Consider the following 55,017-nt stretch of genomic DNA (forward strand, 5'->3'; position numbering starts at 1 on the left):
TGTCGTGAAATTGGTCACGGTCGTCTGGCGAAGCGCGGCGTGCTGGCTGTGATGCCAGATGCTGATAAATTCCCGTACACCGTTCGTGTGGTTTCTGAAATCACCGAATCTAACGGTTCCTCTTCTATGGCTTCCGTGTGCGGTGCTTCTCTGGCACTGATGGATGCGGGCGTACCGGTGAAAGCGGCCGTTGCGGGTATCGCAATGGGTCTGGTGAAAGAAGGCGACAACTTCGTTGTTCTGTCTGACATCCTGGGCGACGAAGATCACCTGGGTGACATGGACTTCAAAGTCGCGGGTTCCCGCGAAGGTATCTCTGCCCTGCAGATGGATATCAAAATTGAAGGCATCACCAAAGAGATCATGCAGGTTGCGCTGAACCAGGCTAAAGGTGCACGTCTGCACATCCTGGGCGTGATGGAACAGGCGATCAACGCCCCGCGTGGCGATATTTCTCAGTTCGCTCCACGTATCCACACCATTAAGATCAGCCCGGACAAGATCAAAGACGTTATCGGTAAAGGCGGTTCTGTTATCCGTGCCCTGACCGAAGAGACTGGCACCACCATCGAAATCGAAGATGACGGTACTGTGAAGATCGCAGCGACCGACGGCGAGAAAGCGAAATACGCTATCCGTCGTATCGAAGAGATCACTGCCGAGATCGAAGTGGGCCGTGTCTACAATGGTAAAGTGACCCGTATCGTTGACTTTGGCGCATTCGTTGCCATCGGTGGCGGTAAAGAAGGTCTGGTTCACATCTCTCAGATCGCTGACAAGCGCGTTGAGAAAGTGACCGATTACCTGCAGATGGGTCAGGAAGTGCCGGTTAAAGTTCTCGAAGTTGACCGTCAGGGCCGTATTCGTCTGAGCATCAAAGAAGCGACCGAGCAGTCTCAGCCTGCCGCTGCGCCGGAAGCTCCGGCTGGCGAACAGGGCGAGTAAGGTTGCCGTTTGCCCCCCGTGCAAGCGGGGGGCTTGTTATCAGGCAGGACGCCTTGTTAAGCCGCCGGGGGACAGGACGTTCATCCAATAGTTGTCTTCGGGAGTGGGAAATGAAGCCTTTTCTGCGCTGGTGTTTCGTTGCGACAGCTTTGACGCTGGCAGGATGCAGCAACTCTGCCTGGCGTAAAAGTGAAGTCCTCGCAGTGCCACTGCAACCGACTTTGCAGCAGGAAGTGATTCTGGCACGCATGGAACAAATTCTTGCCAGTCGGGCTTTAACCGATGACGAACGCGCACAGCTTTTATATGAGCGCGGAGTGTTGTATGATAGTCTCGGTCTGAGGGCACTGGCGCGAAATGATTTTTCACAAGCGTTGGCGATCCGACCGGATATGCCTGAAGTATTCAATTACTTAGGCATTTATTTAACGCAGGCAGGCAATTTTGATGCTGCCTATGAAGCGTTTGATTCTGTACTTGAGCTTGATCCAACTTACAACTACGCGCACTTGAATCGCGGTATCGCATTGTATTACGGCGGTCGTGACAAGTTAGCGCAAGATGATCTGCTGGCGTTTTATCAAGACGATCCTAACGATCCTTTCCGTAGCCTGTGGCTTTTCATTGTTGAGCAGAAGCTCGACGAAAAGCAGGCTAAAGATGCGTTAAAGCAACGCTTCGACAAATCGGACAAGGAGCAGTGGGGATGGAATATTGTCGAGTTCTACCTGGGCGACATTAGCGAAGCAACGCTAATGGAACGCTTGAAGGCGGACGCAACGGATAACACCTCGCTCGCTGAGCATCTCAGTGAAACCAACTTCTATTTAGGTAAGTACTACCTAAGTCTGGGGGATACGGACAGCGCTACGGCACTGTTCAAGTTAGCGGTTGCTAACAACGTACACAACTACGTTGAGCACCGTTATGCATTGTTGGAATTATCGCTCTTGGGCCAGGAGCATGACGACCTGGCAGAATCGGACCAGCAATAGCTGACGACATAAACATCAGCCCGTAATCTTTTGATTGCCATCACCTTTACTGGTGAGGGCGTTGTTGTTCGTCAATACACCTACTTTGAGCCGGTTCACACTTTCAATGAAAATTACTGAAAATTTTCACGATAAGTTATGTAGACTGGCCGCCATTGACATTGAGGCACTCGTACTACATGGCTGAATTCGAAACCACTTTTGCAGATCTGGGCCTGAAGGCTCCTATCCTTGAAGCCCTTAACGATCTGGGTTACGAAAAACCATCTCCGATCCAGGCAGAATGTATCCCACATCTGCTCTCTGGTCGTGACGTGCTGGGCATGGCCCAGACTGGTAGCGGTAAAACCGCAGCGTTCTCGCTGCCGCTGCTGAATAACATTGACCCGGACCTGCGTGCACCGCAGATCCTCGTACTGGCTCCGACCCGTGAACTGGCTGTTCAGGTGGCGGAAGCTATGACTGAATTCTCTAAACACATGCGCGGCGTAAACGTGGTTGCCCTTTACGGCGGCCAGCGTTATGACGTGCAGTTACGCGCCCTGCGTCAGGGTCCACAGATCGTCGTCGGTACGCCGGGTCGTCTGCTGGATCACCTGAAACGCGGTACGCTGGATCTCTCTAAACTGAGCGGTCTGGTACTGGATGAAGCTGACGAAATGCTCCGCATGGGCTTCATCGAAGACGTAGAAACCATCATGGCGCAGATCCCGGAAGGTCATCAGACCGCCCTGTTCTCTGCCACCATGCCGGAAGCGATCCGTCGCATTACCCGCCGCTTCATGAAAGAGCCGCAGGAAGTGCGCATCCAGTCCAGCGTGACCACTCGCCCGGACATCAGCCAGAGCTACTGGTCTGTGTACGGTATGCGTAAAAACGAAGCGCTGGTGCGTTTCCTGGAAGCAGAAGATTTTGATGCGGCGATCATCTTCGTTCGTACCAAAAATGCGACCCTGGAAGTGGCAGAAGCCCTGGAGCGTAGCGGCTACAACAGCGCAGCGCTGAACGGCGACATGAACCAGGCGCTGCGTGAGCAGACGCTGGAGCGTCTGAAAGACGGTCGTCTGGATATCCTGATTGCAACCGACGTGGCAGCACGTGGTCTGGACGTTGAACGTATCAGCCTGGTTGTTAACTACGACATCCCGATGGACTCCGAGTCTTACGTTCACCGTATCGGCCGTACCGGTCGTGCAGGTCGTGCGGGCCGTGCGCTGCTGTTCGTTGAGAACCGCGAGCGTCGTCTGCTGCGTAACATCGAACGCACCATGAAGCTGACCATTCCAGAAGCAGACCTGCCAAACGCAGAGCTGCTGGGCAAACGCCGTCTGGAAAAATTCGCCGCGAAAGTCCAGCAGCAGCTGGAGAGCAGCGATCTGGATCAGTACCGTGCGCTGCTGACGCAGATCCAGCCGACCGCCGAAGGCGAAGAGCTGGATATCGAAACGCTGGCCGCTGCACTGCTGAAGATGGCGCAGGGCGAACGTTCTCTGATCGTGCCGCCAGATGCACCGATGCGTCCTAAGCGTGAGTTCCGTGACCGTGACGATCGTTTCGAACGTCGTGGCGACCGCAACGATCGTGGCCCGCGTGGCGACCGTCCAGAGCGTGGTGGTGAAGACCGTCCACGTCGCGAACGTCGTGATGCTGGCGAAATGGAACTGTACCGCATTGAAGTGGGTCGTGATGATGGTGTTGAAGTTCGTCATATCGTTGGCGCGATTGCTAACGAAGGCGACATCAGCAGCCGTTACATCGGTAACATCAAGCTGTTCGGTACCCACTCCACCATCGAACTGCCAAAAGGTATGCCGGGCGAGGTTCTGCAGCACTTTACCCGTACCCGCATCCTGAACAAGCCGATGAACATGCAGCTGCTGGGCGATGCTCAGCCGCGTCCGGACCGTGGCGGCGAACGTCGTGGCGGTGGCCGCAGCTTCGGTGGCGAGCGTCGTGAAGGCGGTCGTGGACCTCGTCGTGAAGGGGCTGCACCAGGTGCAGGCCGTTTCAGCGGTGAGCGTCGTGAAAGCCGTGGCCCACGTCGCGAAGATGGCCCGGTTCGTCGTCGTGACGCGTAATCTTCACGCCCTGTAGCGTAAAGTAAAATATACAGCCCCGATATTTTTATCGGGGCTTTTTTTATTTCTTTTGTACTATTGTACTGGTACAGTGCAGCACATTAAGATGCAGGTCCCAAATTATTGACTGGAGAAAAGGCTGTATGGCGACACTAACCACCACCCAAACGTCACCTTCACTGCTCGGCGGTGTGGTGATCATCGGCGGCACCATCATAGGTGCGGGGATGTTCTCCCTGCCGGTGGTCATGTCCGGGGCGTGGTTCTTCTGGTCGCTGGCGGCGCTGGTCTTTACCTGGTTCTGTATGCTGCACTCGGGGCTGATGATCCTCGAAGCTAATCTCAACTACCGCATTGGGTCGAGCTTTGACACCATCACCCGCGACCTGCTGGGCAAGCGCTGGAATATCGTCAACGGTATCTCCATTGCCTTTGTGCTCTATATCCTGACCTACGCCTATATCTCGGCGAGCGGTTCGATTCTGCATCACACCTTCGCAGAGATGTCGCTGAACGTACCGGCGCGGCTGGCGGGGCTCTGCTTCGCCCTGGGTGTGGCGTTTATCGTCTGGATGAGTACCAAAGCGGTGAGCCGGATGACGGCCATTGTGCTGGGCGCCAAAGTCATCACCTTTTTCCTGACCTTCGGCAGCCTGCTGGGGCATGTTACGCCCGCCACGCTGTTTAACGTGGCGCAGAGCAACACGTCGTATTCACCCTATCTGCTGATGACCCTGCCGTTCTGTCTGGCGTCGTTTGGCTATCACGGTAATGTGCCGAGCCTGATGAAATATTACGGCAAAGATCCGCGCACCATCACCCGCTGCCTGGTCTACGGCACGCTGCTGGCGCTGGGGCTGTATGTCATCTGGCTGCTGGGGACGATGGGTAACATTCCGCGTCCGGAGTTCATCGGCATTGCGCAGAAGGGCGGGAATATTGATGTGCTGGTGCAGGCGCTGAGTGGCGTGCTCAACAGCCGCAGTCTGGACCTGCTGCTGGTGATCTTCTCCAACTTCGCCGTGGCGAGCTCGTTCCTTGGCGTGACCCTGGGGCTGTTTGACTATCTGGCCGATCTCTGTGGCTTTGATGACTCTGCGCTGGGGCGTCTGAAAACCGCGCTGCTGACCTTCCTGCCGCCGGTCATTGGTGGCCTGCTGTGGCCGAACGGTTTCCTGTATGCCATTGGCTATGCGGGGCTGGCGGCAACGATTTGGGCGGCGATTGTTCCGGCGCTGCTGGCGCGTAAATCACGCAAGCGCTTCGGTAGCCCAAAATTCCGCGTCTGGGGCGGCAAGCCGATGATTGCGCTGATCCTGGTGTTCGGTATCGGCAACGCAGTGGTCCACATGCTGTCGAGCTTAAATCTGCTGCCTGTATATCAGTGAACATAATGCCCGGTGGCGCTTCGCTTACCGGGCCTACAGGGATGGAGTAGGCCGGGCAAGCGCAGCGCCGCCCGGCAAAAAACTACCCCACCAGCTCCTCTTTCACCTGCATCGCCAGATCGAACGAATGCAGACGCGCCTGGTGATCGAAGATCTGGCCGTTGACCATGATCTCATCAGCCTGCGTCTCACGCAGCACCGCTTCCAGCCCGTGACGCACCTTCGCTTTATCCCCTACCAGCGACATGCTTAACGCCTGCTGCACGCCATACTGTTCTGATGCCGACCATAGCTGGTGCATATTCTCCACCGGCGGTGGCAGTTGCCCCGTCTCGCCGCGGCGCAGCTTCATAAAGGCCTGCTGCATGGAGGTAAACAGGAATTCCGCATCGCGGTTGCTGTCAGCGGCAATGATGTTGATGCACACCATCGCATACGGTTTTTCCAGCCGCGCCGAAGGCTTAAAGTTAGTGCGATAGAGATGCAGCGCCTGGTGCAGCATATCCGGCGCAAAGTGCGAGGCAAACGCAAACGGCAGGCCCAGCTGCGCGGCCAGCTGCGCGCTGTAGAGGCTGGAGCCTAACAGCCACACCGGGATCTGCTCGCCGTAGCCCGGCACCGGACGCACCTGCGGATTTGGGTCACGGGCATCAAACCACTCCACCAGTTCAAGCACGTCGCGGGGGAAGTTATCGATGTCACCGCTCATATGGCGACGCAGGGCGCGCATGGTAGGCTGATCGCTGCCCGGTGCGCGACCCAGTCCCAGGTCGATACGGCCCGGATAGAGGGTATTGAGGGTGCCAAACTGCTCGGCAATAACCAGCGGCGAATGGTTAGGCAGCATCACGCCGCCCGAGCCTAAATGGAGCGTCGTGGTATTCGCCGCCAGATAGCCGAGCAGCACTGAGGTGGCGGCGCTGGCGATCCCGACCATATTGTGGTGTTCCGCCAGCCAGTAGCGATGATAGCCGCGCTGTTCAGCCAGGCGGGCGAGATCCAGTGAGTGGGTAAAGGCTTCCCTTGCCGAGGAGCCTTCAGGGATCGGCGCCAGGTCCAGCACCGAAAACGGAATGGATTTATCAGTCATAGCAGCTCACTTTGTCGACGGTGAATCTTTAATAGTGCATTAAAATTTTACAGTCGTTGTTAACAAAGTGAGCCTTTTTTAGTCCTGCAGCTCCAGCCCGGCGAGACGTCGCCAGTAGCCGTTGCACTCGCTGTTCGCCGTCAGCGGCAGTGGGGCAGCGCCATTTTCATTGGCGCGGAAGGCGTCGATCATGGCGAAGGTATCGGTGCCCAGCGGCGACAGACGCACCATATCCACCAGCCCTTTCATTGAGGCCAGTTCGTTGCCGAGGTTGTAAACGTAGCCGCTCATGGTCTGAATGCCGTTGAGGACAAACACCTGCTGGTTCTCCTGCGACAGCATACTGCGTCCGTTGGGGTATTTGATGCAGCAGGTTTCGCACTCATCTTTCGGCAGGTTCTCTGAACGCGCGGTAAAGCAGCGGGCGGAGTAAGCCAGCGGCAGATGCCCGTAGCTGAGCACTTCCACTTCAAACTGATTGCGGATCCCCAGCTCGTCGCACTGCGCCAGGATGTTCACCAGCCAGTCTCGGGAGAGTTCCACCGGCATACACCAGCGCGTCATCCCCTGTCTGAGCAGCAGGCGCAGCGCCACGGCGTTGTAGCAGTTCAGCGCATGCCCGGCGACAAACGGCAACTTGCGCTCGGCGCACAGGTTCACTACGCCGAGATCGCTGGCCTCCAGCAGAAATTCACCGTTCTCCACGTAGCGCTTGAGCTCATTCAGTTCTGACGAGGCCTGAACCAGCGCCAGTGTAGAGAGCACGACCTGCTTGCCACTGTCGGCCAGGGTTTTCGCCATCTCCAGCCAGTCACCCACCTTTGTAGCGCGACGCTTACTACAGACCGCCTCGCCGAGGTAGATCACATCCGCCTGGCTGGTTGCCGCCTGCTGATAAAAGTCTTCCAGCGTCTCTTTCGACCAGTAATAGAGCACCGGTCCTAATGAATATTTCATGCTTTATCTCACTGCCATTTACGGTGATACGCACCCAGCGTGGTCTGCGTGCCTTCGGACATCGAGCCGAGCGTCTCCATCCACGCCGGTTCTGGCGTATAGCTCTGCGGATTTGCCATGCAGCGATCGATCGCCTGGCGCCACACTTTTGCCACCTGGCTGACATAGGCCGGGCTGCGCTGGCGTCCTTCGATTTTCACCGAGGCGATATTGGCGGCCAGCAGTTCCGGCAGCAGTTCAAGGGTGTTCAGGCTGGTGGGCTCCTCCAGTGCATGGTAGCGCTCGCCATCCACCAGATAGCGACCTTTGCACAGCGTCGGATAGCCGGCGTTTTCATCATCCTGATAGCGGTCGATCAGCACCTCGTTCAGACGCGACTCCAGCCCCTGCGGGGTTTGCTGCCAGCGCACGTAGCGGGCAGGGGAGCAGGCGCCCACGGTGTTGGGCGATTCCCCGGTGAGATAAGAAGAGAGGTAGCAACGCCCTTCAGCCATGATGCACAGGCTGCCAAAGGCAAAAACTTCCAGCGGAACTGGCGTGACCCGCGCCAGTTGCTTAACCTGATGAATAGAGAGCACGCGCGGCAGCACCACGCGCGACACCTCAAAATGTCGATGATAAAAGCGTATGGCCTCTTCGTTGGTAGCAGACGCCTGTACGGAGACATGGCGCTCAATGTGGGGATAGCGTTCTGCGGCATACTCCAGCATGGCGAGATCGGCCAGAATCAGGGCGTCGGCACCCAGCTGTGCCGCCATATCCACCGCGCGCTGCCAGCGTTGATAGCCGTCGGGGTGGGCAAAGGTATTGATAGCGATATGCAGTTTACGGCGATGAAGATGTACGAAGCTCACCGCTTCCTGCAGTTTTTTCTCGGTAAAATTGAGACCAGCGAAGTGACGGGCATTGGTATCGTCCTTCAGCCCGATATAAACCGCATCGGCGCCGTTTTCGATGGCCGCCTTTAGCGCCGGTAAGTTCCCGGCAGGGCAGAGCAGCTCCATAATTTATCCTGACGTTCGCAGCCCCAGAGGGATGCAAAATTGTTATCGAACAGGGATTTTAATTAACCATCCGGCGACAATTTTTGATTTAAGGCAGCTAATGGCGTATTGATGACACCAATAATGGGTTACGCCGGATGTCAGTTTGTTGATTTACCCCGCTATACCGACGACTGGATATGGCAAAATATCAGGACCATAGATATCAGGAGTATTGCTCGTGCTGGATAAACTGCGTTCACGTCTCGTACAATTTGGCCCGTCGCTGCTGAGCGTGCCGGTTAAGCTCGCGCCCTTTGCCCTGAAGCGCCAGGTACTGGAGCAGGTGCTCAGCTGGCAATTCCGCCAGGCGCTGGCGGATGGCGAGCTGGAATTTCTTGAAGGGCGCTGGTTACGTATCGAGGTGCGGGATATTGGTCTGCGCTGGTACACCTCCGTTGAAAATGAACAGCTGGTGGTGCGCGAATCCGCCGAGGCGGACGTCAGCTTTAGCGCTGACGCCAGCGATCTGCTGATGATCGCGGCACGCAAGCAGGATCCCGACACGCTCTTCTTCCAGCGTCGTCTGGTGATTGAAGGCGATACCGAGTTAGGTCTGTATGTCAAAAACCTGATGGATGCGATTGAACTGGAACAGATGCCGAAGCCGCTGCGCGTGGCCCTGTTGCAACTGGCCGATTTTGTCGAGGCGGGTCTGAAAACTCCGCCGGAAAGTAAACACACTTCTGTAGGTGAGCCATGTTGATTCGAGTAGAAATTGGCATCGATGCCCCGGGTATTGACGCCTTATTACGCCGGTCGTTTGAAGGGGAAGGTGAAGCGCAACTGGTTCGCGATCTTCGTGAAGACGGCCTGATTACGCTGGGTCTGGTCGCCACCGATGATGAAGGTCAGGTCGTTGGCTACGTGGCCTTTAGCCCGGTCATCGTGCAGGGCGAAGAGCTGCAGTGGGTTGCCATGGCGCCGCTGGCGGTGGATGAAAACTATCGCGGACAGGGCCTGGCGCGCCAGCTGGTCTACGAAGGGCTGGATTCACTCAATGAGTTTGGCTACGCCGCGGTCGTGACGCTGGGCGATCCGGACTTCTACAGCCGTTTAGGCTTCGAGAAAGCGGCACATTACGATCTGCGTTGCCGCTGGCCGGGCACCGAGTCGGCTTTCCAGGTCCACCGTCTGGCCGACGATGCGCTTAACGGCGTGAGCGGCCTGGTGGAATACCACGATCGCTTCAATAGCTTTTAACCGGCGGCCTTTGCAGGCTCTCGCGTAGCGCCTCAAACGTCCCGTCTCCGCTGACGAGGCGCTCTTTCTGGCGCTTCGTGAGCTGTTTAATGCGGTACTCCAGCCGGAGCGCCAGCGAGCGATCGCCTGCGACCGCGGAAAACGCCAGCGTCAGCTCTCCTTTACCCCTCAACGCCTTCGCCCCTTTTCCCGTCTGATGTTGCAGGAAGCGGCGCGGCACATCGGTTGTGATGCCCGTATAGAGCGCATTATCAGCGGTTCGAACAAGATAGAGAAACCAGCACACGGCGACAGATTCAGTATGTTAAGGTGAGTGCACCTTAGCATGAGAGAGAAGCGAAATGAAAACTCTGGCCGCCATCAACCACTGGCTGGCGAAGCAGCACGTGGTCACCTGGTGCGTACACCATGACGATGAGCTGTGGTGTGCCAATGCCTTTTACTATTATGACCCGCAGCGCGTCGCGTTCTACGTCTTAAGCGAAGACAAAACCCGTCATGCGCAGATGAGCGGCAAACAGGCGAAAGTTGCAGGCACCGTCAACGGGCAGCCCAAAACCGTGGCGTTAATCCGCGGGGTGCAGTTCAAAGGGGAGATTCGTCGTCTGGAAGGAGAGGAAAGCGACGTGATGCGCAAGCACTATCTTCGTCGCTTTCCGGTTGCCGCTGCCATGCCAGCTCCGGTATGGGAGATCCGTCTGGATGAACTGAAGTTCACTGACAACACGTTAGGCTTTGGCAAAAAACATCACTGGCTACGCGCCGAGTAAGCGCAACGCCTCACGGTTAAAGGCGATAAGATCTTCTGGCGTCCGGCTGGTAACCAGCTGATCGTTATCGATGACTACCTCCTGATCGTGAAAATCGGCCCCGGCGTTTTTCAGATCGATGGCGATCGATTTCACGCCCGTCAGTTTACGTCCGCGCACAACCTCAGCGCTGATGAGCAGCTGTGGACCGTGGCAGATAGCAAAGACCGGTTTCCCGCTGGAGACAAAATCCCGGGTAAAGGTCACGAAACGCGTATCGCTGCGTAGCGAGTCCGGGGAGTGCCCACCCGGCAGTAACAGGGCGTCAAAGTCAGACGGGCTCACCTCATCGATGGTTTTATCGATGGTCACGCTGGCCTCGCCCTTATGGCCTTTTACCGTTTTGCCTGCCTCTTTTTCAATGGTGATCACCTCATGGCCCGCCTTACGAAACGCCTCGGCAGGTGAGGTAAATTCTGAATCTTCAAACTCGTCGGTAATCAAGACCGCAATTTTCTTGCTCATGCTTCCTCCGTTGTTTTGGCTTCAGACAGCTTTTTTCCAGCTTGTGGTAAATACTTAACGTTCAGACCACTAAGTGTGGTTGAGCGGCATGAAATCGCATACGGACTAATCTGCAAAGGAGGAGTAATGAGTCAGGTTTTAATTACCGGCGCGACCGGCCTTGTGGGTGGGCACCTGCTGCGTATGCTAATCCAGGAGCAGAAGATCAACTATATCGCCGCCCCGACGCGTCGCCCGCTGAGCGATATCGAAGGGGTGTTTAATCCCCACGATCCGCAGCTGACCGATGCGCTGGCACAGGTTCAGGATCCGGTAGATACCGTCTTTTGCTGTCTGGGCACCACCCGGCGTGAGGCGGGCAGCAAAGAGGCCTTTATCCATGCCGATTACACGCTGGTGGTGGATACTGCGCTGACCGGCAAACGACTCGGGGCGAAGCATTTCCTGGTAGTGAGCGCCATGGGAGCTAACGCGCATTCACCGTTCTTCTACAACAAGGTGAAAGGCAAAATGGAAGAGGCCCTGATCGCCCAGAAGTGGGAGCGGCTCACCATTGTGCGTCCTTCAATGCTGCTGGGGGAGCGGGAGAAGCATCGCTTCAGCGAGTCGCTGTTTTCCCCGCTGTTCAGTCTGCTGCCCGGCAACTGGAAGTCTGTCGAGGCGCGGGATGTGGCGCAGGTTATGCTGCAGGAGGCGCTGGGTGCAGCACCGGCAGGAGTCAATGTTATTCCGTCGGCGAAAATCAGGGAGCAGGCGCAGGGAGAGGAATGAGCGCCCTCTGCCAGCGGCAGAGGGCGGGGGAGATTACTTGATGTAGGTGAAGGCGGTAGTCACGTGTTTCACGCCGCTCACCCGGCTGGCGATATCCGCCGCCGCTTTACCTTCACGCTCGGTCACCAGGCCGAGCAGGAAGACTTCGCTGTTCTCGGTGGTCACTTTCACGTTAGAGGATTTCACCTGATCGCTACCCAGCAGCTGGGAGCGCACTTTGGTGGTGATCCAGGTGTCATTTGAGGCGGCACCCAGGCCAATCGGCTGGCCCTGACGTATTTCGTTAAATACCTCGGTCGTCCCTTCTACACCCATCGCAATTTGCTTCGCGCGGGAGGCAAGTTCGGTATTCGGCGCCTGGCCGGCCAGTAAAACCTTGCCCTGATAAGCCGTTACGTTAATACGCGCTTCTTTCTTAATCTGTTGGTCTTTGGAGAGTGCGCTGTTCACGCGCAGTTCAAGGGTGCCGTCATCCACCTGCGTGCCCACGGTACGCGGGTCAGTCGCGGCTTTGGTACTCACTGCGGCGGTACCCACTACCGCTGCAGCCACACATCCCTGAAGCAGCAGCGCAGAAATAAGGACTGCGAGGGGCGAAAGTGCCTTCATGTTTACTCCTTAATCATCCTGGTGAGGGAAAAGCGTGTTATCGATCAGATCGCATAAACAGTTCACCGTCAGCATATGCATCTCCTGAATGCGCGCGCTGCGGTGGGAAGGAATACGGATCTCAACATCATGCGGACCTAACAGCCCTGCCAGCTCACCGCCGTCGTAACCGGTCAGCGCAACGATGGTCATATCGCGCGTGACGGCCGCTTCCACGGCTTTCACGATGTCACGGCTGTTGCCGCGCGTGGAGATGGCCAGCAGGACATCACCGGCATGCCCTAACGCGCGCACCTGCTTGGCGTAGATCTCATCATGAAGACGATCGTTGGCAATCGCCGTTAAGACCACGTTATCGGTATTAAGTGCAATGGCAGGTAAACTGGGGCGCTCTGTCTCAAAACGATTGATCATACTGGCAGCAAAATGCTGTGCGTTGGCGGCCGAGGTGCCATTACCACAACAGAGAATTTTGTTGCCGTTAAGCAGGGACTGAACCAGCGTCATCGCCGCGCGGGAGATGGCGTCCGGCAGCGCTTCTGCTGCTGCAATCTGAGTCTGAATGCTTTCCGTGAAGCAAACCTTAATTCTTTCGAGCACGGTATCCCTTAACGATCTGATTTACGCGTCTTCGCCGAAGGCGTTTTTGAACCATTCGATGGCGTTTCCGGTGAAGGCTACCACATCGAACCGGCAATCCACAGTGTCAAAGCTGCCATTATGCCGGGCAAGCCACAACTGGGCGGTGTGTAACAATTTTTGTTGCTTGGCCCGGGTCACGCTGGCGGCGGCCCCGCCGTAACGGGATGACTGGCGGTAGCGCACCTCAATGAACACGATGGACGGGCCGTCCTGCATGATAAGGTCAATTTCACCGCCGCGTCCGCGAACGTTGGCGGCGATAAAGCGCAGTCCTTTGCGCTCAAGCCAGCGACGCGCCTGTAATTCGCGCGCGTCGCCGGTCTGTTTGCGGGTTAACTGGCCGGAACGATCTGTCCCTGCTGGTATTTGAGCCATGATAACTTCCTGTTAATCACGCAGTCCTGAGTGGCGGTGAGATCGCCGGTGTTGCCGTTAAGGGTAAAGCCCGGCACCTGGCGCATCTGGGTGAAGTGGTTCGCCAGCGCCCAGGCATCCACGCCCATGGCATACAGGCGCGCCAGCGAGTAGTCGTTACGCACGCTGCTGAGCGCCTGCTGCATCAGCTCTGGGTTTGCCCCTGCGAGCATCGGGATTTCGCTGTACTGCAGCCCTTCCATCTCAAGACGGAAGTCCGGGCCTGCGGTGCCCTGTGCGCTGCGTGAGCTGGCGTACAGCGACACGCCCGCCTGGCTGCCGTTACGCATGGCGATCATCGGTTTGATAAAGGCGATCTCTTCCGGGGTGGCGACAATGTAGGCCGCATCGACGTTACCGCCGCCGCTGATCTGCGCATCCGTTGGCGGAGCCGGGATAGTCAGACCACCAATCGTCACGCTCTGCTGCTGTGGCAGGCTGGCAGTCACCGGGCTACCGCTGAGGGCAATACCCGCTCCGCCGTTCACGCCTGCGCGCAGTTCTGAGGCTGAGCCAAATTTCTGCTGCAGGACGATGCCGCCACCCAGCTGTTGCCACTCCTGGGCAAAGGCAGTCGCGACGCGATCGCCCAGTTGGCTGCGCGGGATGAGCAGCAGGGGAGCCTGCTTACCTTGCTCATGGATATGGCGGGCCGCATCGCGGGCTTCGTCTTCTGGCGACAGGGCAAAGTAGCAGACGTTAGGGCGATTCTGCACCTGCTCCGGCTGGTTCAGCGCCAGCACGTTCAGCGGTGTGTTGCTTCTCACCAGCTCGTCCACGTTGTTTTTCAGCAGCGGGCCTACCACGATGCTGGCGCCATCCTGCTGCACCTGACTCAGCACCTGATCGAGCGGCTGGTTGCTGGTGTCATACACTTTTATCTCCGCAGATGGGTTACCCATGGCCTGTGGTTGGGCGACGGTCTGCGTCTCTTGTGTCGTGACCGGAGTCTGCACCGGCTCCTGCACATCGCCTTCCTGTACGTTGCCTTCCGGCGCGGCGACAGGTTGCGGAGTGGCAGGGGCCTGCACCGGATTCTGAAGCGTGCCTGGCTGAGCTGCGACAGGCTGGGTTGCGGTCAGATCGTTGGTTTCGGCACTGGATGGGCTCACCACATCACCGGCATTAGCGGCCTGGGCGACCTGGGCGGGAACCGCGCTGCCCGCGACGGCGGCAGTACCGTTTTTCGCCGCTTCAAAACCCTGCTGGATCGTGCGGCCAAAGACGGCGGCCTGGCCACCTAATGGCAGCAGCAGGGCGATTTTGCTGGTGGAGGCTGGCTTGAAGTTCTGTACATTAACCAGTTGCGTTGGCAGCATGCTTGCGCCCGGGTTATTCGGATAGCGGGTTTGCCAGTCTTTGATCCCGGCCTTCAGCATATCCGGATCGTTGCGGTTATCGAACCAGACGCGCTGCAGATCCAGCCAGCCCTGCAGGATATTTTCGTCGGCGTTAATCACCAGCGCGTTAGCCTGATCGGGATTCATGGCGGAGAGCGTCTGCCAGGTGGCATCGATATTTTTCTGTTTTTCCGCGGCGGAGAGCAGCGGCTCCTGGGCGATCAACGCCCGCAGCAGCGTCAGGGAAGGACGCCCCTGCTCAGCGGCGATACCGGCCTGCCAGAAACGCGCCTGCTGATTTTTATCCAGCGCGCTGATGTCGATATTGCCGAGGAGCTTCTTAGCGCCGGCAGCATCGTTCTGCGCAATTTTCAGCTCGGCGGCCAGCAGGGACTGTTCGCGACGCTGGGTATCGGTCAGATCCTGCGGCAACTGGTTAAACAGATCGGTGGCATGCTGGGTTTTACCCTCTTTCAGCAGTGCACGAATGGCGAGTAATTGCCAGTTGATCCTGGTATCATTCGAGCTCTGCTCCATCTGGTGCAGATAGAAGCCGGAGTCAGCCTGGGCTGTACCCTCCATGTGGGCAGCACTTTGATCGGGCGACTGTGTGCCACAGCCTGCAAAGAACAGGGCTGCCAGCACCAGCGGAAGGCTGCGCGTGGCTTTATTATGAAAAAACGTTAAGGGTACCATACTGTATCCAGTGATATTTTTTACGCAATGCTCAATATTAAATCGGCAATACGGATGAAACAATGAAACAACACGAAACGGCAGATAATTCTCAGGGTCAGCTATATATTGTACCTACTCCTATCGGGAATTTATCTGATATTACCCAACGTGCGCTCACCGTATTGCAAAGCGTTGATCTTATTGCGGCTGAAGATACCCGCCACACTGGCCTGCTGCTGCAACACTTCGCCATTAACGCCCGCCTGTTTGCCCTGCACGATCATAACGAGCAGCAAAAGGCCGAGACGCTGGTGGCAAAGCTGAAAGAGGGGCAGAACATCGCCCTGGTCTCCGATGCCGGCACGCCGCTGATTAACGATCCGGGCTACCATCTGGTCCGCACCTGCCGCGAGGCGGGCATTCGGGTTGTCCCGTTACCGGGGCCGTGTGCCGCCATTGCCGCCCTGAGCGCGGCGGGCCTGCCGTCTGACCGCTTCTGCTACGAAGGCTTCCTGCCCGCTAAATCCAAAGGTCGTCGCGACGTGCTGAAGGCGCTGGAGGCCGAACCGCGCACGCTGATCTTCTACGAATCGACCCACCGTCTGCTGGAGAGCCTGGAAGACATGGTCGCCGTCTGGGGAGAGGCGCGTTACGTGGTGCTGGCCCGTGAGCTGACCAAAACCTGGGAGACCATCTACGGCCTGCCGGTTGGCGAGCTGCTGGCATGGGTGAAAGAGGATGAAAACCGCCGCAAGGGCGAGATGGTGCTGATTGTCGAAGGGCACAAGGCCGAAGAGGACGCCCTGCCTGCGGATGCCCTGCGCACCCTCGCGCTGCTGCAGGCTGAACTGCCGCTGAAGAAAGCGGCCGCGCTGGCGGCGGAGATCCACGGCGTGAAAAAGAATGCGCTGTATAAATATGCGCTGGAGCAGCAGGGGGAGTAAGCTCGTGAGCCGTTATCAACCGCCTTTTACGATTACGTCTGCAATCCTTAATCTGGTGGTTGAAACGGGAGAACTGCTGGGACACTGGGCTGCTTATACGGGGCGAGCTTCACCTCTGCTGCGTAAAGAGAATCGTATTCGTACTATCCAGGCGTCGTTAGCCATTGAACATAATTCGCTGACCACCGGGCAGGTGACCGCAATTATGGATGGAAAGCGGGTGCTGGCCCCGGCAAAAGATATTCAGGAAGTCAGAAACGCCATCCAGGCCTATGAGCACCTGAATATCTGGCAAGCCAGTCGTCTGAAAGATTTGCTGAGTGCCCATCGGCTCCTGATGAAGGGGCTCGTAGATAATCCCGGGCAACTGCGCCAGGGGGATGTCGGGATCTATCGTGGTAACCAACTGGTGCATATGGCACCTCCTGCATCTCAGGTACCTCGTCTGGTGGATGAGCTGCTTGGCTGGCTTAATGCCACAGACTTGCACCCGCTAATTGCCAGCTCTGTATTCCACTATGAATTTGAATTTATCCATCCCTTTGCCGACGGTAATGGCCGTATGGGGCGTCTCTGGCAGACTCTTATCCTCAGCCACTGGCGTGCCGAGCTGGCCTGGTTGCCGGTGGAAACGCTGATCCACTTTCAGCAAGAGCGGTACTACGCCATCCTTGGGCAGTGTGATAAAGCCAGCGATTGCACGGCTTTTGTAGAATTTATGCTACACAATCTTGCCGATGCGCTGCGTGAAAGTATCGCAACCCCGCATGCATTGTCGGAACAAATGTCGGAACAAATGTCGGAAAAAGAGGATGCCATCCTGCAACTTCTGATTGCCCAGCCAAAAATGACAGCTTCTACCCTGGCCTCAATGCTCGGTGTAACCTCCCGTACGGTAGAACGCTACCTTAGCGCATTACAAAGCAAGGGTAAGGTACAACGGGTCGGTGCCAGAAAAGGTGGGTACTGGCAGGTCTTAAGATAGGCAGCGCTTGTCCCGTCAGACGATAATTACTTCAGATCGGCAAAAATTCGGAATGGCGCGCATCAGCCAGAACGAAAGGCAAAAAAAAAGCATGGCCGAAGCCATGCTAAAGGAGGTTTACTGCAAACTCAGGTCACCGGAGCCGGGTTAAATACCGCCAGCTGGTTATGTAATCCCCATTGATCGGAGAAAGTCTTCTTACGTCCACTCGCCACGTCGAGGATGAAGTGGAACAGCTTCCAGCCCACATCCTCAATGCTCTCTTCGCCGGTAGCGATAGTGCCCGCGTTGATATCCATCAGGTCAAACCAGCGGTTCGCCAGCTCGGTACGGGTCGCCATTTTAATGACCGGCACCGCCATCAGGCCGTACGGGGTGCCGCGACCGGTGGTGAAGACCTGAACGGTGATCCCGGAGGCCACCTGCTGGGTACCGCAGACGAAATCACTGGCTGGCGTGGCGGCGTAGATCAGGCCACGTTTAGTCGGGCGCTGACCCGGGGAAAGCACTTCAACGATGGCGCTCTTGCCCGATTTGGCGATGGAGCCCAGCGCTTTTTCTACCACGTTCGCCAGGCCGCCTTTCTTGTTGCCCGGTGACGGGTTGGCGCTGCGGTCGGTCTTGCCCATGTCGAGATAGTTATCGTACCAGGCCATCTCCTCCAGCAGGCGTTTGCCCACCTCTTCGTTGATGGCGCGCGGCGTCAGGAGATGGATCGCGTCGCGCACTTCGGTCACTTCGGAGAACATTACCGTGGCGCCACAGCGCACCAGCAGATCCGAGGCATAGCCCACTGCCGGGTTGGCGGTCACGCCCGAGAAGGCATCGCTGCCGCCGCACTGCATTCCCACCACCAGCTCAGAGGCCGGGCAGGTTTCACGCTGGCGCTGATTCAGTTTTGCCAGATGGCGCTCAGCGACCTGCAGAATGTCATCCACCATCGACCGGAAGCCGACATGCTGCTCATCCTGCAGACGCACGATGCTGGCGTCATCCACCGGGATCGCCTGCACGTCTTCGGTGCCCTGGAGCAGCTTTTCGGGTTGCAGCTTCTCGCAGCCGAGGCCGATAACCATCACTTCGCCGCCGAAGTTCGGGTTCAGGGCGATATTGTGGATGGTGCGGATAGGGACAATTGCCGCCGGAGCGTTGATCGCCACGCCGCAGCCGTAAAGGTGGTTCAGACCCACCACGCCGTCGACGTTGGGGTATTTTGGCAGCAGATCGCGTTCGATGATCTTCACTACATAATCGACCACGCCCGCCACGCAGTGCACGCTGGTGCTGATGCCGAGCAGGTTTTTGGTGCCTACGCTGCCGTCCGCATTGCGATAACCTTCAAAGGTGTAGCCTTCAAGCGCAGGTAGCGGCTCCGGTACGCGGGTTGCCAGTGGCAGGGTGTGCAGCGGCGGGGCTTCCGGCAGGGCAACCAGCGACTCATCAATCCAACTGCCCTGGGGGATGGCGCGCACGGCGTAGCCGATGACTTCGCCATAACGCACGATTTCGCCCTGCGCCGGGATATCCACCAGCGCCACTTTATGGCCCTGTGGAATATGCTCGATGAGTTCAAGTCCGTCCGGGAAACGCGTTCCGGCTTTTAACCCCTGATCGTTAACAATAATCGCCACGTTATCGGTCTCATGTACCTTAATATAAAACGCGGTCGGCGACGTTTGACGAATTTCGATGTCGGCCATTGTCCAGTATTCTCCAGCGCGTGGGGGATAATTAATTGATCAAAGAGTAACTATATTTTCTCGTTATAAAAAATAAAGACTCTGCTCAGTGGAATAAAGAATGTCAGGCATGGGGAATTAATAATGTGATCGCGATCACTCATTTATGACGGTGGCCTGCCCATAAGGGGAGCAATGGCGAAATCTGTGCATCAGCGCCCAGGGGTTTGTGCATATGCTCAAAATAATATTCACAATAAAGTTGATAATTGAGCAATGCGACAATGCGTGGTGGTGGACGCTTGATTATACTCATTAACGCTTTCATGGATTTGGTTAATTAACCGTAATTACCTCTAATGAGCAAATAATCAGGACTGCCTCTTTCTTAAAACAATAAAAATAATTTCATTGATGTACCAGAGGAAATAAACATGTTGCTGGATACTACCGTTGAAACTAAAAAGGGTTTCCCCACCCGTTATTTAATATTACTCATCATTTTTATTGTTACCGCTGTCAATTACGCTGACCGCGCCACGCTCTCTATTGCCGGAACGGAAGTCGCCAAAGAGCTGCAATTAAGTGCCGTGTCGATGGGCTACATCTTCTCCGCCTTCGGCTGGGCCTATCTGCTGATGCAGATCCCCGGCGGCTGGCTGCTGGACAAATTCGGCTCGAAAAAGGTCTATACCTACAGCCTCTTCTTCTGGTCGCTGTTCACCTTCCTGCAGGGGTTTGTCGATCTCTTCCCGCTGGCGTGGGCGGGCATTTCAATGTTCTTTATGCGCTTTATGCTCGGCTTCTCCGAGGCGCCATCCTTCCCGGCTAACGCCCGTATCGTGGCGGCCTGGTTCCCGACCAAAGAGCGCGGTACGGCATCAGCTATTTTTAACGCCGCGCAATATTTCTCGCTGGCGCTCTTCTCCCCGCTGCTCGGCTGGCTGACCTTCGCCTGGGGCTGGGAACATGTCTTTACCGTAATGGGGGTGATTGGCTTTGTGCTGACCGGCATGTGGGCGAAGTTTATTCATAACCCGACCGACCATCCAGGCATAAGCGCCGATGAACTGAAGTTCATTAAGGAGGGCGGCGCGGTGGTCGATATGGATCACAAAAAGCCAGGCGACAAAGCGGCCAGCGGTCCGAAGCTGCATTACATCAAACAGTTATTGTCTAACCGCATGATGCTGGGCGTCTTTTTCGGGCAATACTTTATCAACACCATCACCTGGTTTTTCCTCACCTGGTTCCCGATTTATCTGGTGCAGGAGAAGGGGATGTCGATTCTGAAAGTGGGCCTGGTGGCATCCATTCCGGCGCTGTGCGGCTTTGCCGGCGGCGTACTGGGCGGCGTATTCTCGGATCACCTGATTAAGCAAGGCAAGTCGATTACCCTGGCGCGTAAGCTGCCGATCGTGCTGGGTATGCTGCTGGCCTCCTCAATCATTCTGTGCAACTACACCAACAACACCACGCTGGTGGTCGCGCTGATGGCGCTGGCCTTCTTCGGTAAAGGGTTTGGTGCCCTGGGCTGGCCGGTCATATCCGATACCGCACCGAAAGAGATTGTTGGCCTGTGCGGGGGTGTGTTTAACGTCTTTGGCAACGTAGCGTCAATCGTCACTCCGCTGGTGATTGGCTATCTGGTCAGTGAACTGCATTCGTTCAACGCGGCACTGCTGTTCGTAGGGTGTTCGGCGCTGATGGCGATGTTCTGCTACCTGTTCGTAGTGGGCGACATCAAACGTATGGAATTGCAGAAATAAGCAAAGGTATAAGCGATGAGTAACGATATTTTCCCAAACAAATTTAAAGCGGCCCTCGCGGCACATCAGATTCAGATTGGCTGCTGGTCCGCGCTGGCAAGCCCAATCAGCACCGAAGTGCTGGGGCTGGCAGGTTTTGACTGGCTGGTGCTGGACGGTGAACATGCGCCGAACGACGTCACCACCTTTATCCCGCAGCTGATGGCGCTGAAAGGCAGCCACAGCGCGCCGGTGGTTCGTGTGCCGACCAATGAGCCGGTGATCATCAAGCGTCTGCTGGATATTGGTTTCTATAACTTCCTGATCCCGTTTGTGGAAAACGTCGAAGAGGCGGTGCAGGCGGTGGCCTCCACCCGTTATCCGCCAGAAGGCATTCGCGGCGTGTCGGTCTCCCATCGCGCCAATATGTTTGGCACCGTGCCGGACTACCTCGCCCAGTCGAACAAAAACATCACCATCCTGGTGCAGATTGAGAGCCAGCAGGGCGTGGACAACGTCGATGCCATCGCCGCCACTGACGGCGTAGACGGCATCTTTGTCGGCCCAAGCGATCTGGCGGCCGCCTTTGGCCACCTGGGGAACGCAAATCACCCGGAAGTGCAGCGCGCCATCCAGCATATCTTTGCCCGCGCCAAAGCGCACGGTAAGCCGTCCGGCATTCTGGCACCGGTCGAGGCTGATGCCCGCCGCTATCTGGAGTGGGGCGCAACCTTTGTCGCCGTCGGCAGCGATCTCGGCGTGTTCCGCTCCGCCACCCAGAAGTTAGCGGATTCCTTCAAGAAATAACCACCACCACTGAATAAAGAGAGACGCAATTATGACACTGAAAGTTGGTTTTATTGGCCTGGGTATCATGGGTAAACCAATGAGTAAAAACCTCATCAAAGCAGGTTACTCACTGGTGGTTGCAGACCGTAACCCGGAAGCCATTGCCGAAGTGATCGCCGCAGGCGCAGAAACGGCCACCACGGCAAAAGCCATTGCTGAGCAGTGCGATGTGATCATCACCATGCTGCCAAACTCCCCGCACGTTAAAGAGGTGGCGCTGGGCGAAGGCGGCATCATCGAAGGGGCAAAACCTGGCACCGTGCTGATCGACATGAGCTCCATCGCACCGCTGGCCAGCCGTGAAATCAGCGAGGCGTTAAAAGCAAAAGGCATCGACATGCTGGATGCGCCGGTGAGCGGCGGCGAGCCGAAAGCTATCGACGGCACCCTCTCTGTGATGGTGGGCGGCGACAAAGCCATCTTCGACAAATACTACGACCTGCTGAAAGCGATGGCCGGCTCCGTGGTGCATACCGGTGAGATTGGTGCCGGTAACGTCACCAAGCTGGCAAACCAGGTCATCGTGGCCCTGAACATCGCCGCGATGTCTGAAGCCCTGACCCTGGCGACCAAAGCGGGCGTTAACCCGGATCTGGTGTATCAGGCCATCCGTGGCGGCCTGGCGGGCAGCACCGTACTGGATGCCAAAGCGCCAATGGTCATGGATCGTAACTTCAAGCCGGGTTTCCGTATCGATCTGCACATCAAGGATCTGGCGAACGCGCTGGATACCTCTCACGGCGTGGGGGCACAGCTACCCCTGACCGCGGCGGTAATGGAGATGATGCAGGCCCTGCGCGCAGATGGGCTGGGAACGGCAGACCACAGCGCCCTCGCGTGCTATTACGAAAAACTGGCGAAAGTGGAAGTTTCTCGCTAACAAAGACGGGCGCGGGAACGCGCCCGCTATTTTTGCCTTAAGCGGTAACAGGCTATAACTATGAAAATCGTAATCGCCCCTGACTCTTACAAAGAAAGCCTGTCTGCCACCGAGGTAGCGCAGGCGATAGAAAAAGGCTTTCGGGAGATCTTTCCCGATGCAGAGTATGTTTCGGTTCCCGTTGCGGATGGCGGGGAAGGCACGGTTGAAGCGATGGTTGCCGCCACCAATGGCACGATGCAGCATGCAGTAGTGACGGGGCCATTGGGCGAAAGTGTCAATGCCTGCTGGGGGATCTCCGGCGATGGCGTGACGGCGTTTATTGAGATGGCGGCGGCGAGCGGACTGGCACTGGTTCCTCCGGCACAGCGCAACCCGCTGATTACCACCTCCCGCGGGACGGGCGAGCTGATCCTTGCCGCACTCGATAAAGGTGCGCGCAATATCATTATCGGGATTGGCGGCAGCGCCACCAACGACGGCGGCGCAGGGATGGTTCAGGCGCTGGGGGCAAAACTGACCGATGCCAACGGCACCGAGATTGGCCACGGCGGTGGCAGCCTGATGGCGTTAAACAATATTGATATTTCGTTGCTCGATCCGCGTCTCAAAACCTGCGCGATCCGGGTGGCCTGCGACGTGAGCAATCCGCTGATCGGCGAGCAGGGTGCCTCCCGCATCTTCGGCCCGCAGAAAGGGGCGACAGAAGCCAACATCACCGAGCTCGACAACAATCTTTCTCACTACGCTGATGTGATTAATACCGCGCTGCGTATTGAGGTTAAAAATGTCCCCGGTGCGGGTGCGGCAGGCGGCATGGGTGCCGCGCTGATGGCGTTCCTCGGCGCGGAGCTGAAGAGCGGCATTGAAATCGTCACCCAGGCGCTGAATCTCGAAGAGCATATTCACGACTGCACCTGGGTGGTGACCGGCGAAGGGCGCCTGGACAGTCAAAGTATTCACGGCAAAGTGCCGGTGGGCGTGGCGCGCGTCGCCAGTAAATATCGCAAGCCGGTCATCGGCATCGCCGGCAGCCTGACCAGCGATGTCGCGGTGGTTCATCAATATGGCATCGACGCGGTGTTCAGCGTCCTGACCAGTATCAGCACCCTGGAAGAGGCGTTCCGCGGCGCGTTTGACAATATTTATCGCGCTTCGCGCAATATTGCCGCCACCCTGCGGGTAGGGATGCTCACCGAAGGGTGACAGCGGGGCGCAAACCCTCTATACTGCGCGCCGAAGCTGACCAGACAGTCGCCGCTTCGTCGTCGTCCCTTTCGGGGGAGACGGGCGGAGGGGAGGAAAGTCCGGGCTCCATAGGGCAGGGTGCCAGGTAACGCCTGGGGGGGAAACCCACGACCAGTGCAACAGAGAGCAAACCGCCGATGGCCCACGCAAGTGGGATCAGGTAAGGGTGAAAGGGTGCGGTAAGAGCGCACCGCGCGGCTGGTAACAGTCCGTGGCACGGTAAACTCCACCCGGAGCAAGGCCAAATAGGGGTTCACATGGTACGGCCCGTACTGAACCCGGGTAGGCTGCTTGAGCCAGTGAGCGATTGCTGGCCTAGATGAATGACTGTCCAACGACAGAACCCGGCTTATCGGTCAGCTTCAACTCTTCAGAAAACCCCGCTTCGGCGGGGTTTTTGCTTTCTGCCCTCATCCCGGCATTTACATTTAAAATTGTTTATATACTTCCTCACAGATCAACATCCGTAATTGAAAAATACTCCGGTTCTTCCCTGACAGATAATTGAGGATTGTGAGATGAAAAAGATTTTCCGGATCGCGCTGCTGACGGCAACGATGACAGGCTTTGCGGGTGTGGCGCAGGCGGCAGAAGTGACAACCGCACCGCAGCCTGCCCAGGATCCTATCGTTCAGCAATTAAAACTCAGCAGCGAACAGACCGCGAAAATTAAGGCTCTGCACCAGCAGCTGGAAGAGAACGTGCAGAAAATCCCGACCAGCGATGTGAAAAATGGCACGTTGATTGACGTGATCCAGTCCGGCAAATGGGATGAGAAGGCAGTGAAAGATCAGCTGGCTGCGTTCAGCCGCATTGAGGAACAGGCGCGTTACTATCGCGTGAAATATTACTTCGATGTGAGCCAAGTCCTGACGGCAGAGCAGCGGGCAGAAGTCAGATCGCAAATCGCCCAGACTCTGAGCGAATAAGTTGTCATTAACGTACCAGTGCTCAACAACCCGCGCGTGTCGCGGGTTTTTTATTCCTTGAAGTGCGTCACAATGAGAAAAGTAGCCCCACTTCTTTTTTAAAAAGAGTAACTTTTTCTTTTTTTAGCCAAAAACCCCACTAACGTTGTTATTTTTTTCTCTTCCTCTCCGGATATGATATTTCCACACGAATAACAAACGCCTGCACCTCTCTGGTCATTATCGCTGATGAGCAGATATCCATAAAAATAACTGTTTACCCTACAAAATAAGCGAGAGCCTAATGGATACGGCGACAAATAATAGCGTAATTGTGAGCGACTCACCGGCAGCAAGACGGGCTGGAATGAGTGAGAGTGAATGGCAAGAAGCGATTAAATTCGACAGTAATGATACCGGTTGGATAATTATGAGTATCGGCATGGCAATCGGTGCCGGTATTGTTTTTCTCCCGGTTCAGGTGGGATTAATGGGCCTGTGGGTTTTTCTGCTCTCTTCCATCATTGGTTATCCGGCGATGTATCTCTTTCAGCGCCTGTTTATTAATACGCTGGCGGAATCGCCGGAGTGTAAAGATTATCCGAGCGTGATCAGCGGTTATCTGGGTAAAAACTGGGGCATTCTGTTAGGGGCGCTCTATTTTGTCATGCTGGTTATCTGGATGTTTGTATATTCCACGGCGATTACCAATGACAGCGCCTCTTATCTGCATACCTTCGGCGTGACGGACGGTTTGCTGTCAGAAAACCCTTTCTATGGCTTATTACTGATCTGTATCCTGGTGGCGATCTCTTCCCGGGGTGAAAAACTGCTGTTTAAAGTCTCCAGCCTGATGGTGCTCACCAAACTGCTGGTGGTGGCGGCTCTGGGGATCTCAATGATTGGTATGTGGCACCTCTATAACGTTGGCGCGCTGCCGCCGATGGGGCTGCTGATCAAGAATGCCATCATTACGCTGCCGTTTACCCTCACCTCCATTCTGTTTATCCAGACGCTCAGCCCAATGGTGATCTCCTACCGCTCCCGCGCAAAATCGATCGAAGTGGCACGGTACAAAGCCCTGCGGGCAATGAATATCGCGTTTGGCATTCTGTTTGTGACGGTCTTTTTCTACGCGGTCTCTTTTACCCTCGCGATGGGGCATGAGGAAGCGGTCAAAGCCTATGAACAGAATATTTCCGCCCTGGCAATTGCCGCGCAGTTTATTAGTGGTGATGGTGCGGGTTGGGTAAAAATCGTCAGCGTTATTCTGAATATCTTCGCTGTGATGACCGCTTTCTTTGGCGTCTATCTCGGCTTTCGTGAAGCGACGCAAGGCATTGTGATGAATATCCTGCGCCGCAAATTGCCGGCGGATAAAATCAATGAATCCACCGTACAGCGCGGCATTATGGTGTTTGCCATACTGCTTGCCTGGAGCGCCATTGTATTAAATGCTCCTGTGCTGAGTTTCACCTCTATCTGCAGCCCTATTTTTGGCATGGTGGGCTGTTTAATTCCGGCGTGGCTGGTCTACAAGGTCCCTGCGCTGCATAAATACAAAGGCGTGTCGCTGGTGATTATTATTATCACCGGGCTACTGCTTTGTGTTTCTCCTTTCCTCGCTTTTTCCTGATGTGCAATAAAGGTCGTAACGATGTCTGAACAAATAAACCCTTTATGGAACCTGTTTATTCACGCGGTGCAGGAAGAGGTTAAACCTGCCCTGGGATGTACAGAACCTGTCTCGCTGTCGCTGGCTTGTGCCATCGCGGCTGAACAGCTAAGCGGAGAAATCACGCAAATTGAGGCGTGGGTTTCACCGAATTTAATGAAGAATGGACTGGGTGTAACAGTACCAGGTACTGGCATGGTTGGCCTGCCTGTTGCGGCTGCGCTGGGGGCGATTGGTGGCAATCCCCGGGGCGGGCTGGAGGTTTTAAAAGATGCTTCGCCCGAGGCGATTGCCCGCGCTAAAGCGTTGCTGGCGGCAGGAAAAGTGCAGGTAAAACTGCAGCAACCCTGCGACGAAATCCTCTATTCCCGCGCCATTGTCTATGCCGGGGCGGAGTCGGCAAGCGTCACCATCGCGGGAGGACACACGCGGGTCGTGCAGATCAGCTATCAGGGCGAAACACGCTTTATGCTGGATGAGCAGCCGCAGATCTCTGGCGGCGATCCCCTGAGGGTGCTGTCGAGCACGTCGCTGTCGCAGATCCTGGAGTTTATCGAGCATGTTCCGTTTTCCGCCATTCGTTTTATCCTGGAAGCCGGGCATCTAAACGACGCCCTCTCCAGGGAGGGATTAACCGGCAAATGGGGACTCCATATTGGCGCGACGTTGCATAGACAGCAGGCGCGCGGCTTTATCGACAAGGGGTTAGGATCGGAGATAATCATCCGCACCAGCGCCGCGTCAGATGCCCGAATGGGCGGAGCGACACTGCCTGCGATGAGCAATTCCGGTTCGGGTAATCAGGGGATTACGGCAACGATGCCGGTTCTGGTCGTGGCGGAATATCTCCAGGCTGATGAGGAAAAACTGGCGCGGGCCCTGATGCTTTCGCACCTGTCGGCCATTTATATCCATTATCAGCTTCCTCGCCTGTCGGCATTGTGCGCGGCGACGACCGCGGCCATGGGCGCGGCAGCAGGTATGGCATGGCTGCTGGACGGGGGCTATAAGGCGATTGAGATGGCGATCAGCAGTATGATTGGCGACGTCAGCGGAATGATCTGCGATGGAGCATCGAACAGCTGCGCGATGAAAGTCTCAACCAGCGTCAGCAGTGCCTGGAAATCGGTAATGATGGCGCTTGATGATTGCGCCGTGACCGGCAACGAAGGGATTGTGGCGCACGATGTGGAACAGTCCATCGCCAATCTGTGCTCACTTGCATGCCGTTCAATGCAGGCAACGGATAAACAGATCATTGAGATCATGGCGAAGAAAGTCGCCTGAAATAACGGCCTCTCCTTGTACGGGGAGAGGCCGGCGGTTCAGACCGGCAAATCAATCAACAGCGCACGCAGCGGCGTATCGGCCACCAGGGTGATATTCGCCTCGTCGCGAATAAACGCACCATCTCCGCAGGTTAACGCTTCACGCTCCTCAGCGGGCGTCTGCGCATGTACCGTGCCGTGGATAGATTGCAGGTAGGCGCGCGGGCCGTGCAGCTGAAAACTCAGACGCTCCCCTTTATCCAGCTCGATATGATGCAGCCATACCTGCTGGCGGAGCTGCAGGCTGCCTGCGCTGCCATCTGGCGAGGCCAGCAGCTGCTGTTTGGCATCCAGCAGATCGATCTTCTGGAGCAGCGGATTTTCCCGCTCCGGGCAGGCATCTAACCACAGCTGCAGGCGCGTCAGCGTCTTATCTTTGCTGAGGTTATGCTCGCTGTAGCTGATACCGGGCTGAGTGGCTATCAGCAATGCTTCACCGGCTTTCGCCTGGACATGGTTGCCCTCGCTGTCACGATACTCTGCTTCGCCTTCAAGAATCAGATTCAGGATATCCACTTTTGGATAAGTACGCGGCTGGAATGAGGCTCCGGGTGCGAGCACCTCCTGGTTCAGCACGCGCAAAGAGGCATAGCCCAGCAGTTTCGGGTCAAAGTAGTGTCCAAAGGAAAAGGTGTAGCGGGCCTGCAGCCAACCGAAATCGGCTTGTCCGCACTGTTTAGCTGTTCTTGTCGTAATCATAAAACTTGACCTCTCTTTACACTAAAACAATGGTAAAGGTATGGACGCTGCATTGTTAGCCAGATATTCTGCCCGGTATGTTCAAATTTCCTGAATGAGAACGCCATGGCTAAAGAGAGAGCATTGACCCTTGAAGCGCTGCGCGTGATGGACGCCATCGATCGTCGCGGCAGCTTTGCGGCGGCAGCGGATGAACTGGGGCGCGTACCCTCTGTCCTGAGTTACACCATGCAGAAACTGGAAGAAGAGCTGGATGTGGTGCTGTTTGACCGCTCTGGTCACCGAACAAAATTCACCAATGTTGGCCGCATGCTGCTGGAGCGCGGGCGCGTGTTGCTGGAGGCGGCGGATAAACTGACCACCGACGCCGAAGCGCTGGCCCGCGGCTGGGAAACGCATCTGACGCTGGTCACCGAAGCGTTGGTACCCACCACTGCGCTCTACCCGCTGGTGGATCGCCTGGCGGAAAAAGCCAATACCCAGCTTTCAATTATTACCGAAGTGCTCGCCGGGGCGTGGGAGCGCCTGGAGCAGGGCCGGGCGGATATTGTGATCGCGCCGGATATGCACTTCCGCTCCTCGTCCGAAATCAACTCCCGCAAGCTCTATACCGTGATGAATGTCTATGTCGCCGCACCGGATCATCCGATTCATCAGGAACCCGAGCCGCTGTCGGAAGTGACCCGCGTAAAATACCGCGGCGTGGCGGTGGCCGATACCGCCCGCGAGCGCCCGGTACTAACCGTTCAGCTGCTTGATAAACAGCCGCGCCTCACCGTCAGCACCCTGGAAGATAAGCGTCAGGCGCTGCTGGCCGGGCTGGGCGTGGCGACCATGCCGTATCCGTTCGTTGAGAAAGATATTGCCGAAGGGCGGCTGCGGGTGGTGAGCCCGGAATATACCAGTGAAGTGGATATTATTATGGCGTGGCGTCGTGACAGCATGGGCGAGGCCAAATCCTGGTGTCTGCGTGAGATCCAGAAGTTGTTCACCCAGAAGTAAATTGCAGGCCCGGCAGGCGCAGCGCCGCCGGGCAAACTATCAGTTGTTTAGCAACGGATCCGGCCCAAAACGGTTTTCACCTGGCGTACCGCGCTGGCAGTTGAAGATCAGAATAATGATCCAGCCCAGCACCGGGATAAGCACCAGCAGCAGCCACCACGCTGAACGGTCAGTATCATGCAGCCGGCGAAACAGCACGGCCCAAGATGGCAGAAGTACCAGCAAGCCATACACGGTGGTGAGAATGCCTTCGCCGCCAGCCCGCTCCCAGCCCAGCATCTTGTCGATCAGCCCCAGCACGCAGATCAGAATGAAGTTCACCAGGGTGAACATCCAGAACTCTTTGCGGCGGGCGCGCCCTTTGAACCCAATATAATTTCGAAGTACTTTCAGATACCAGTCCATTTCTTGTGGCCTCCGCAGCAATTAATTATTTGTTTTTTAAGCGATCCACTAAAGCATAGACGGGAATAAAAGGGGGGTAAAGGGCGCCAGAAAAGCGCCCCTGAGGCTTAGCCAAAGCGGACGTCGCGCCCGTGCGGTTCGTTCAGATCCTGCCACGGGCCAATGGAGATAATGCCCGTCGGATTAATGGTTTTATGGCTGCGATAGTAGTGGTTACGGATATGGCCAAAATCGACCGTCTCCGCAATCCCCGGCATCTGATAGATGTCGCGCAGGAATCCGTGCAGGTTGAGGTAATCGCTGATCCGGTGTTTGTCGCACTTGAAGTGGGTCACGTAAACCGGGTCAAAGCGCACCAGCGTGGTCCAGAGGCGGATATCGGCTTCGGTCAGCTGGTCACCGGTGAGATAGCGGTGCTGGCCGAGGATCTGCTCCAGCCGCTCCAGCGAGGCAAAGACATTGGTCACCGCTTCGTCGTAAGCTTCCTGGCTGGTGGCAAACCCGGCCTTATAGACGCCGTTGTTCACGTTGTCGTAGATCCAGCTATTCAGGTCATCGATCTTATCGCGCAGCGCGGGCGGATAAAAATCGCCTGCCCGGGCGCCGTGAGCATCAAACGCGGTGTTAAACATGCGGATGATCTCGGCCGACTCATTGCTGACGATGGTCTGATTTTTCTTATCCCACAGTACCGGAACGGTAACGCGGCCGGTGTAGTGGGGATCGGCGTGCAGGTAGAGCTGGTAGAGAAAATCATGGTGATAGAGCGAGTCGCCGGTCGCCGCCGGGAAATCATCGCCGAAAGTCCAGCCGTTCTCCAGCATCAGCGGATGCACCACCGAGACGGGGATCAGCGCTTCCAGCCCCTTCAGGGCACGGACGATCAGAGTGCGATGCGCCCACGGACAGGCCAGAGAAACATAGAGGTGGTAACGATCTTTCTCAGCCGCAAAGCCGCCTTCGCCGCTCGGGCCAGGCGCACCGTCGGCAGTGAGCCAGTTACGGAAGGCCGAAACAGAACGTTTGAAACGCCCCCCGGTTGATTTGGTGTCATACCAGGTATCCTGCCAGACGCCGTCTACGAGTTGTCCCATCTATTCCTCCTTAGATAGCAAAAGCGAGGAGAGATCCCCTCGCTTTTTGATTCAGTATAGCGTGCTTACCACTTCTTATTCAGGACGCGGTCAATACTGAACGCGCCAGGACCGGTGATAGCCAGCAGCAGATAACCGCCTGCGATAGTCAGGTTTTTCATGAACATCAGAGAGTTCACCCCTTCCGCAAAGTTGCTGTGGAACAGGAACGCGGTCAGCAGTGTGAAGCCTGCGGTGAACAGTGCGGTAGTCCGGGTCAGGAAACCGAACAGAATGGCCAGGCCACCCCCCAGTTCAAGCAGAATGGTCAGCGGCAGCAGGAACCCCGGAACGCCCATCGCTTCCATATACTGTTGCGTACCGGCGTAACCCCCGATTTTGCTCCAGCCAGCGGTAATAAACAGGATTGGCATCAGAACGCGCGCTACCAGTACACCAACATCTTCTAATTTTTTCATCTTACTCTCCAGGGAACCACTTGGGCTGTAAATACTATTTATTGTGCAAAATCGGGCGTATGCCGCGGTCTCGCTGTCGATGGAGAGAATCATAAACGGGGCGAATGGGGATTGTTAGCAAGGAAAACTGTCAATCTTTATCAAAGATATTGAGTAATAAGAAGGGAAGGATAAAAGTAAAGCGCCAGGAGGCGCTTTACAGGGTGAGGCAGGGTAAACGTCAGCGGGTTTCTTGTTTGCGGAGCTGCTGCTGGGTAAGGGTGGTTTTAATCATCTTCCACGCGCTCCAGATGCCCAGACCGCGGCGCGCCCAGCGGATCAGCATATTCGGATGGCGCACGGCCCTCACCGCCAGAATGCTGCTCCCTATCAGCGCCCATGCCCGCAGGTTCAGAAACATATTCCACCCGCGGTCATAGCTGTGCGTGGCTTCCAGCCAGTCACGGCTGCCAGCCGACAGATCCAGCCGTTGCTGCTGGATCTGGCTCAGCAAAAATGCCTTTTCTCGCTCACGTTCCGCTCGGCTTCTGCTCACTTTTTGTCATCCTCCAGCAGTGACCGGTCGTTGGCGAGTTCCTTACGGGTATGATGTAGCAGGGTCGACTGGCGCACTTTGCGCATCGTCCATATTCCCCCTATCAGAGCAGCAAGCAGCAGCACCACGGTGGTGCCAATCATCACATTAAGACGATACTGCGGATCGACTGCCCAGATAATCAATACCATCAGGCTCATCAGGCCAAAGGCGGCGAAGAGCATGGTCAACCCCAGCATCAGTAGCAGCTGGAAGAGGTTCGCTTTCTCTTCTTCCAGTTCAACCACTGCCAGCCGGATACGCGTCTCTGCGATGCCGACGAGAGTAGTCAAAATCCGCTGTCCGATACCGAGAACGTTTTTTGCGGGCCCTTGTGGTTGACGTGAATCTTCCATAATTAACGTCGCGTAAGCAGCATGCCGATGACAACGCCAACCGCAGCACCGATACCTACGCCGGCCCACGGATTCTCACGCACATACTCATCAGCGCGCGCGGCAGCCTCACGGGTCTGTTTAGCCAAAGCATCGCTGGTTTCGCCCAGACGATAGCGGCTTTCGTGCAGGGCCTGCTCCGCTTTATTACGCAGTTTGCTCAGCTCTTCTTTCGACTTATTGCCAGAGGAGCTCAGTACCTCTTCCAGGGTATCCGCCAGGGACTTCAGTTCAGCGCGTAAATGGTCTGACGTGGTATCTTTTGACATGATTCTCTCCTGTTACGATGTCCGTTAAATCAGTAATCGCGAGACTCCAGCGCTTTCAGTTCGTTCTGCGCTTCTTGCAGTTTCTGCTCACGTTTGGCAACTTTGTCTGCATCGCCTTTCTCCTTTGCCTCCGCCAGATCCCGGCGGCGTTCAGCAATTTCTTCTTTCTGTTCGGCAATTTTGTGCTGATGATCGGCACGCAGTTTGCTATCAGAACAGTTAGCTTTAACTTCGCTCAGCGCTTTATTCAATCCATTGATTCTGCTCTGATTGTTATGCTTTTCAGCGTAACTGATCTCGCGTTGAATATCCTGTTCCTTCTCCTGACAAAGAGACGAAGCGAACGAAGCTGTGCTCAAAGAAAAAAGGGCGAGGCCCAGGGCGATGCGGTAATTCATTGTTGAAACCTTCCATTGTTTTCGACGTAACCTGCGGAAATGTCGAATTCCAGAGTCGTGCGGAGTACGTGTGAGAGGTGCTCCGCGTACTTAAGCATAGTAAGTAAACGGGGATATCACCAAAGTAAGTGAAAAGATTCAGAATAGTGGAAATTTAGCCTAACAGACGCGATGTATCACGCAGACGGGTCAGCCAGACCACCGCCTGATTGTCATTATCCTGTTGAGCAATGATATAGCCATGCGGCAGGCTGCGATCGAGCACCTTTTTCGCAGCAGCGCTCTGTACGCTGGAGTCGAAGGTGATCAGCAGCACATCTTTCTGCGGGGTAATACTTTTGAACTGAATACCGTTGGCATCCAGGTGATGCCAGATGGAGAAACCATCCGGCATGCTGACGCCCTGATTGACCGCGCGGATCGCCAGCGTCGATTCCTGTTTTTGCAGCGCCGCCCAGGCCAGCAGCAGGGCGCTGAACATCACCAGCGCGACCATGGCGTAAGAGAGACGGCGCATTGACGCGTTAGGATTGGCCATGTCGTTAGCCCTGACTTCCATGTTTTTTCTTCCAGAGAACCACCAGCGAACCAATCAGCCCGAACACCAGCAGCACGACCGGCAGCAGCATCAGGCAGGACATCAGCTGATCTTCATATTTCAGGAACACCGGCGTTTTGCCAAGCAGATAACCCAGTGTGGTAAGGATCAGCACCCACAGCAGGCCGCTCATCCAGTTAAAGAACTGAAAACGCGTGCTGCTAAGGCCGGAAAGACCGGCAATGGTTGGCAGCAGGGTGCGGACAAAGGCGATAAAGCGGCCCACCAGCAGCGCGGAAAGCCCGTGCTTGTGGAACAGGTGATGCGCCCGTTGATGATAGTGTGCCGGCAGGTGCGATAGCCAGTTCTGCACGATACGCGTATTGCCAAGCCATCGCCCCTGGATATAGCTCAACCAACAGCCGAGGCTGGCGGCAATGGTCAGCAGCAGGACGGTTTGCGGAAATTGCATTGCTCCTTTTGCGCACAGCACGCCAACCAGCACCAGCAGACTATCGCCAGGCAGGAAAGCGGCAGGAAGCAGACCGTTTTCAAGAAACAGAATCATAAACAGGACAAAATAGAGCATGCCAATCATGGACGGATTGGCCAGCGTTTCGAAATCCTGGGCCCATAAGGCATTAAGTAGTTGGGTCAAAAGTTCCATTCAGTGTTCCTGGAAAGCGGTTAACGACGCACCTGTCAACCGGGTCAAACAGCACGGCGACATTTTTTATAATTTCATTATGGTCGCTCGCGGACACAGTGTGTGGCCAAACTGTTCCCTGTTAAATGGCTAAGTAAGCAAGCACTAACTAACAAGCTAAACGGCAAATTGCATCTAATTGTAACAAACGCCAATGGGATCCGTCACAGTATTTGCATGTACCGCAGATAGATTTTGTCTTAACCCAGGGAGGAGACGCGAGGCTATTTACAAAGGCTGACACTATATATGTTTACTTACCCACCGTGGCCGGAAGGCGCAGCGAAGCGCCTACCGATGCGTGAAGAAAACTATTTTGCGTGACTGACGGCGCTATCGAGGTGAACCACCGGATTCTCAGCAAAAAGATAGCGGTCGGCGTTAAATTCGAAGTCGTCGCTGGTTTCATTGAACAGCATCTGTTTGGTGTTTTCGAGATGCTGCCACATCGCCACTTTTGCCGCATGCGGGTCTTTACGAATCAGTGCCTTAAGGATTTGATCGTGATCGTCACACCAGTTATCCACGGTGCGGGAATCGATATGATCGTGCAGTTTTTTCCAGTACGGGTTATGAACGCGCTGAGTCCACATTTTTTCGACGATTGCCGCAAGCGCACTGTTTTGCGTCGCCAGCGCCACCTGGACATGAAACTGCAGGTCCCATTCGGAGTCGCGGAAGCATTTCTCTTTACGCGCGTTGTCCTGGATCTCCATCAACTTCATGATGTCCTGCTTGGTCACCTGCGTCGCCGCGAACTCGGCGATATTACTCTCAATAAGCTGACGAGCCTGGAGCAGCTCAAAGGGGCCGTAATTGGCAAATTCCAGATTTTCGTCCGGGGCCGGGGAGTGTTTTGGCTGGCTGGAGATAACATGAATGCCGGAACCTTTACGCACTTCAACATAGCCTTCCACTTCCAGCATGATGATGGCTTCACGAACCACGGTGCGGCTTACGCTCTTCTCATCAGCGATAAAACGCTCGGCAGGTAACTTGTCGCCTACCAGATAAACGCCTTGCTCGATGCGCGATTTCAGCTCTGCAGCAAGTTGCTGATAAAGACGACGGGGTTCGTTGATTTCCATATGCGCTCCAGGCAAGGTATGGCTAATGATTTGTTATACCACTTTTACCCCTTTGTCTCCAGATTTGACCCGCAAAAAAGCCGCTCGGGAGCGGCTTTTATATACCAGGCTGCGCTTCGCTTGCGCGCCCTGCGGTTTAGTAGGCCGGGTAAGCGAAGCGCCACCCGGCAATAAATCTAGCTCTGAGTCGCGGGTCTTCCAACGGACTCTTGCAACAGCTCCTCTGCGGACTTGCTTTTCAGCACCGTCCAGATAAGCACTGCACCCAGCAGGTCGAAGATAGCCAGTACCGCGAACAGCGGGCTAAAGCCGATGGTGTCAGCCAGCGCACCGACCACCAGGGCGAACAGGGTGCTGGCGGTCCAGGCTGCCATCCCGGTCAGGCCGTTAGCGGTCGCCACTTCATTACGACCGAAGACATCAGAAGAGAGGGTGATCAGCGCACCGGAGAGAGACTGGTGAGCAAAGCCCCCGACGCACAGCAGCGCAATCGCGACATACGGGCTGGTGAACAGACCAATCATCCCCGGGCCAATCATCAGTACGGCACCCATGGTGACAACCATTTTACGGGAGACGATCAGGTTCACGCCGAACCAGCGCTGGAACAGCGGTGGCAGGTAACCCCCGACGATACAGCCCAGGTCTGCGAACAGCATTGGCATCCAGGCGAACATGGCGATCTCTTTCAGGTTAAAGCCGTAAACTTTAAACATGAACAGCGGGATCCAGGCGTTGAACGTACCCCATGCAGGCTCAGCCAGGAAACGCGGCAGGGCGATACCCCAGAACTGACGGGTACCCAGAATCTGCAGAACAGACATCTTCTTGCCGTTATTGGTCTGGTGCTGGGACTCCTGGCCGCCGATGATGTAGTCGCGTTCTTCATCAGAGAGTTTCTTCTGATCGCGCGGGTGTTTGTAGAAGATCAGCCAGCACATCGCCCAGGCGAAGCTCAGTACGCCGGAGAGAATAAACGCCAGCTGCCAGCTGTGCATCACGATAGCCCACACCACCAGCGGCGGAGCAATCATCGCGCCGATAGAGGAACCCACGTTGAAGTAGCCCACCGCGATGGAGCGCTCTTTCGCCGGGAACCACTCGGATGCCGCTTTCAGACCCGCAGGGATCATCGCCGCTTCCGCAGCACCTACCGCGCCACGGGCCAGCGCCAGGCCACCCCAGCTGCCTGCCAGCGCGGTTGCGCCGCAGAAGATGGCCCAGGTGACGGCGAATACGGCGTAGCCAACTTTCGTACCCAGAATATCCAGCACGTAGCCTGCTACCGGCTGCATGATGGTGTAAGCCGCGGAATAGGCCGCGATAATATAGGAGTATTGTTGCGTGGAGATGTGCAACTCTTCCATCAGCGTTGGCGCAGCCGCCGCTATGGTATTACGCGTCAGGTAGCCCAGCACGGTGCCGAGCGTCACCAGTGCGATCATGTACCAACGTAACCCTTTAATTTTACGCATGTAAAACCTCATCGTTATGTTATTGCCGCACCGGAGTACGGGCATCTCTATGCATTGCGTGAGATGTTTTCAACGGGAGGGCGTAACCGGAAATGCTCCCGGTACGGCCCGAACCTTGCCATAAGTAACGTGCATAATTCGGTATCCTTACCGCTGAGTCCGACGCCTGTGGCACCGGTAATGCATTCCGTCGGCTTATAATTTGCGACGGCAGAACGATAACTTGTCATACAACTTTAAAAGGTGAGTGACATCACAAATGTGTCAATAATTGTAAGGGTAATGTCGAGTCTGTGTCAGGCCAGAGCTGGCGCGGCGTTAAGCGCTGTTTAACACTTTAGATGTAGATTATTTGTCGACGTTTATTGATCTAACTCACGAAAAAATCATCGGCCTCTGGAAATTGGTGTGATAACTTTGCAGCATCTGAACATTGCTGTTTTCTGACGTGCCCGTTAAGAGGATGACGACATGACGCCGTTTATGACTGAAGATTTTCTGTTAGATACCGAATTTGCCCGCCGCCTGTACCATGATTACGCGAAAGACCAGCCGATTTTCGACTACCACTGCCACCTTCCGCCGCAGCAGGTCGCCGAAAATTACCGTTTTAAAAACCTGTATGACATCTGGCTGAAAGGCGACCATTACAAGTGGCGCGCCATGCGCACCAACGGGGTGGCTGAACGCCTCTGTACCGGCGACGCGTCTGACCGTGAAAAATTCGATGCCTGGGCAGCGACCGTGCCGCACACCATTGGTAACCCGCTCTACCACTGGACCCATCTGGAGCTGCGCCGTCCATTCGGGATCACCGGCAAGCTGCTCTCTCCGTCTACCGCGGATGAGATCTGGAACGAATGTAATGAGCTGCTGGCCCAGGATAAATTCTCTGCCCGCGGCATCATGAAGCAGATGAACGTGAAGATGGTCGGCACCACCGACGATCCGATTGACTCTCTGGAGCATCACGCCGTTGTCGCGAAAGACAGCTCGTTTGACGTGAAAGTGCTGCCAAGCTGGCGCCCGGATAAAGCGTTCAACATTGAGCAGGCGACCTTTGCCGACTACATGGCGAAGCTGAGTGAAGTCTCTGATACCGAGATCCGCCGTTTCGGCGATCTGCAGACCGCGCTGACGAAGCGTCTGGATCACTTCGCGGCTCACGGCTGTAAAGTGTCTGACCATGCTCTGGACGTGGTGCTGTTTGCTGAGGCGAACGAAGCCGAGCTGGACAGCATCCTGGCGCGCCGCCTGGCGGGTGAAACCCTGAGCGAGCATGAAGTGGCGCAGTTCAAAACTGCGGTACTGGTCTGGCTGGCGGCAGAATATGCCCGTCGCGGCTGGGTGCAGCAGTACCACATTGGCGCGCTGCGCAACAACAACCTGCGTCAGTTCAAGCTGCTGGGCGCCGACGTCGGTTTCGACTCCATCAACGACCGTCCGCTGGCGGAAGAGCTCTCCAGACTGCTGAGCAAACAGAACGAAGAGAACCTGCTGCCAAAAACCATTCTGTACTGCCTGAACCCACGCGATAACGAAGTGCTGGGCACCATGATCGGTAACTTCCAGGGCGAAGGGATGCCGGGCAAAATGCAGTTCGGTTCCGGCTGGTGGTTCAACGACCAGAAAGATGGCATGGAGCGTCAGATGACCCAGCTGGCGCAGCTTGGTCTGCTGAGCCGCTTTGTCGGCATGCTGACCGACAGCCGCAGCTTCCTTTCCTATACTCGCCATGAATATTTCCGCCGCATTCTGTGCCAGATGATTGGCCGCTGGGTCACCGCAGGCGAAGCGCCGGCCGATATTCAGCTGCTGGGCGAAATGGTGAGAAACATCTGCTTTAACAATGCGCGCGACTACTTCGCTATTGAACTGAACTAAGGCCGTCTGAGGTTGATATGCAATACATCAAAATCCATTCGCTGGATAACGTTGCGGTCGCGCTGGCCGACCTGAGCGAAGGCCTGGAGGTGACGTTTGACAACCAGACCGTCACCCTGCGCCAGGATCTGGCACGCGGGCACAAGTTTGCCCTGCAGCCGATTGCCAAAGGGGAGAACGTTATCAAATACGGTCTGCCTATCGGCCATGCCCTGGCGGATATCGCGGCGGGTGAATTTATTCACTCCCATAATACGCGCACCAATCTGAGCGATCTGGATGAGTACAGCTATCAACCTGAGTTGCTGGCTGAGAGCCGCCAGGCGGCAGATCGTGACGTTCAGATCTACCGCCGCGCCAGCGGTGAGGTGGGGATCCGCAATGAACTGTGGATCCTGCCCACCGTCGGCTGCGTCAACGGCATCGCCCGTCAGATCCAGAGCCGCTTCCTGAAAGAGACTAACCAGGCGGAAGGCACCGACGGCGTCTTCCTGTTCAGCCACACCTACGGCTGTTCCCAGCTGGGTGACGATCACATCAACACCCGCACCATGCTGCAAAACATGGTCCGCCACCCGAACGCCGGGGCGGTGCTGGTGATTGGCCTCGGTTGTGAAAACAACCAGGTGGATGCCTTCCGTGAGACGCTGGGGGATTTCGACCCTGCCCGCGTACACTTTATGGTGTGCCAGCATCAGGACGATGAAGTGGAAGCCGGTCTGGAGCATCTGCATGAGTTGTATGAGGCGATGCGCCATGATAAGCGTGAGCCAGGCAAGCTGAGCGAGCTGAAGTTTGGTCTGGAGTGCGGCGGCTCGGATGGGCTGTCCGGCATTACCGCTAACCCGATGCTGGGTCAGTTCTCTGATTATGTCATCAGCAACGGCGGCACCACCGTGCTGACCGAAGTGCCGGAGATGTTCGGCGCGGAGCGCATTTTGATGAGCCACTGCCGCGACGAAGCGACGTTTGAAAAGACCGTCACCATGGTCAACGACTTCAAGCAGTACTTTATCGCCCACAACCAGCCGATTTACGAGAACCCATCCCCGGGCAACAAGGCGGGCGGGATCACCACGCTGGAAGAGAAATCCCTCGGCTGTACCCAGAAAGCGGGTGCCAGCCAGGTGGTGGACGTCCTGCGCTACGGCGAGCGGTTGAGCACGCCGGGTCTGAACCTGCTTAGTGCGCCGGGTAACGATGCCGTTGCTACCAGCGCCCTGGCGGGGGCGGGTTGCCATATGGTGCTGTTCAGCACCGGTCGCGGCACCCCATATGGCGGTTTTGTGCCAACGGTGAAAATTGCCACCAACAGCGAGCTGGCGGCGAAGAAAAAGCACTGGATCGATTTCGATGCCGGTCAGCTGATCCACGGCAAAGCGATGCCGCAGCTGTTAACGGAATTCGTGGATGTGATTGTGGATATTGCCAATGGCAAACAGGCCTGCAACGAAAAAAACGACTTCCGCGAGCTGGCGATCTTCAAGAGTGGTGTGACGCTGTAGGTGTGGTGTCGGGTGGCGCTAACGCTTACCCGACCTACGAACCAAAATCAGGCCCGGTAAGGCGTAGCCGCCACCGGGCTTTTTTATTAATTACGTAAAGCGTTCTTAGCCAGACGCGCATCTTCAGCCTGACACGCCGCAGCGGTAAACAGCACGTCGGTGGAGGAGTTCAGCGCGGTTTCGCACGAGTCCTGCAGCACGCCAATGATAAAGCCCACAGCCACAACCTGCATCGCCACTTCATTCGGAATACCGAACATGTTGCAGGCCAGCGGGATCAGCAGCAGAGAACCGCCCGCAACGCCCGATGCACCACAGGCGCACAGCGACGCCACAACGCTCAGCAGCAGCGCGGTTAACAGGTCGACCGGCACGCCCAGGGTATGCACGGCAGCCAGGGTCAGCACGGTGATGGTGATCGCCGCACCTGCCATGTTCACCGTCGCACCCAGTGGGATAGAGACGGAGTAGGTGTCACGATCCAGGTTCAGCTTCTCGGCCAGCGCCATGTTAACCGGAATGTTCGCCGCGGAGCTGCGGGTAAAGAAGGCGTAGACGCCGCTCTCACGCAGGCAGGTCAGCACCAGCGGATAAGGGTTACGGCGGATCTGCCAGAACACCAGCAGCGGGTTGATGACCAGCGCCACCAGCAGCATGCAGCCCACCAGTACAACCAGCAGTTGCGCATAGCCCCACAGGGTTTCAAAGCCGGTGGTTGCCAGAGTAGAAGAGACCAGGCCAAAGATACCGATCGGCGCAAAGCGGATCACCACTTTCACTATAAAGGTGACCGCGTTAGAGATATCGGTGATCAGATTTTTGGTGGTGTCGTTGCCATGGCGCAGGGCGAAGCCCAGCCCGACGGCCCATACCAGAATGCCGATGTAGTTAGCATTCAGCAGCGCGTCAATCGGGTTAGAGACCATGCTTATCAGCAGGCCGCGAAGCACTTCCACGATGCCCGATGGTGGGGTGATATCGCCCGCTGCAGAGGTCAGGTGCAGCGTGGAGGGGAACACGAAGCTAAAAATGACCGCCGTCAGCGCGGCAGAGAAGGTGCCCAGCAGATAAAGGAACAAAATCGGGCGAATGTTGGTTTTCTGTCCTTTCTGATGGTTGGCAATGGAGGCCATAACCAGCATCAGTACCAGGACTGGGGCGACGGCTTTTAACGCGCCAACGAACAGGGTGCCGAGCAGGCCGGTGGCAATTGCCGCCGGTTTGGAAACCAGTGCCAGTAAAATACCCAGCACCAGACCTACCAGTATTTGTTTAACAAGGCTGCCCTGCGCCAGACGCGCGAGCAAACCCGGGGATTGCATGGTCATAAAAATTCCTTCAGTGAGATTGCGTTCCGTCCCGGAGATGCTCTCAGGCACTTATATTCCGGTTAGAGGTGTGTGTTTGTCAGGATGAGTATATTGAATGCGCGAAGCCTGGGAAGAGCAAAATGCTGGAATTTACGTACTGCGTCATGTTTTTTAACTGTCTGCTTACATTTTTGCCGGGTAGCGCGTTTTACTCCGCTGCGTGTTGTCATGCCGGGTGGCGCTGCGCTTACCCGGCCTACAAAACCGTAGGCCCGGCAAGCGTCGCGCCGCCGGGCACCAGACCGCACAATCCCCTTACTGGATCTGCCGCTTCTTATCGTTCTGGTGGTTCACCCAGGCGTTGATAAGCAGGGTCACAACCAGGATGCCAAACACCACGCCCAGCGAGATGGCGATCGGGATGTGATAGAAATCGACAATCAACATCTTAATGCCGATAAAGACCAGGATCACCGACAGACCATACTTCAGCATTGAGAAGCGCTCCGCCACGCCCGCCAGCAGGAAGTACATCGCACGCAGGCCGAGGATCGCAAAGAGGTTTGAGGTCAGCACGATGAACGGGTCAGTGGTCACCGCGAAGATCGCCGGAATACTGTCGACCGCGAAAATCACATCGCTCAGCTCCACCATGATCAGCACCAGCAGCAGCGGCGTGGCATACAGCAGGCCGTTTTTACGCACGAAGAAGTGCTCGCTTTCGATGGTGTCGGTCATACGCATATGACCACGCAGCCAGCGTACCAGCGGCTTCTCGCCAATACCGGTTTCATCTTCCTTCGCCAGCGCCATCTTCACGCCGGTAAAGAGCAGGAAGGCGCCGAAAACATAGAGCAGCCATTCGAACTGGGTAATCAGCCAGCTACCGGCGAAGATCATGATGGTACGCAACACGATCGCGCCCAGCACGCCATACACCAGCACCCGACGCTGCAAGGCTGCAGGCACCGCAAAATAGCTGAACAGCATCAGCCAGACGAAGACGTTATCCACCGCCAGGGCTTTTTCAATCAGATAGCCGGTGAGGAACGCCAGCGCCTGGGGATCGGCGACCGCGCGGCCTTGCGTCACGGAGAGATACCACCAGAAGGCGGCACAGAAGAGCAGAGAGAGCGTGACCCATACCAGCGACCAGGCGGCCGCCTGCTTCATGGTCATGCCATGCGCGCCGCGCCGACCCTGCAAAAAGAGATCGATCGCCAGCATGATGACCACAACGATGGCGAATCCTCCCCACATCAGCGGAGTACCGACAGTATTCATACAATTTTCCTTCCACAAAAAAAAACGGCTAACGTCAGAAGACGATAGCCGTTGCGTTTTTTGTGCATAGACCTCGCCTTCCGGCAAGGTCTCACTTACAACAAGAAAGGAATACGCTCACGTATTCCTTTTTCGTTGCCCGGCGACCGGATGCGGTATTACACGCATCGTAATGACGATCCACCGACCAGGAAGTTACTCCCCTTTGCAGGTAACAAAATATGTCAGGCCATTGGTTTCGTCAATGGCCTGCGCTAATTCATTACACAGCTTTACGCGGTAACTTCTGCGTTAAGGCCGTCAGCCGGGAAAACCACCCCCGTCTGGCGACGGATTTCGGTTTGCAGCTTCGCCGTGGTACGGCTCACCGCAAGGCCCGGATGGTTAACTTCCTGGGTTTCGACCAGACGCGCAAACACCTCTGCCTCATACAGCATAGTGTTGATATGCTGAGGCTGCGTCAGTTCCTGAGGCTTGCCGCCGCGCGGCACGTAGCTCAGCTTCTGGCACTCAGAGATCTTCTCGATCACCAGCGCGCCGTTCTCGCCCTGGATCTCGCTTGGCAGCACCGAGTCACTCACCTTGGAGTGCTGCAGCGTCACGCTGAAATCGCCATAATCCAGCACTACCAGACCGTGGGCATCCACGCCGCTTTCCAGCAGGCTGGCGGTCGCCTGCACCCGGTGCGGCTCGCCCCACAGCGCCACCGCCGAGGCGAGACAGTAGAAACCGATATCCATAATCGAGCCGTTGGAGAACTGCGGATTAAAGGTGTTCGGATTCTCGCCGTCCAGGTAGCGCTGGTAGCGCGACGAATACTGGCAATAGTTGATAAAGGCTTTGCGGATGCGGCCCACTTTCGACAGCGACTGCTGCAGTAGCAGGAAATTCGGCAGGCTGGCGGTTTTGAAGGCCTCGAACAGCACCACCTGGTTTTCCCGCGCAAGGGCAATAGCGGCTTCAACCTCATCGATATTAGAGGCCAGCGGCTTCTCGCAAATCACATGTTTTTTATGGCTGAGGAACAGCTTCGTCTGCGGGAAGTGCAGAGAGTTGGGGCTGGCAATATAAACCGCGTCAATCGCATCGCTTTGCGCCATCTCCTCCAGCGAGGTAAAGAGATGTTCGACGAGGTAGTCGTTCGCAAAGGTCTGGGCCTGTTCAAGGCTGCGGGAATAGACTGCGGTAAGTTTATATTTGCCGGTCTCATGGGCGGCATCGACGAACTGACGGGTGATCCAGTTCGTCCCAATGACTGCGAAACGTATCATAAACGTTTACGTACTCCGTAGCAGGGAACCTTTAGCCACTGTAGCACGTCATCATGACAAATCGCGTGCGCTAATCCGCATTACTCTTTAACGATAGATGCGTCAGCCACAGCCGGGTATCAAACTCCAGCTGATGGTACTGCGGCTCCATGTGGCAGCAGAGGGAATAGAAGGCTTTATCGTGCTCCTTCTCTTTCAGGTGAGCCAGCTCATGCACCACGATCATGCGCAGGAACGCCTCCGGCGCGTTGCGGAACACCGTCGCCACGCGGATCTCGGCTTTGGCCTTCAGCTTGCCGCCCTGCACGCGGGAGATGGCGGTGTGCAGGCCCAGCGCGTTCTTCAGCACGTGGATCTTGTTGTCGTACATCACCTTATTGATCGGCGGGGCGCTCTTCAGGTAACGGCTTTTGAGATCCTGCGTATACTGCCAGAGGGCTTTATCGGTAGCGACATCGTGGGTGCCGGGATAGCGTTTTTCCAGCACCGCGCCCAGCTTCTGCTCGGCAATCAGGCTACGAACCTGAGAAAGTAAATGCTCCGGGTAGCCCTGGAGATAAGGAAGTTGGTTCATCAAAAGCCCACATCAGTGTGAAAACGGGTATACTCACGCACCCTTTTCAGGGATAACGCCGAAATTTTACCACTCAGGAGGGCCGATGAGCCACTTAGACAACGGTTTCCGTTCACTCGACTTAAAACGTTTTCCGGAAACGGACGACGTTAACCCGCTGCAGGCGTGGGAAGCGGCGGATGACTATCTGCTGCAACAGTTGGATGACACCGAAATCAGCGGCCCGGTTCTGATCCTGAATGATGCTTTCGGCGCTCTGGCTTGCGCCCTGGCCGAACACACCCCTTACAGCATCGGTGATTCGTACATAAGCGAGCTGGCGACGCGGGAAAACCTGCGCCACAACGAACTCGATGAAGGCAGCGTGATATTCCTCGACAGCACCGCGGATTACCCGCAGGCGCCGGGCGTGGTGCTGATCAAAGTGCCGAAAACAATGGCGCTGCTGGAGCAGCAGCTCCGTGCGCTGCGCAAGGTGGTGACGCCAGAGACGCGCATTATCGCCGGTGCTAAAGCGCGTGATATCCATACCTCTACGCTGGAACTGTTCGAGAAAGTGCTGGGGCCAACCACCACTACGCTTGCCTGGAAGAAAGCGCGCCTCATCAACTGTACTTTCACGGCACCAGACCTGGCCGACGCGCCAGAGACCCTGAGCTGGAAGCTGGAAGGCACCGACTGGACCATCCACAACCACGCCAACGTCTTCTCCCGTACCGGGCTGGATATCGGGGCGCGTTTCTTTATCGAGCATCTGCCGGAAAACCTGGAAGGGGAGATCGTCGATCTTGGCTGCGGTAACGGGGTGATCGGCCTGACCCTGCTGGCGAAGAACCCGGAAGCGAGCGTGGTCTTCAGCGACGAATCGCCGATGGCCGTAGCCTCCAGCCGTCTCAACGTGGAGACCAACATGCCGGAGGCGCTGGATCGCTGCGAGTTTATGATCAACAACGCGCTCTCGGGGGTGGAGCCGTTCCGCTTTAACGCCGTGTTCTGCAACCCGCCGTTCCATCAGAAGCACGCCCTGACCGATAACGTCGCCTGGGAGATGTTCCACCACGCGCGCCGCTGCCTGAAAATCAACGGGGAGCTCTACATCGTCGCCAACCGCCACCTGGACTACTTCCACAAGCTGAAGAAGATTTTCGGTAACTGCACCACCATTGCGACGAACAACAAGTTCGTGGTGCTGAAAGCAGTTAAGTTGGGTCGCCGCCGTTAAGATTGTTTTGCCCGGTGGCGCTACGCTTACCGGGCCTACAAAACCGTAGGCCGGTGCAAGCGTAGCGCCGCCCGGCAATGCTTTAGATCGCTAATGCTAACGCCGTCCCCTGGGCAATCGCCCGCCGGGCATCCAGCTCCATCGCCACATCACACCCGCCAATCAGATGCACCGTTCTGCCCGCCTCGCGCAGCGGCTCGGCCAGATCGCGCTTCGGCTCCTGTCCGGCACACAAAATGACATGATCGACGGGCAGCAACTGCGGTTCACCGCCGATCAATAGATGCAGCCCTTCGTCGTCGATCTTCTGATAACTCACTGCCGGGATCATCTTCACGCCGCGGGCGAGGAGGGTGGCGCGGTGGATCCAGCCGGTGGTTTTCCCCAGCCCTTCGCCAGGTTTGCTGGCCTTGCGTTGCAGCATCACGATCTGGCGCGGGCTTTTTGGCAGCTGTGGCCCTTCCGGACGCAAGCCCCCCACCTGATTCAGGCTGGTATCGATACCCCATTCTGCGCAGAATTCCGCGATATTCTGGCTGGTGGCCTCGCCCGTCTGGCTCAGGTACATGGCGGTATCAAAGCCGATCCCGCCGCAGCCGATGATCGCCACCCGATCGCCCACCGGCGCTTTGTCGCGCAGCACGTCGAGGTAGCTCAGCACTTTCGGATGATCGATGCCCTCGATCGCAGGCAGACGCGGGGCGATCCCGCTGGCGAGGATCGTTTCGTCAAAGTCGGCGAGATCGTCCGCGGTCACCCACTGGTTGAGCCGCAGATCCACGCCGGTAACCTCGATGATCCGGCGGTAGTAGCGCAGCGTCTCGTAGAACTCCTCTTTGCCGGGGATCTGTTTGGCGATATTAAACTGGCCGCCAATCTCAGCGGCGGCATCAAACAGCGTGACGCTGTGCCCCCGCGAGGCGGCATTCACCGCAAACGCCAGCCCCGCCGGGCCTGCGCCCACCACCGCCAGCCGTTTCTTATTCAATGCCGGCACCACCGGCATTTTGGTCTCATGGCAGGCGCGCGGATTCACCAGGCAGGAGGTAACTTTGCCGACGAAGATCTGATCCAGGCAGGCCTGGTTGCAGCCGATACAGGTGTTGATCTCATCCGCGCGACCACTTTGCGCTTTGGAGAGGATCTCCGCATCGGCGAGGAAGGGCCGCGCCATCGACACCATATCGGCATCGCCATTCGCCAGCAGATCGTCCGCCACCTGGGGATCGTTAATGCGGTTGGTGGTGACCAGCTGGATCGACCCCTTGCCTTTCAGCCTGCGGGTTACCCAGCTGAACGCCGCGCGCGGCTCCGGGGTGGCGATGGTCGGAATGCGCGCTTCGTGCCAGCCAATCCCGGTGTTGATGATGGTCGCGCCCGCCGCCTCTATGGCCTGCGCCAGCTGGACGGTTTCCTCGAAGGTGCCGCCGCCCTCCACTAGATCCAGCATCGACAGGCGGAAGATAATAATAAAGTCGCTTCCGGCGCGCTCGCGCACGGCGCGCACCACCTCGACGGCAAAGCGCATCCGGCGTGCATAGTCGCCGCCCCATTCGTCGTCACGCTGGTTGGTGCGTGCAGCGAGGAATTCGTTAATCAGATAGCCTTCGGAGCCCATCACCTCCACGCCGTCGTAGCCCGCCTCCCGCGCCAGCGCCGCACAGCGGGCGAAGTCATCGATCAGGGTCAGGATCTCGTCGTGGGTCAGCGCTTGCGGCTTAAAGCGGTTGATCGGGGCCTGGATCGCCGACGGGGCCACCGGGTTTGGCTGATAGCTGTAGCGCCCGGTATGCAGAATTTGCAGGGCGATTTTACCGCCTTCCTGGTGGACGGCATCGGTCACGATCCGGTGATGGGGCAGCTGTGCCGCATCGTTCAGCACCGCGCCGCCCTCCATCGCCACCCCGGATGGCGCAGGGGCCACACCGCCAGTAACGATGAGCGCCACCCCGTGACGGGCGCGCTCGGCATAGAACGCGGCCAGCCGCTCAGCACCGTCCGGCCGCTCCTCCAGCCCGGTATGCATCGAGCCCATTAACACGCGGTTTTTCAGGGTGGTGAATCCCAGATCGAGGGGGGCGAATAGCGACGGGTAGCGGCTCATAGTCTCTTCCAGTGTAAAATTATTGTTATGTGGTCGGATGAGTTACTAATTTAGCCAGCGGCAGAAGAAAGGTAAAAGCGGGATCGAATGATTGTGATAGATCTCAAAGAACTTCCCCGGTGGCGCTGCGCTTACCGGGGCTACAAAACCGTAGGCCGGATAAACGCAGCGCCATCCGGCGTTTTTTACGGCGCCGTGGCGCGCACCAGCCCCGGTGCCTGCCACATGGAGGTGGTCAGCCCGCTGTCCACCAGCCCGAGCTGGTCGGCATAGACCGCCTGCCACTTCTGCATCATGCCGTCGTACAACGCCCGGTGTGCCGGATTGGGGGTAAATTCCCGGCTCCATTTCACCAGCGACTCTCCCGTGGCAGCCATATCATCATACAGCCCGGCGCCGCTCCCGGCGGCGATGGCGCAGCCCAGCGCGGTAGCCTCTTTTACCTCCGGCACCCGCACCGGCAGGCCGGTAACGTCGCTTAAGATCTGGCTCCACAGCGCCCCTTTCGCGCCGCCGCCGGCAAACACCAGGCTGTCAAAGGTGACGCCGGAGAACTGCGAAATCTGCGCCAGGTTGCAGGCGGAGACAATCGCTGCATTCTCCTCCAGGGCGCGGAACAGGGTAGCCTTATTGCATTTTTCCGGGTCGATGGAGAGGTTAATAAACGACGGCGCAGCGTGATACCACTGCTTAAAGTGCATGGCGTCGGAGAAGATCGGCATCACCCCGTGAGAGCCCGCCGGCACCCGGCTGGCCATCTCCTCCATCAGGGCGTAGGTGTCCATCCCCATGCGTTCGGCAATCAGCTTCTCTTCGGCGCAGAAGGCGTCGCGGAACCAGCGCATGGTCAGCCCGGTGAAGAAGCTGATCGACTCCGCCTGGGCCATACCCGGAATGACGTGTGGGTTCACGCGGATGTTCATCTGCGGATCGGTGCGCACCTGCGGCAGGTTGACCACCTGCTGCCAGAAGGTGCCGCCCAGCACCGCGGTTTGCCCGGCGCGGACCACCCCCAGGCCCAGACAGCCCAGCTGCACATCGCCGCCGCCCATCACCACCGGCGTGCCTTCCCGCAGGCCCGACTGCTGCGCCGCCTCCCGGGTGACGGCACCCAGCACGCTCCCTGTCTCTTTGACCGGCGAGAGGATATCGGCCCGCAGCCCGGCCATGTCCAGCAGCGCGGGCCGCCAGTCGCGGGAAAAGAGATCTAACATGCCGGTGGTGCCGGCGTTAGACGGGTCAACCGCCAGCTCGCCGGAGAGTTTCGCCGCCAGCCAGTCGCTGATCATGGTGATGGTCGCCGCGTTGCGGTAGATATCCGGGCGATGGTGCGCCAGCCAGAGCAGGCGCGGCATGGCGCTCAGGGCCAGGGTCTGGCCGGAGACGTCATAGACTTCAGATTCAAAGCGGTAATCGTGGATCTCTTTGAGTTCAGCCACTTCGCGGCTGGCGCGGGCATCGACGTTGGCGCAGGCCCAGATGGCGTCGCCGTTGCGGTCATAGAGGACAATCCCCTCGCGCATTGAGCAGCAGGCGACGGACTGGATATCCGCCGCGCTCAGGTGCGCCCGCTCAAGCGCCTGGTGAATACACTGGCAGGCCAGCCGCCAGTTGGTGTCGAGGTCGAACTCCATCGAGCCGGGGACGTTCTCCACGCTCAGGTGTTTCCATTCGGCCTGGCCGACGGCTATCTGGTTGCCCTGGAGATCAAACACCACGGCGCGAACGCTGCCTGTCCCTGCATCTAACGCTAAAAGGTAACTCATGAGCTTGCCTCGTGTCAGGCGCAGGGCGACTCTTATCCGGCCAGAGCCAGCACCGCGCGGGCTGTCGTCTCTTCCGTCACCAGGCCATTGATACGGCGACCTTTCAGTGCGGCATAAATCGCATCGGCTTTCTCTTCTCCTCCGGCGACGCCAACGATGGTGGGCAACTGCGCCAGTTCATCGAGGGTGACGCCCAGTAACTCACGGTGGATCTCCAGATCCGATACCCGCTCTCCCTCGGCATTGAGGAAATAGCCCAGGATGTCGCCCACCGCCCCTTTGCGGGCAAACATCAGCTGTTCCCCTTCGCTGATATAGCCGGAGCGCAAGATGGTGGCATCCCGGCGCTGGTTTACGGCACCAATGCCGACCACGGCGGCGTCGGCGGCGGTGGCGGCGAGGATCACATCCCGCACGCTGGTTTCCCGCTTCAGGATCCCGGCCACCTCTGCGGAGGAGACCCGCAGCGGGGCGGGGATCATGCTGACGCTGCAGGCGGCATCCAGCTGACCAATGCCGGTCATATAGGGCCCGACGCCGCCGGAGAGGGTCACCAGCCGCACCTGCTGGGAGCTGATAAAGCCGCTTAAGTGCTGAATGCAGCTCATGGTGGTTTCACCAAATCCCACCGCCAGCAGTTGCCCCGGCTCCAGCACGCCCATTAACGACTGCGCGGCGCCAATCCCTAAGCGCACGCTCATCGCCGGGGTATTCAGGGCGGGCAGCACGCGCACCAGCTTCAGGCCGAAACGCTGCTGAAGCGCGGTCTCCAGCGCCAGACACCCTTCGTAGCGGGAGTTGATCTGCACGCGGATCACCCCGGACTGTCGGCCCTTTTCCAGCAGCCGTGAAATCTTGAGCCGCGGTAAACCCAGCCGTTCGCCGATATCGTTCTGCGTCAGGCCGTCGTGGTAGTAGCACCACGCCACGCGCGCCACCAGTTCCTCTTCCGTCAGTGCCAGTCCGGCAAATCGTCCCTCTTCGGCAACGCGTTTCTCAGCCATATTTGAACTCTTATCAAAATTTAGATCATATGTTCGCTTTGCCGCAGCTTGAATCTGTGAGCCACACGGCAAAACGGATATTCCGGAATGTTTCAGCATTATCGGGATCATATCCATAAAACTGTGATCCCTGCACGGTTGTAAATATAGTTCACCGTCTACGCTTTTGAACGTTATTAATTTCAAAAATCATTTGTTCAATAGCGGAGCGATAATGAGAGCACTGATTGAGGCGCGCGGGATCCAGAAGCAGTTCTCCGGCGTTCCAGTATTGAAAAACATTGATTTCACTCTGCTTGCGGGCCAGGTCCATGCCCTCATGGGCGGCAACGGCGCCGGGAAATCGACCCTGATGAAGATTGTCGCCGGGGTCGAAACGCCCGACCGCGGTGAACTTTCTATTGAGGGCCAGCCTTTTGCTCGCCTCAAACCGGGCCAGGCCCACCAGCTCGGCATCTATCTTGTGCCCCAGGAGCCGATGCTGTTTCCGAACCTCAGCGTGCGGGAAAACATTCTCTTTCGCCTGCCGCGCGGGCAGGCCACCGCCCAACGTCTTGGGGATAAGCTGGAGCAGCTCCAGTGCCAGCTCAATTTAGACGCTGCCGCCAGCACCCTGGAGGTGGCGGATCAGCAGATGGTGGAGATCCTGCGCGGGCTGATGCGCGAGGCGAAGATCCTCATCCTTGATGAACCCACCGCCTCGCTGACACCGGGCGAAACGGAGCGCCTGTTCCGCCAGATCCGCGCGCTCCAGGGGATGGGGGTCGGGATTGTCTTTATCTCCCACAAGCTGCCCGAAATTCGTCAGCTCGCCAGCCATGTCTCGGTGATGCGCGACGGGGCGATCGTGTTGAGCGGCGAAACCGCGCAGTTTGACGATAACGCGCTCATTGCCGCCATGACCCCGGTCAGCCGCGACCCGCAGTTGAGCGACACGCAAAAGCTGTGGCTGGCGCTGCCGGGCAATCGCCGCACCCAGGCGCAGGATTTTCCGGTGCTGCGGGTGGAGACGCTCACCGGGGAGGGCTTTATCGATCTTAGCCTTGAGATCTACGCCGGGGAGATCGTCGGCCTGGCGGGATTAGTAGGCTCCGGGCGCACCGAGTTTGCCGAAACGCTCTACGGCCTGCGCCCGTCGCGGGGCGGGAGGATCTGGCTCGAAAACCAGCAGATCGACCGCGATCCGGTCAGCGCCCGGCTGGAGAAAGGGCTGGTCTATCTCCCGGAAGACCGGCAGGTCTCCGGCCTGTTTCTCGATGCGCCGGTACGCTGGAATACCGTGGCGCTGAACGAACCTTCGCTCTGGCAGCAGCGCAAACGCGAGGCGGCGGTGGTGGAGCGCTATCACCGGGCGCTGGGGATCAAACTCAACGGCCCGGATCAGACCGTGCGCACCCTGTCGGGCGGCAATCAGCAGAAGGTGCTGCTGGCCCGCTGCCTGGAGGCCAATCCGCTGCTGCTGATTGTTGATGAGCCGACCCGCGGCGTGGACGTCTCCGCCCGGGCCGATATCTATGGGCTTCTCAAAAGCGTGGCGGCGCAAAACGTGGCGGTACTGATGATCTCCAGCGACATGGATGAGTTTCCCGGCCTGGCGGATCGGGTGCTGGTGATGCACCAGGGGGTGCTCAGCGGGGAACTGCCGCGCCACGCCGTCAGCCTCGATCGCATGATGGCCCTGGCCTTCGGAGGGCAGGCATGAAAACACTCCTAAAAAACCGCGAGCTTAGCGCCCTGCTGGCGATCCTCGCCCTGTTTGTGGTGCTGGTGGCCCTGAATCCAGCCTATCTCAGTTTGCAGACCCTGGGGATGATCTTCGCCAATTCGCAAATCCTGATCCTGCTGGCTCTCGGCGCCGGGCTGGTGATGCTGACCCGCAATATCGACGTGTCGGTCGGCTCGATTGTCGGGCTGTGCGCCATCGCCGTGGGGGTGGCGCTGAACAACGGCTACGGCCTGCCGGTGGCGATCCTCTTTGCGCTGGCGATCGGGGCGCTGGCGGGGGCCTTCAACGGCCTGCTGGTGGTGGGGCTGCGCATTCCGGCGATTGTCGCCACCCTCGGCACGCTGGGGCTGTGGCGCGGGGCGATGCTGCTCTGGACCGGCGGGAAGTGGATTGAAGGGCTGCCGGTGAGCCTGAAAGCGCTGTCGGAGCCGGTGGCGCTCGGGGTATCGCCCCTGGGGATCGTGGTGCTGATTATCGCTGGCCTCGGGGCCTGGACGCTGTCGCGCACCGCCTTTGGCCGCGATTTCTACGCTGTGGGGGATAACCTCGCCGCCGCTCGCCAGCTGGGGGTGGCAGTCAACCGCACCCGGATGGTGGCCTTCACCCTCAACGGTGTGCTGGCCGCCTGCGCCGGGATCGTCTTTGCCGCGCAGATCGGCTTTGTGCCGAACCAGACCGGCAGCGGGCTGGAGATGAAAGCCATCGCTGCCTGCGTGCTTGGGGGCATCTCCCTGCTCGGCGGTACCGGTACCTTAATCGGCGCCCTGCTGGGGGCCTTCTTCCTGACCCAGATCGACACCGTGCTGGTGCTGTTCCGCCTCCCGGCGTGGTGGAATGACTTTATCGCTGGCCTGGTGCTGCTGGGGGTGCTGGTACTCGACGGACGGCTGCGCCAGGCGCTGGCGCGTCATCAGCGGGCCCTGAAGTACAACCGTTTCCAGCCGGGCAACAAAGGGGGGAAGCACGTCACCCCATTTCCCAAACGCAAAAAAGAGGTGGCGTAGATGAAGCTTAACTGGGAGTGGGCGCTGCTGCTGTTACTGGTGCTGGAGATCCTGCTGTTTGGCACCCTTAACCCGCGGATGCTCGACATCAACATGCTGCTGTTCAGTACCAGCGATTTTATCTGCATCGGCATTGTGGCGCTGCCGCTGACGCTGGTGATCATCAGCGGCGGGATCGACATCTCCCTCGGCTCCACCATCGGCCTGTGCGCCATCGCGCTGGGGGTGATGATGCAGTCCGGCGTGCCGATGGCGGCGGCGATCCCGCTCACCCTGCTGCTCGGGCTGCTGTGTGGTCTGTTCAACGCTTTGCTTATCCACTACACCGGCATCAGCCCGCTGGTGATCACCCTTGGCACACTCTACCTCTACGGCGGCGGGGCGCTGCTGCTCTCGGGCATGGCCGGGGCGACCGGTTACGAAGGCATTGGTGGTTTCCCGGAGAGCTTCACGGCCTTTGCCAATCTCACGGTTATCGGGCTGCCGATCCCGCTGGTGCTGTTCGCGATCATCACCTTTATCTTCTGGCTGATTACCCATCGCGGGCGCTTTGGCCGCCATCTGTTTCTGATTGGGCAGAATCCGCGCGCGGCGCGCTATGCGGCGCTGTCGGTTAACGGCATGTCCTACGCGCTCTATGGCCTGGTGGGGGTGGCGTCGGCGATTGCCGCGCTGGTGATGGTCTCCTATTTCGGCTCGGCGCGCTCTGATTTAGGGCGCGACCTGCTGATGCCCGCGCTCACCGCGGCGGTGCTGGGCGGGGCGAATATCTATGGTGGTTCAGGTTCGGTATTGGGTACTGCGCTGGCGGCATTGCTGGTGGGGTATCTGCAACAGGGGTTACAGATGGTCGGCATCCCCAACCAGGTGTCGAGCGCGCTGTCAGGGGCGCTGTTGGTTGTGGTGGTGATGGGACGTTCACTGAGTCTGCACCGTGAGTGGGTGCGATCTCTCTTCACAAAACTACCCGGAGCGTAAGATGAAAATAAAACTGATGGTGCTGGCCGTAGCATTAAGCGTTGCCTCGGCGCAGGCCGCCGACCGCATTGCGTTTATCCCGAAACTGGTGGGCGTCGGCTTCTTTACCAGCGGCGGCAACGGGGCGAAAGAGGCGGGTAAAGCGCTGGGCACGGACGTCACCTACGATGGCCCCACCGAGCCGAGCGTCTCGGGGCAGGTGCAGCTGATCAATAACTTCGTCAACCAGGGCTATAACGCCATTATTGTCTCCGCCGTGTCGCCGGACGGCCTCTGCCCGGCGCTGAAGCGCGCCATGCAGCGCGGAGTGAAAGTCCTGACCTGGGATTCCGACACCAAACCGGAGTGCCGCAGCATCTACATCAACCAGGGAACCCCGGAACAGCTCGGTGGCCTGCTGGTGGAGATGGCCTCGAAGCAGGTGACCAAACCGGATGCCAAAGTGGCCTTCTTCTACTCCAGCCCGACCGTCACCGACCAGAACCAGTGGGTGAACGCGGCGAAAGCCAAAATCGCCAAAGATCATCCCCAGTGGCAGATCATCACCACCCAGTTTGGCTATAACGACGCCACCAAATCCTTGCAGACCGACGAGGGGATCTTAAAAGCCTAC

55 protein-coding genes and 1 other RNA gene are annotated in these 55,017 nt (G+C 57.4%); 27 read left to right on the top strand and 29 right to left on the bottom strand.

What is annotated here, in order from left to right; all coding sequences use genetic code 11:
* From WFM46_RS06735 to mtr, 5 genes are all read left to right on the top strand, one after another.
* Positions 1 to 945: polyribonucleotide nucleotidyltransferase (locus WFM46_RS06735; RefSeq protein ID WP_336997292.1), on the top strand; the 945-nt coding region annotated here is incomplete at its 5' end.
* A gap of 110 nt (positions 946 to 1,055) precedes the next feature.
* A complete protein-coding gene (nlpI, locus tag WFM46_RS06740; protein ID WP_103177162.1) occupies positions 1,056 to 1,940 on the top strand; it encodes a lipoprotein NlpI in 885 nt (294 codons plus the stop codon).
* 106 nt (positions 1,941 to 2,046) lie between these two features.
* Positions 2,047 to 2,127: a protein YrbN gene (yrbN, locus tag WFM46_RS23815; protein ID WP_103177161.1), complete on the top strand. Its 81-nt coding sequence runs from the start codon at positions 2,047 to 2,049 to the stop codon at positions 2,125 to 2,127.
* A complete protein-coding gene (locus tag WFM46_RS06745; protein ID WP_103177160.1) occupies positions 2,120 to 4,018 on the top strand; it encodes a DEAD/DEAH family ATP-dependent RNA helicase in 1,899 nt (632 codons plus the stop codon). The genes yrbN and WFM46_RS06745 overlap by 8 nt, the downstream gene beginning before the upstream one ends.
* Positions 4,019 to 4,161: 143 nt before the next feature.
* Positions 4,162 to 5,406: a tryptophan permease gene (gene mtr, locus WFM46_RS06750; protein ID WP_336997293.1), complete on the top strand. Its 1,245-nt coding sequence runs from the start codon at positions 4,162 to 4,164 to the stop codon at positions 5,404 to 5,406.
* Between the two features lie 82 nt (positions 5,407 to 5,488).
* Here the strand turns inward: mtr and WFM46_RS06755 are convergent, their stop codons facing one another.
* From WFM46_RS06755 to ubiU, 3 genes are all read right to left on the bottom strand, one after another.
* The gene (locus WFM46_RS06755; protein WP_103824913.1) at positions 5,489 to 6,496 is read right to left on the bottom strand and encodes a luciferase-like monooxygenase; all 1,008 of its coding nucleotides are present in this window, start codon (positions 6,494 to 6,496) and stop codon (positions 5,489 to 5,491) included.
* A 78-nt stretch (positions 6,497 to 6,574) separates the two neighbouring features.
* Positions 6,575 to 7,453: a U32 family peptidase gene (locus WFM46_RS06760; protein WP_336997294.1), complete on the bottom strand. Its 879-nt coding sequence runs from the start codon at positions 7,451 to 7,453 to the stop codon at positions 6,575 to 6,577.
* Between the two features lie 8 nt (positions 7,454 to 7,461).
* Entirely contained in the window at positions 7,462 to 8,457 is a 996-nt protein-coding gene (gene ubiU / locus WFM46_RS06765) for a ubiquinone anaerobic biosynthesis protein UbiU (protein WP_103177156.1), read from the bottom strand.
* A 220-nt stretch (positions 8,458 to 8,677) separates the two neighbouring features.
* Between ubiU and ubiT the strand changes: the two genes are divergently transcribed.
* Together ubiT and WFM46_RS06775 are read left to right on the top strand one after the other, a co-directional pair.
* Positions 8,678 to 9,202 carry a ubiquinone anaerobic biosynthesis accessory factor UbiT gene (ubiT, locus tag WFM46_RS06770; protein WP_103824910.1) on the top strand — a complete coding sequence of 175 codons (525 nt, stop codon included), beginning with the start codon at positions 8,678 to 8,680 and terminating at the stop codon, positions 9,200 to 9,202.
* Positions 9,196 to 9,699 carry a GNAT family N-acetyltransferase gene (locus tag WFM46_RS06775; RefSeq protein WP_103177154.1) on the top strand — a complete coding sequence of 168 codons (504 nt, stop codon included), beginning with the start codon at positions 9,196 to 9,198 and terminating at the stop codon, positions 9,697 to 9,699. Before ubiT ends, WFM46_RS06775 begins: the two co-directional genes overlap by 7 nt.
* Here the strand turns inward: WFM46_RS06775 and WFM46_RS06780 are convergent.
* Positions 9,686 to 9,985 carry a GIY-YIG nuclease family protein gene (locus WFM46_RS06780; RefSeq protein WP_103177153.1) on the bottom strand — a complete coding sequence of 100 codons (300 nt, stop codon included), beginning with the start codon at positions 9,983 to 9,985 and terminating at the stop codon, positions 9,686 to 9,688. The genes WFM46_RS06775 and WFM46_RS06780 overlap by 14 nt on opposite strands.
* A 55-nt stretch (positions 9,986 to 10,040) precedes the next feature.
* On the opposite strand from WFM46_RS06780, the gene WFM46_RS06785 reads away from it, so the two are divergent.
* Positions 10,041 to 10,469, top strand: coding sequence for a YhbP family protein (locus WFM46_RS06785; RefSeq protein WP_336997295.1), 429 nt, complete (start codon positions 10,041 to 10,043; stop codon positions 10,467 to 10,469).
* On the opposite strand, the gene WFM46_RS06790 is transcribed toward WFM46_RS06785, so the two are convergent.
* Positions 10,455 to 10,973, bottom strand: coding sequence for a type 1 glutamine amidotransferase domain-containing protein (locus WFM46_RS06790; RefSeq protein ID WP_103824906.1), 519 nt, complete (start codon positions 10,971 to 10,973; stop codon positions 10,455 to 10,457). The genes WFM46_RS06785 and WFM46_RS06790 overlap by 15 nt on opposite strands.
* 126 nt (positions 10,974 to 11,099) lie before the next feature.
* Here WFM46_RS06790 and WFM46_RS06795 point away from each other — a divergent pair, with 126 nt between their 5' ends.
* Positions 11,100 to 11,744 (top strand): NAD(P)H-binding protein, encoded by a 645-nt coding sequence (locus WFM46_RS06795; RefSeq protein WP_336997296.1) that lies wholly within the window; start codon positions 11,100 to 11,102, stop codon positions 11,742 to 11,744.
* A 33-nt stretch (positions 11,745 to 11,777) separates the two neighbouring features.
* Here WFM46_RS06795 and dolP read toward each other — a convergent pair whose 3' ends face one another.
* Genes dolP through WFM46_RS06815 form a run of 4 tightly spaced genes read right to left on the bottom strand, consistent with a single transcriptional unit; the run spans position 11,778 to position 15,445 of the window.
* Positions 11,778 to 12,353 carry a division/outer membrane stress-associated lipid-binding lipoprotein gene (gene dolP, locus WFM46_RS06800; protein WP_103177149.1) on the bottom strand — a complete coding sequence of 192 codons (576 nt, stop codon included), beginning with the start codon at positions 12,351 to 12,353 and terminating at the stop codon, positions 11,778 to 11,780.
* 9 nt (positions 12,354 to 12,362) lie between these two features.
* Entirely contained in the window at positions 12,363 to 12,953 is a 591-nt protein-coding gene (gene diaA, locus WFM46_RS06805) for a DnaA initiator-associating protein DiaA (protein ID WP_032614385.1), read from the bottom strand.
* 21 nt (positions 12,954 to 12,974) lie between these two features.
* Positions 12,975 to 13,370 (bottom strand): YraN family protein, encoded by a 396-nt coding sequence (locus WFM46_RS06810; RefSeq protein ID WP_103177148.1) that lies wholly within the window; start codon positions 13,368 to 13,370, stop codon positions 12,975 to 12,977.
* Positions 13,328 to 15,445 carry a penicillin-binding protein activator gene (locus tag WFM46_RS06815; protein WP_336997297.1) on the bottom strand — a complete coding sequence of 706 codons (2,118 nt, stop codon included), beginning with the start codon at positions 15,443 to 15,445 and terminating at the stop codon, positions 13,328 to 13,330. The genes WFM46_RS06810 and WFM46_RS06815 overlap by 43 nt, the downstream gene beginning before the upstream one ends.
* 62 nt (positions 15,446 to 15,507) lie before the next feature.
* Between WFM46_RS06815 and rsmI the strand changes: the two genes are divergently transcribed.
* Positions 15,508 to 16,371 (top strand): 16S rRNA (cytidine(1402)-2'-O)-methyltransferase, encoded by an 864-nt coding sequence (gene rsmI, locus WFM46_RS06820; RefSeq protein WP_336997298.1) that lies wholly within the window; start codon positions 15,508 to 15,510, stop codon positions 16,369 to 16,371.
* 4 nt (positions 16,372 to 16,375) lie between these two features.
* The gene (locus tag WFM46_RS06825; RefSeq protein ID WP_159339895.1) at positions 16,376 to 17,356 is read left to right on the top strand and encodes a Fic family protein; all 981 of its coding nucleotides are present in this window, start codon (positions 16,376 to 16,378) and stop codon (positions 17,354 to 17,356) included.
* 128 nt (positions 17,357 to 17,484) lie between these two features.
* Here the strand turns inward: WFM46_RS06825 and garD are convergent, their stop codons facing one another.
* Positions 17,485 to 19,056: a galactarate dehydratase gene (gene garD / locus WFM46_RS06830; protein WP_103824902.1), complete on the bottom strand. Its 1,572-nt coding sequence runs from the start codon at positions 19,054 to 19,056 to the stop codon at positions 17,485 to 17,487.
* A 413-nt stretch (positions 19,057 to 19,469) separates the two neighbouring features.
* Between garD and WFM46_RS06835 the strand changes: the two genes are divergently transcribed.
* The 8 genes from WFM46_RS06835 to WFM46_RS06870 all read left to right on the top strand — a co-directional run bounded on the left by WFM46_RS06835 (position 19,470) and on the right by WFM46_RS06870 (position 27,630).
* Positions 19,470 to 20,804 (top strand): MFS transporter, encoded by a 1,335-nt coding sequence (locus tag WFM46_RS06835; RefSeq protein ID WP_103177143.1) that lies wholly within the window; start codon positions 19,470 to 19,472, stop codon positions 20,802 to 20,804.
* 15 nt (positions 20,805 to 20,819) lie between these two features.
* The gene (garL, locus tag WFM46_RS06840) at positions 20,820 to 21,590 is read left to right on the top strand and encodes a 2-dehydro-3-deoxyglucarate aldolase (protein ID WP_039031683.1); all 771 of its coding nucleotides are present in this window, start codon (positions 20,820 to 20,822) and stop codon (positions 21,588 to 21,590) included.
* 31 nt (positions 21,591 to 21,621) lie between these two features.
* Entirely contained in the window at positions 21,622 to 22,512 is an 891-nt protein-coding gene (gene garR / locus WFM46_RS06845; RefSeq protein ID WP_103177141.1) for a 2-hydroxy-3-oxopropionate reductase, read from the top strand.
* 60 nt (positions 22,513 to 22,572) lie between these two features.
* On the top strand, positions 22,573 to 23,718 hold the full coding sequence (garK, locus tag WFM46_RS06850) for a glycerate 2-kinase (RefSeq protein ID WP_325941777.1): 1,146 nt from the start codon (positions 22,573 to 22,575) through the stop codon (positions 23,716 to 23,718).
* A gap of 32 nt (positions 23,719 to 23,750) precedes the next feature.
* Positions 23,751 to 24,128: RNase P RNA component class A (rnpB, locus tag WFM46_RS06855), an RNA gene on the top strand.
* A 150-nt stretch (positions 24,129 to 24,278) separates the two neighbouring features.
* Positions 24,279 to 24,689: a Spy/CpxP family protein refolding chaperone gene (locus tag WFM46_RS06860; RefSeq protein ID WP_103177139.1), complete on the top strand. Its 411-nt coding sequence runs from the start codon at positions 24,279 to 24,281 to the stop codon at positions 24,687 to 24,689.
* A 283-nt stretch (positions 24,690 to 24,972) separates the two neighbouring features.
* The gene (locus WFM46_RS06865) at positions 24,973 to 26,304 is read left to right on the top strand and encodes an amino acid permease (protein WP_156655264.1); all 1,332 of its coding nucleotides are present in this window, start codon (positions 24,973 to 24,975) and stop codon (positions 26,302 to 26,304) included.
* 21 nt (positions 26,305 to 26,325) lie between these two features.
* Positions 26,326 to 27,630 carry an L-cysteine desulfidase family protein gene (locus tag WFM46_RS06870; protein WP_336997299.1) on the top strand — a complete coding sequence of 435 codons (1,305 nt, stop codon included), beginning with the start codon at positions 26,326 to 26,328 and terminating at the stop codon, positions 27,628 to 27,630.
* 38 nt (positions 27,631 to 27,668) lie between these two features.
* Here WFM46_RS06870 and WFM46_RS06875 read toward each other — a convergent pair whose 3' ends face one another.
* Entirely contained in the window at positions 27,669 to 28,370 is a 702-nt protein-coding gene (locus WFM46_RS06875; protein WP_103177136.1) for a pirin family protein, read from the bottom strand.
* A 105-nt stretch (positions 28,371 to 28,475) separates the two neighbouring features.
* On the opposite strand from WFM46_RS06875, the gene WFM46_RS06880 reads away from it, so the two are divergent.
* Entirely contained in the window at positions 28,476 to 29,372 is an 897-nt protein-coding gene (locus WFM46_RS06880; protein ID WP_336997300.1) for a LysR family transcriptional regulator, read from the top strand.
* Between the two features lie 39 nt (positions 29,373 to 29,411).
* Here the strand turns inward: WFM46_RS06880 and WFM46_RS06885 are convergent, their stop codons facing one another.
* The 11 genes from WFM46_RS06885 to WFM46_RS06935 all read right to left on the bottom strand — a co-directional run bounded on the left by WFM46_RS06885 (position 29,412) and on the right by WFM46_RS06935 (position 36,772).
* Positions 29,412 to 29,777: a DUF805 domain-containing protein gene (locus tag WFM46_RS06885; RefSeq protein WP_103177134.1), complete on the bottom strand. Its 366-nt coding sequence runs from the start codon at positions 29,775 to 29,777 to the stop codon at positions 29,412 to 29,414.
* Between the two features lie 107 nt (positions 29,778 to 29,884).
* A complete protein-coding gene (locus tag WFM46_RS06890) occupies positions 29,885 to 30,871 on the bottom strand; it encodes a glutathione S-transferase family protein (RefSeq protein WP_103177133.1) in 987 nt (328 codons plus the stop codon).
* 65 nt (positions 30,872 to 30,936) lie between these two features.
* Complete coding sequence (locus WFM46_RS06895) at positions 30,937 to 31,329, bottom strand: DoxX family protein (protein ID WP_168191992.1); 393 nt, start codon at positions 31,327 to 31,329, stop codon at positions 30,937 to 30,939.
* Between the two features lie 220 nt (positions 31,330 to 31,549).
* Positions 31,550 to 31,864, bottom strand: a complete 315-nt coding sequence (locus WFM46_RS06900; RefSeq protein ID WP_103177131.1) for a YqjK-like family protein — start codon at positions 31,862 to 31,864, stop codon at positions 31,550 to 31,552.
* Positions 31,861 to 32,259, bottom strand: a complete 399-nt coding sequence (locus tag WFM46_RS06905; RefSeq protein WP_103177130.1) for a phage holin family protein — start codon at positions 32,257 to 32,259, stop codon at positions 31,861 to 31,863. The genes WFM46_RS06900 and WFM46_RS06905 overlap by 4 nt, the downstream gene beginning before the upstream one ends.
* Positions 32,260 to 32,261: 2 nt before the next feature.
* Positions 32,262 to 32,567, bottom strand: coding sequence for a DUF883 family protein (locus WFM46_RS06910; protein WP_103177129.1), 306 nt, complete (start codon positions 32,565 to 32,567; stop codon positions 32,262 to 32,264).
* A gap of 29 nt (positions 32,568 to 32,596) precedes the next feature.
* Entirely contained in the window at positions 32,597 to 32,965 is a 369-nt protein-coding gene (locus WFM46_RS06915; protein WP_103177128.1) for a DUF1090 domain-containing protein, read from the bottom strand.
* Between the two features lie 154 nt (positions 32,966 to 33,119).
* Positions 33,120 to 33,503, bottom strand: a complete 384-nt coding sequence (mzrA, locus tag WFM46_RS06920) for an EnvZ/OmpR regulon moderator MzrA (protein ID WP_103180990.1) — start codon at positions 33,501 to 33,503, stop codon at positions 33,120 to 33,122.
* Between the two features lie 4 nt (positions 33,504 to 33,507).
* Positions 33,508 to 34,170: a DedA family general envelope maintenance protein YqjA gene (yqjA, locus tag WFM46_RS06925; RefSeq protein WP_059307126.1), complete on the bottom strand. Its 663-nt coding sequence runs from the start codon at positions 34,168 to 34,170 to the stop codon at positions 33,508 to 33,510.
* Positions 34,171 to 34,520: 350 nt separating this feature from the next.
* Entirely contained in the window at positions 34,521 to 35,297 is a 777-nt protein-coding gene (gene exuR / locus WFM46_RS06930) for a transcriptional regulator ExuR (protein ID WP_103177126.1), read from the bottom strand.
* Positions 35,298 to 35,473: 176 nt separating this feature from the next.
* The gene (locus WFM46_RS06935) at positions 35,474 to 36,772 is read right to left on the bottom strand and encodes an MFS transporter (RefSeq protein WP_103177125.1); all 1,299 of its coding nucleotides are present in this window, start codon (positions 36,770 to 36,772) and stop codon (positions 35,474 to 35,476) included.
* A 471-nt stretch (positions 36,773 to 37,243) separates the two neighbouring features.
* Here WFM46_RS06935 and uxaC point away from each other — a divergent pair, with 471 nt between their 5' ends.
* Both uxaC and WFM46_RS06945 read left to right on the top strand, forming a co-directional pair.
* Positions 37,244 to 38,656 carry a glucuronate isomerase gene (uxaC, locus tag WFM46_RS06940; RefSeq protein WP_159339905.1) on the top strand — a complete coding sequence of 471 codons (1,413 nt, stop codon included), beginning with the start codon at positions 37,244 to 37,246 and terminating at the stop codon, positions 38,654 to 38,656.
* A 17-nt stretch (positions 38,657 to 38,673) separates the two neighbouring features.
* Positions 38,674 to 40,161: a UxaA family hydrolase gene (locus tag WFM46_RS06945; RefSeq protein WP_159339906.1), complete on the top strand. Its 1,488-nt coding sequence runs from the start codon at positions 38,674 to 38,676 to the stop codon at positions 40,159 to 40,161.
* 86 nt (positions 40,162 to 40,247) lie between these two features.
* On the opposite strand, the gene sstT is transcribed toward WFM46_RS06945, so the two are convergent.
* The 4 genes from sstT to WFM46_RS06965 form a co-directional block, all read right to left on the bottom strand.
* Complete coding sequence (gene sstT / locus WFM46_RS06950) at positions 40,248 to 41,489, bottom strand: serine/threonine transporter SstT (RefSeq protein ID WP_336997301.1); 1,242 nt, start codon at positions 41,487 to 41,489, stop codon at positions 40,248 to 40,250.
* A 297-nt stretch (positions 41,490 to 41,786) separates the two neighbouring features.
* Entirely contained in the window at positions 41,787 to 42,755 is a 969-nt protein-coding gene (locus WFM46_RS06955) for a TerC family protein (protein WP_103177120.1), read from the bottom strand.
* A gap of 272 nt (positions 42,756 to 43,027) precedes the next feature.
* Positions 43,028 to 44,026 carry a Gfo/Idh/MocA family protein gene (locus WFM46_RS06960; RefSeq protein WP_103177119.1) on the bottom strand — a complete coding sequence of 333 codons (999 nt, stop codon included), beginning with the start codon at positions 44,024 to 44,026 and terminating at the stop codon, positions 43,028 to 43,030.
* Positions 44,027 to 44,096: 70 nt separating this feature from the next.
* Positions 44,097 to 44,600: a YgjP-like metallopeptidase domain-containing protein gene (locus WFM46_RS06965; RefSeq protein WP_103177118.1), complete on the bottom strand. Its 504-nt coding sequence runs from the start codon at positions 44,598 to 44,600 to the stop codon at positions 44,097 to 44,099.
* Between the two features lie 85 nt (positions 44,601 to 44,685).
* On the opposite strand from WFM46_RS06965, the gene rlmG reads away from it, so the two are divergent.
* Positions 44,686 to 45,822, top strand: coding sequence for a 23S rRNA (guanine(1835)-N(2))-methyltransferase RlmG (rlmG, locus tag WFM46_RS06970; RefSeq protein WP_336997302.1), 1,137 nt, complete (start codon positions 44,686 to 44,688; stop codon positions 45,820 to 45,822).
* 82 nt (positions 45,823 to 45,904) lie between these two features.
* Here the strand turns inward: rlmG and WFM46_RS06975 are convergent, their stop codons facing one another.
* The 3 genes from WFM46_RS06975 to lsrR all read right to left on the bottom strand — a co-directional run bounded on the left by WFM46_RS06975 (position 45,905) and on the right by lsrR (position 50,696).
* Positions 45,905 to 47,926 (bottom strand): NADPH-dependent 2,4-dienoyl-CoA reductase, encoded by a 2,022-nt coding sequence (locus tag WFM46_RS06975; protein WP_336997303.1) that lies wholly within the window; start codon positions 47,924 to 47,926, stop codon positions 45,905 to 45,907.
* A gap of 185 nt (positions 47,927 to 48,111) precedes the next feature.
* Positions 48,112 to 49,692 carry an autoinducer-2 kinase gene (gene lsrK / locus WFM46_RS06980; RefSeq protein WP_336997304.1) on the bottom strand — a complete coding sequence of 527 codons (1,581 nt, stop codon included), beginning with the start codon at positions 49,690 to 49,692 and terminating at the stop codon, positions 48,112 to 48,114.
* A 32-nt stretch (positions 49,693 to 49,724) separates the two neighbouring features.
* The gene (gene lsrR, locus WFM46_RS06985; RefSeq protein ID WP_103177114.1) at positions 49,725 to 50,696 is read right to left on the bottom strand and encodes a transcriptional regulator LsrR; all 972 of its coding nucleotides are present in this window, start codon (positions 50,694 to 50,696) and stop codon (positions 49,725 to 49,727) included.
* A 214-nt stretch (positions 50,697 to 50,910) separates the two neighbouring features.
* On the opposite strand from lsrR, the gene lsrA reads away from it, so the two are divergent.
* From lsrA to lsrB, 4 genes are all read left to right on the top strand, one after another.
* Entirely contained in the window at positions 50,911 to 52,398 is a 1,488-nt protein-coding gene (gene lsrA, locus WFM46_RS06990; protein WP_336997305.1) for an autoinducer 2 ABC transporter ATP-binding protein LsrA, read from the top strand.
* A complete protein-coding gene (gene lsrC, locus WFM46_RS06995; protein ID WP_336997306.1) occupies positions 52,395 to 53,426 on the top strand; it encodes an autoinducer 2 ABC transporter permease LsrC in 1,032 nt (343 codons plus the stop codon). The genes lsrA and lsrC overlap by 4 nt, the downstream gene beginning before the upstream one ends.
* Positions 53,427 to 54,404 (top strand): autoinducer 2 ABC transporter permease LsrD, encoded by a 978-nt coding sequence (lsrD, locus tag WFM46_RS07000; protein ID WP_103177111.1) that lies wholly within the window; start codon positions 53,427 to 53,429, stop codon positions 54,402 to 54,404. It abuts the gene before it with no gap.
* Between the two features lies 1 nt (position 54,405).
* On the top strand, positions 54,406 to 55,017 hold a 612-nt coding region (lsrB, locus tag WFM46_RS07005; RefSeq protein ID WP_336997307.1), incomplete at its 3' end, for an autoinducer 2 ABC transporter substrate-binding protein LsrB.

It is taken from the genome of Leclercia sp. M50, from assembly GCF_037150775.1.
Taxonomy (GTDB): Bacteria; Pseudomonadota; Gammaproteobacteria; order Enterobacterales; family Enterobacteriaceae; genus Enterobacter.

Bases quoted from the DNA above. Each gene is read 5' to 3' on its own strand.
- mtr (WP_336997293.1), top strand. From the start codon at position 4,162: ATGGCGACACTAACCACCACCCAAACGTCACCTTCACTGCTCGGCGGT.
- WFM46_RS06955 (WP_103177120.1), bottom strand. From the start codon at position 42,755: ATGAATACTGTCGGTACTCCGCTGATGTGGGGAGGATTCGCCATCGTT.
- dolP (WP_103177149.1), bottom strand. From the start codon at position 12,353: ATGAAGGCACTTTCGCCCCTCGCAGTCCTTATTTCTGCGCTGCTGCTT.
- sstT (WP_336997301.1), bottom strand. From the start codon at position 41,489: ATGACCATGCAATCCCCGGGTTTGCTCGCGCGTCTGGCGCAGGGCAGC.
- lsrD (WP_103177111.1), top strand. From the start codon at position 53,427: ATGAAGCTTAACTGGGAGTGGGCGCTGCTGCTGTTACTGGTGCTGGAG.
- WFM46_RS06775 (WP_103177154.1), top strand. From the start codon at position 9,196: ATGTTGATTCGAGTAGAAATTGGCATCGATGCCCCGGGTATTGACGCC.
- yrbN (WP_103177161.1), top strand. From the start codon at position 2,047: ATGAAAATTACTGAAAATTTTCACGATAAGTTATGTAGACTGGCCGCC.
- exuR (WP_103177126.1), bottom strand. From the start codon at position 35,297: ATGGAAATCAACGAACCCCGTCGTCTTTATCAGCAACTTGCTGCAGAG.
- WFM46_RS06815 (WP_336997297.1), bottom strand. From the start codon at position 15,445: ATGGTACCCTTAACGTTTTTTCATAATAAAGCCACGCGCAGCCTTCCG.
- uxaC (WP_159339905.1), top strand. From the start codon at position 37,244: ATGACGCCGTTTATGACTGAAGATTTTCTGTTAGATACCGAATTTGCC.
- WFM46_RS06870 (WP_336997299.1), top strand. From the start codon at position 26,326: ATGTCTGAACAAATAAACCCTTTATGGAACCTGTTTATTCACGCGGTG.
- WFM46_RS06860 (WP_103177139.1), top strand. From the start codon at position 24,279: ATGAAAAAGATTTTCCGGATCGCGCTGCTGACGGCAACGATGACAGGC.
- WFM46_RS06810 (WP_103177148.1), bottom strand. From the start codon at position 13,370: ATGGCTCAAATACCAGCAGGGACAGATCGTTCCGGCCAGTTAACCCGC.
- WFM46_RS06785 (WP_336997295.1), top strand. From the start codon at position 10,041: ATGAAAACTCTGGCCGCCATCAACCACTGGCTGGCGAAGCAGCACGTG.
- WFM46_RS06945 (WP_159339906.1), top strand. From the start codon at position 38,674: ATGCAATACATCAAAATCCATTCGCTGGATAACGTTGCGGTCGCGCTG.
- lsrK (WP_336997304.1), bottom strand. From the start codon at position 49,692: ATGAGTTACCTTTTAGCGTTAGATGCAGGGACAGGCAGCGTTCGCGCC.
- garD (WP_103824902.1), bottom strand. From the start codon at position 19,056: ATGGCCGACATCGAAATTCGTCAAACGTCGCCGACCGCGTTTTATATT.
- lsrR (WP_103177114.1), bottom strand. From the start codon at position 50,696: ATGGCTGAGAAACGCGTTGCCGAAGAGGGACGATTTGCCGGACTGGCA.
- mzrA (WP_103180990.1), bottom strand. From the start codon at position 33,503: ATGGCCAATCCTAACGCGTCAATGCGCCGTCTCTCTTACGCCATGGTC.
- WFM46_RS06745 (WP_103177160.1), top strand. From the start codon at position 2,120: ATGGCTGAATTCGAAACCACTTTTGCAGATCTGGGCCTGAAGGCTCCT.
- WFM46_RS06895 (WP_168191992.1), bottom strand. From the start codon at position 31,329: ATGAAAAAATTAGAAGATGTTGGTGTACTGGTAGCGCGCGTTCTGATG.
- ubiU (WP_103177156.1), bottom strand. From the start codon at position 8,457: ATGGAGCTGCTCTGCCCTGCCGGGAACTTACCGGCGCTAAAGGCGGCC.
- nlpI (WP_103177162.1), top strand. From the start codon at position 1,056: ATGAAGCCTTTTCTGCGCTGGTGTTTCGTTGCGACAGCTTTGACGCTG.
- garK (WP_325941777.1), top strand. From the start codon at position 22,573: ATGAAAATCGTAATCGCCCCTGACTCTTACAAAGAAAGCCTGTCTGCC.
- lsrA (WP_336997305.1), top strand. From the start codon at position 50,911: ATGAGAGCACTGATTGAGGCGCGCGGGATCCAGAAGCAGTTCTCCGGC.
- lsrC (WP_336997306.1), top strand. From the start codon at position 52,395: ATGAAAACACTCCTAAAAAACCGCGAGCTTAGCGCCCTGCTGGCGATC.
- WFM46_RS06915 (WP_103177128.1), bottom strand. From the start codon at position 32,965: ATGAATTACCGCATCGCCCTGGGCCTCGCCCTTTTTTCTTTGAGCACA.
- rlmG (WP_336997302.1), top strand. From the start codon at position 44,686: ATGAGCCACTTAGACAACGGTTTCCGTTCACTCGACTTAAAACGTTTT.
- WFM46_RS06960 (WP_103177119.1), bottom strand. From the start codon at position 44,026: ATGATACGTTTCGCAGTCATTGGGACGAACTGGATCACCCGTCAGTTC.
- garL (WP_039031683.1), top strand. From the start codon at position 20,820: ATGAGTAACGATATTTTCCCAAACAAATTTAAAGCGGCCCTCGCGGCA.
- WFM46_RS06885 (WP_103177134.1), bottom strand. From the start codon at position 29,777: ATGGACTGGTATCTGAAAGTACTTCGAAATTATATTGGGTTCAAAGGG.
- WFM46_RS06835 (WP_103177143.1), top strand. From the start codon at position 19,470: ATGTTGCTGGATACTACCGTTGAAACTAAAAAGGGTTTCCCCACCCGT.
- WFM46_RS06880 (WP_336997300.1), top strand. From the start codon at position 28,476: ATGGCTAAAGAGAGAGCATTGACCCTTGAAGCGCTGCGCGTGATGGAC.
- rsmI (WP_336997298.1), top strand. From the start codon at position 15,508: ATGAAACAACACGAAACGGCAGATAATTCTCAGGGTCAGCTATATATT.
- WFM46_RS06975 (WP_336997303.1), bottom strand. From the start codon at position 47,926: ATGAGCCGCTACCCGTCGCTATTCGCCCCCCTCGATCTGGGATTCACC.
- WFM46_RS06790 (WP_103824906.1), bottom strand. From the start codon at position 10,973: ATGAGCAAGAAAATTGCGGTCTTGATTACCGACGAGTTTGAAGATTCA.
- WFM46_RS06760 (WP_336997294.1), bottom strand. From the start codon at position 7,453: ATGAAATATTCATTAGGACCGGTGCTCTATTACTGGTCGAAAGAGACG.
- WFM46_RS06910 (WP_103177129.1), bottom strand. From the start codon at position 32,567: ATGTCAAAAGATACCACGTCAGACCATTTACGCGCTGAACTGAAGTCC.
- WFM46_RS06865 (WP_156655264.1), top strand. From the start codon at position 24,973: ATGGATACGGCGACAAATAATAGCGTAATTGTGAGCGACTCACCGGCA.
- WFM46_RS06875 (WP_103177136.1), bottom strand. From the start codon at position 28,370: ATGATTACGACAAGAACAGCTAAACAGTGCGGACAAGCCGATTTCGGT.
- WFM46_RS06890 (WP_103177133.1), bottom strand. From the start codon at position 30,871: ATGGGACAACTCGTAGACGGCGTCTGGCAGGATACCTGGTATGACACC.
- WFM46_RS06965 (WP_103177118.1), bottom strand. From the start codon at position 44,600: ATGAACCAACTTCCTTATCTCCAGGGCTACCCGGAGCATTTACTTTCT.
- garR (WP_103177141.1), top strand. From the start codon at position 21,622: ATGACACTGAAAGTTGGTTTTATTGGCCTGGGTATCATGGGTAAACCA.
- WFM46_RS06905 (WP_103177130.1), bottom strand. From the start codon at position 32,259: ATGGAAGATTCACGTCAACCACAAGGGCCCGCAAAAAACGTTCTCGGT.
- yqjA (WP_059307126.1), bottom strand. From the start codon at position 34,170: ATGGAACTTTTGACCCAACTACTTAATGCCTTATGGGCCCAGGATTTC.
- WFM46_RS06795 (WP_336997296.1), top strand. From the start codon at position 11,100: ATGAGTCAGGTTTTAATTACCGGCGCGACCGGCCTTGTGGGTGGGCAC.
- WFM46_RS06755 (WP_103824913.1), bottom strand. From the start codon at position 6,496: ATGACTGATAAATCCATTCCGTTTTCGGTGCTGGACCTGGCGCCGATC.
- WFM46_RS06935 (WP_103177125.1), bottom strand. From the start codon at position 36,772: ATGCGTAAAATTAAAGGGTTACGTTGGTACATGATCGCACTGGTGACG.